This is a genomic window from Vibrio lamellibrachiae (assembly GCF_050337265.1).
In the GTDB taxonomy this organism is placed as follows: Bacteria; Pseudomonadota; Gammaproteobacteria; order Enterobacterales; family Vibrionaceae; genus Vibrio; species Vibrio kyushuensis.
The window spans coordinates 115,343-173,013 of the sequence record NZ_JAKJSU010000004.1 but is presented as its reverse complement, the minus strand read 5'-3'; the positions used below and the strand labels follow the sequence as shown (position 1 = coordinate 173,013).

The 57,671-nt window shown below is 41.6% G+C and carries 50 protein-coding genes and 1 pseudogene (2 of these 51 running past the window's edge); 28 read left to right on the top strand and 23 right to left on the bottom strand.

Annotation, left to right across the window (positions count from 1 at the left end):
• From L4C54_RS00980 to ttcA, 6 genes and pseudogenes are all read left to right on the top strand, one after another.
• Positions 1 to 1,425: pseudogene (locus L4C54_RS00980) on the top strand (heavy metal translocating P-type ATPase); its annotated part reaches 939 nt to the left of the window's first position; the annotation flags it as partial.
• Between the two features lie 65 nt (positions 1,426 to 1,490).
• Positions 1,491 to 1,685, top strand: a complete 195-nt coding sequence (gene ccoS / locus L4C54_RS00975) for a cbb3-type cytochrome oxidase assembly protein CcoS (RefSeq protein WP_428802000.1) — start codon at positions 1,491 to 1,493, stop codon at positions 1,683 to 1,685.
• Entirely contained in the window at positions 1,685 to 2,359 is a 675-nt protein-coding gene (locus L4C54_RS00970; RefSeq protein ID WP_428806729.1) for a sulfite exporter TauE/SafE family protein, read from the top strand. Before ccoS ends, L4C54_RS00970 begins: the two co-directional genes overlap by 1 nt.
• 88 nt (positions 2,360 to 2,447) lie before the next feature.
• Complete coding sequence (gene fnr, locus L4C54_RS00965) at positions 2,448 to 3,197, top strand: fumarate/nitrate reduction transcriptional regulator Fnr (RefSeq protein ID WP_428802002.1); 750 nt, start codon at positions 2,448 to 2,450, stop codon at positions 3,195 to 3,197.
• A gap of 131 nt (positions 3,198 to 3,328) precedes the next feature.
• Positions 3,329 to 4,276 (top strand): universal stress protein UspE, encoded by a 948-nt coding sequence (gene uspE / locus L4C54_RS00960; RefSeq protein WP_428806728.1) that lies wholly within the window; start codon positions 3,329 to 3,331, stop codon positions 4,274 to 4,276.
• Positions 4,277 to 4,472: 196 nt separating this feature from the next.
• Complete coding sequence (gene ttcA, locus L4C54_RS00955; RefSeq protein WP_428802004.1) at positions 4,473 to 5,408, top strand: tRNA 2-thiocytidine(32) synthetase TtcA; 936 nt, start codon at positions 4,473 to 4,475, stop codon at positions 5,406 to 5,408.
• A gap of 108 nt (positions 5,409 to 5,516) precedes the next feature.
• Here ttcA and L4C54_RS00950 read toward each other — a convergent pair whose 3' ends face one another.
• The 3 genes from L4C54_RS00950 to L4C54_RS00940 are packed head-to-tail and all read right to left on the bottom strand — an operon-like array spanning position 5,517 to position 7,835.
• Positions 5,517 to 6,173: a DUF2987 domain-containing protein gene (locus L4C54_RS00950; RefSeq protein WP_428806727.1), complete on the bottom strand. Its 657-nt coding sequence runs from the start codon at positions 6,171 to 6,173 to the stop codon at positions 5,517 to 5,519.
• An 11-nt stretch (positions 6,174 to 6,184) separates the two neighbouring features.
• Complete coding sequence (locus tag L4C54_RS00945) at positions 6,185 to 7,009, bottom strand: glucosaminidase domain-containing protein (RefSeq protein WP_428806726.1); 825 nt, start codon at positions 7,007 to 7,009, stop codon at positions 6,185 to 6,187.
• Positions 7,002 to 7,835, bottom strand: coding sequence for a DUF2189 domain-containing protein (locus L4C54_RS00940; protein WP_428802007.1), 834 nt, complete (start codon positions 7,833 to 7,835; stop codon positions 7,002 to 7,004). The genes L4C54_RS00945 and L4C54_RS00940 overlap by 8 nt, the downstream gene beginning before the upstream one ends.
• Positions 7,836 to 8,155: 320 nt before the next feature.
• Here L4C54_RS00940 and potA point away from each other — a divergent pair, with 320 nt between their 5' ends.
• The 5 genes from potA to L4C54_RS00915 all read left to right on the top strand — a co-directional run bounded on the left by potA (position 8,156) and on the right by L4C54_RS00915 (position 12,982).
• Entirely contained in the window at positions 8,156 to 9,271 is a 1,116-nt protein-coding gene (potA, locus tag L4C54_RS00935) for a spermidine/putrescine ABC transporter ATP-binding protein PotA (RefSeq protein ID WP_428806725.1), read from the top strand.
• Positions 9,255 to 10,112, top strand: coding sequence for a spermidine/putrescine ABC transporter permease PotB (potB, locus tag L4C54_RS00930; protein WP_428806724.1), 858 nt, complete (start codon positions 9,255 to 9,257; stop codon positions 10,110 to 10,112). Before potA ends, potB begins: the two co-directional genes overlap by 17 nt.
• Positions 10,112 to 10,891, top strand: a complete 780-nt coding sequence (gene potC, locus L4C54_RS00925) for a spermidine/putrescine ABC transporter permease PotC (RefSeq protein ID WP_428806723.1) — start codon at positions 10,112 to 10,114, stop codon at positions 10,889 to 10,891. The genes potB and potC overlap by 1 nt, the downstream gene beginning before the upstream one ends.
• Positions 10,892 to 11,070: 179 nt before the next feature.
• Complete coding sequence (locus L4C54_RS00920) at positions 11,071 to 12,108, top strand: extracellular solute-binding protein (protein ID WP_428806722.1); 1,038 nt, start codon at positions 11,071 to 11,073, stop codon at positions 12,106 to 12,108.
• Positions 12,109 to 12,199: 91 nt separating this feature from the next.
• The gene (locus L4C54_RS00915) at positions 12,200 to 12,982 is read left to right on the top strand and encodes a GGDEF domain-containing protein (protein WP_428806721.1); all 783 of its coding nucleotides are present in this window, start codon (positions 12,200 to 12,202) and stop codon (positions 12,980 to 12,982) included.
• Between the two features lie 29 nt (positions 12,983 to 13,011).
• Here L4C54_RS00915 and cobB read toward each other — a convergent pair whose 3' ends face one another.
• On the bottom strand, positions 13,012 to 13,749 hold the full coding sequence (gene cobB / locus L4C54_RS00910) for a Sir2 family NAD+-dependent deacetylase (RefSeq protein WP_428806720.1): 738 nt from the start codon (positions 13,747 to 13,749) through the stop codon (positions 13,012 to 13,014).
• A gap of 176 nt (positions 13,750 to 13,925) precedes the next feature.
• Positions 13,926 to 15,146 carry an ammonium transporter gene (locus L4C54_RS00905; RefSeq protein ID WP_428806719.1) on the bottom strand — a complete coding sequence of 407 codons (1,221 nt, stop codon included), beginning with the start codon at positions 15,144 to 15,146 and terminating at the stop codon, positions 13,926 to 13,928.
• Between the two features lie 387 nt (positions 15,147 to 15,533).
• Between L4C54_RS00905 and L4C54_RS00900 the strand changes: the two genes are divergently transcribed.
• Positions 15,534 to 16,427, top strand: a complete 894-nt coding sequence (locus tag L4C54_RS00900; protein ID WP_428806718.1) for a carbonic anhydrase — start codon at positions 15,534 to 15,536, stop codon at positions 16,425 to 16,427.
• A 5-nt stretch (positions 16,428 to 16,432) separates the two neighbouring features.
• The gene (locus tag L4C54_RS00895; RefSeq protein WP_428806717.1) at positions 16,433 to 18,118 is read left to right on the top strand and encodes a methyl-accepting chemotaxis protein; all 1,686 of its coding nucleotides are present in this window, start codon (positions 16,433 to 16,435) and stop codon (positions 18,116 to 18,118) included.
• An 87-nt stretch (positions 18,119 to 18,205) separates the two neighbouring features.
• Here the strand turns inward: L4C54_RS00895 and L4C54_RS00890 are convergent, their stop codons facing one another.
• The 9 genes from L4C54_RS00890 to L4C54_RS00850 all read right to left on the bottom strand — a co-directional run bounded on the left by L4C54_RS00890 (position 18,206) and on the right by L4C54_RS00850 (position 27,102).
• Positions 18,206 to 18,622: a hypothetical protein gene (locus tag L4C54_RS00890; protein ID WP_428806716.1), complete on the bottom strand. Its 417-nt coding sequence runs from the start codon at positions 18,620 to 18,622 to the stop codon at positions 18,206 to 18,208.
• Positions 18,606 to 19,670 carry a formate dehydrogenase subunit gamma gene (locus tag L4C54_RS00885; protein ID WP_428806715.1) on the bottom strand — a complete coding sequence of 355 codons (1,065 nt, stop codon included), beginning with the start codon at positions 19,668 to 19,670 and terminating at the stop codon, positions 18,606 to 18,608. Before L4C54_RS00885 ends, L4C54_RS00890 begins: the two co-directional genes overlap by 17 nt.
• 14 nt (positions 19,671 to 19,684) lie before the next feature.
• Positions 19,685 to 20,293: a formate dehydrogenase FDH3 subunit beta gene (gene fdh3B, locus L4C54_RS00880; protein ID WP_428802019.1), complete on the bottom strand. Its 609-nt coding sequence runs from the start codon at positions 20,291 to 20,293 to the stop codon at positions 19,685 to 19,687.
• An 11-nt stretch (positions 20,294 to 20,304) separates the two neighbouring features.
• Entirely contained in the window at positions 20,305 to 23,160 is a 2,856-nt protein-coding gene (locus L4C54_RS00875) for a formate dehydrogenase subunit alpha (protein WP_428806714.1), read from the bottom strand.
• Positions 23,161 to 23,171: 11 nt separating this feature from the next.
• Positions 23,172 to 23,384: a twin-arginine translocation signal domain-containing protein gene (locus L4C54_RS00870; protein WP_428806713.1), complete on the bottom strand. Its 213-nt coding sequence runs from the start codon at positions 23,382 to 23,384 to the stop codon at positions 23,172 to 23,174.
• 111 nt (positions 23,385 to 23,495) lie between these two features.
• Positions 23,496 to 24,119 carry a TorD/DmsD family molecular chaperone gene (locus L4C54_RS00865; protein WP_428806712.1) on the bottom strand — a complete coding sequence of 208 codons (624 nt, stop codon included), beginning with the start codon at positions 24,117 to 24,119 and terminating at the stop codon, positions 23,496 to 23,498.
• Between the two features lie 9 nt (positions 24,120 to 24,128).
• On the bottom strand, positions 24,129 to 25,796 hold the full coding sequence (locus tag L4C54_RS00860) for a 4Fe-4S binding protein (protein WP_428806711.1): 1,668 nt from the start codon (positions 25,794 to 25,796) through the stop codon (positions 24,129 to 24,131).
• Between the two features lie 180 nt (positions 25,797 to 25,976).
• On the bottom strand, positions 25,977 to 26,627 hold the full coding sequence (locus L4C54_RS00855; RefSeq protein WP_428806710.1) for a DUF3306 domain-containing protein: 651 nt from the start codon (positions 26,625 to 26,627) through the stop codon (positions 25,977 to 25,979).
• A complete protein-coding gene (locus L4C54_RS00850; RefSeq protein ID WP_428806709.1) occupies positions 26,617 to 27,102 on the bottom strand; it encodes a DUF3305 domain-containing protein in 486 nt (161 codons plus the stop codon). The genes L4C54_RS00855 and L4C54_RS00850 overlap by 11 nt, the downstream gene beginning before the upstream one ends.
• Positions 27,103 to 27,202: 100 nt before the next feature.
• Here L4C54_RS00850 and L4C54_RS00845 point away from each other — a divergent pair, with 100 nt between their 5' ends.
• Both L4C54_RS00845 and L4C54_RS00840 read left to right on the top strand, forming a co-directional pair.
• The gene (locus tag L4C54_RS00845) at positions 27,203 to 28,036 is read left to right on the top strand and encodes a formate dehydrogenase accessory sulfurtransferase FdhD (protein WP_428802026.1); all 834 of its coding nucleotides are present in this window, start codon (positions 27,203 to 27,205) and stop codon (positions 28,034 to 28,036) included.
• 261 nt (positions 28,037 to 28,297) lie between these two features.
• A complete protein-coding gene (locus L4C54_RS00840; RefSeq protein WP_428806708.1) occupies positions 28,298 to 30,184 on the top strand; it encodes a methyl-accepting chemotaxis protein in 1,887 nt (628 codons plus the stop codon).
• Positions 30,185 to 30,271: 87 nt separating this feature from the next.
• On the opposite strand, the gene L4C54_RS00835 is transcribed toward L4C54_RS00840, so the two are convergent.
• Positions 30,272 to 31,858 (bottom strand): ABC-F family ATPase, encoded by a 1,587-nt coding sequence (locus tag L4C54_RS00835; RefSeq protein ID WP_428802028.1) that lies wholly within the window; start codon positions 31,856 to 31,858, stop codon positions 30,272 to 30,274.
• Positions 31,859 to 32,163: 305 nt separating this feature from the next.
• Between L4C54_RS00835 and L4C54_RS00830 the strand changes: the two genes are divergently transcribed.
• The 3 genes from L4C54_RS00830 (at position 32,164) to L4C54_RS00820 (ending at position 36,509) form a co-directional block, all read left to right on the top strand.
• Complete coding sequence (locus L4C54_RS00830) at positions 32,164 to 34,509, top strand: AAA family ATPase (RefSeq protein WP_428806707.1); 2,346 nt, start codon at positions 32,164 to 32,166, stop codon at positions 34,507 to 34,509.
• Position 34,510: 1 nt separating this feature from the next.
• Positions 34,511 to 35,389: a mechanosensitive ion channel family protein gene (locus L4C54_RS00825; protein WP_428806706.1), complete on the top strand. Its 879-nt coding sequence runs from the start codon at positions 34,511 to 34,513 to the stop codon at positions 35,387 to 35,389.
• A gap of 133 nt (positions 35,390 to 35,522) precedes the next feature.
• On the top strand, positions 35,523 to 36,509 hold the full coding sequence (locus L4C54_RS00820) for a sensor domain-containing diguanylate cyclase (RefSeq protein WP_428806705.1): 987 nt from the start codon (positions 35,523 to 35,525) through the stop codon (positions 36,507 to 36,509).
• Between the two features lie 34 nt (positions 36,510 to 36,543).
• Here L4C54_RS00820 and L4C54_RS00815 read toward each other — a convergent pair whose 3' ends face one another.
• Entirely contained in the window at positions 36,544 to 38,592 is a 2,049-nt protein-coding gene (locus tag L4C54_RS00815; protein WP_428807380.1) for a sensor histidine kinase, read from the bottom strand.
• A 40-nt stretch (positions 38,593 to 38,632) separates the two neighbouring features.
• A complete protein-coding gene (locus L4C54_RS00810) occupies positions 38,633 to 40,084 on the bottom strand; it encodes a sigma-54-dependent transcriptional regulator (RefSeq protein ID WP_428806704.1) in 1,452 nt (483 codons plus the stop codon).
• A 245-nt stretch (positions 40,085 to 40,329) separates the two neighbouring features.
• Between L4C54_RS00810 and L4C54_RS00805 the strand changes: the two genes are divergently transcribed.
• The 6 genes from L4C54_RS00805 (at position 40,330) to L4C54_RS00780 (ending at position 45,364) form a co-directional block, all read left to right on the top strand.
• Entirely contained in the window at positions 40,330 to 41,142 is an 813-nt protein-coding gene (locus tag L4C54_RS00805; protein WP_428806703.1) for an ABC transporter substrate-binding protein, read from the top strand.
• Between the two features lie 92 nt (positions 41,143 to 41,234).
• The gene (locus L4C54_RS00800; RefSeq protein WP_428806702.1) at positions 41,235 to 41,933 is read left to right on the top strand and encodes an ABC transporter permease; all 699 of its coding nucleotides are present in this window, start codon (positions 41,235 to 41,237) and stop codon (positions 41,931 to 41,933) included.
• 10 nt (positions 41,934 to 41,943) lie between these two features.
• Positions 41,944 to 42,660 carry an energy-coupling factor ABC transporter ATP-binding protein gene (locus L4C54_RS00795; protein WP_428806701.1) on the top strand — a complete coding sequence of 239 codons (717 nt, stop codon included), beginning with the start codon at positions 41,944 to 41,946 and terminating at the stop codon, positions 42,658 to 42,660.
• The gene (gene mobA, locus L4C54_RS00790; RefSeq protein WP_428806700.1) at positions 42,638 to 43,225 is read left to right on the top strand and encodes a molybdenum cofactor guanylyltransferase MobA; all 588 of its coding nucleotides are present in this window, start codon (positions 42,638 to 42,640) and stop codon (positions 43,223 to 43,225) included. Before L4C54_RS00795 ends, mobA begins: the two co-directional genes overlap by 23 nt.
• The gene (locus L4C54_RS00785) at positions 43,222 to 45,009 is read left to right on the top strand and encodes a bifunctional molybdopterin-guanine dinucleotide biosynthesis adaptor protein MobB/molybdopterin molybdotransferase MoeA (protein WP_428806699.1); all 1,788 of its coding nucleotides are present in this window, start codon (positions 43,222 to 43,224) and stop codon (positions 45,007 to 45,009) included. Before mobA ends, L4C54_RS00785 begins: the two co-directional genes overlap by 4 nt.
• A 94-nt stretch (positions 45,010 to 45,103) precedes the next feature.
• The gene (locus L4C54_RS00780; RefSeq protein ID WP_428806698.1) at positions 45,104 to 45,364 is read left to right on the top strand and encodes a DUF2960 domain-containing protein; all 261 of its coding nucleotides are present in this window, start codon (positions 45,104 to 45,106) and stop codon (positions 45,362 to 45,364) included.
• Between the two features lie 87 nt (positions 45,365 to 45,451).
• On the opposite strand, the gene nagK is transcribed toward L4C54_RS00780, so the two are convergent.
• A complete protein-coding gene (gene nagK, locus L4C54_RS00775; RefSeq protein WP_428806697.1) occupies positions 45,452 to 46,360 on the bottom strand; it encodes an N-acetylglucosamine kinase in 909 nt (302 codons plus the stop codon).
• 159 nt (positions 46,361 to 46,519) lie between these two features.
• A complete protein-coding gene (locus L4C54_RS00770) occupies positions 46,520 to 47,266 on the bottom strand; it encodes a tRNA-uridine aminocarboxypropyltransferase (RefSeq protein ID WP_428806696.1) in 747 nt (248 codons plus the stop codon).
• A gap of 99 nt (positions 47,267 to 47,365) precedes the next feature.
• Between L4C54_RS00770 and L4C54_RS00765 the strand changes: the two genes are divergently transcribed.
• On the top strand, positions 47,366 to 48,154 hold the full coding sequence (locus L4C54_RS00765) for a sterol desaturase family protein (RefSeq protein WP_428806695.1): 789 nt from the start codon (positions 47,366 to 47,368) through the stop codon (positions 48,152 to 48,154).
• A gap of 19 nt (positions 48,155 to 48,173) precedes the next feature.
• Here the strand turns inward: L4C54_RS00765 and L4C54_RS00760 are convergent, their stop codons facing one another.
• The gene (locus tag L4C54_RS00760; protein ID WP_428806694.1) at positions 48,174 to 50,216 is read right to left on the bottom strand and encodes a methyl-accepting chemotaxis protein; all 2,043 of its coding nucleotides are present in this window, start codon (positions 50,214 to 50,216) and stop codon (positions 48,174 to 48,176) included.
• Between the two features lie 100 nt (positions 50,217 to 50,316).
• On the opposite strand from L4C54_RS00760, the gene L4C54_RS00755 reads away from it, so the two are divergent.
• Positions 50,317 to 50,841, top strand: a complete 525-nt coding sequence (locus L4C54_RS00755) for an NlpC/P60 family protein (RefSeq protein ID WP_428807379.1) — start codon at positions 50,317 to 50,319, stop codon at positions 50,839 to 50,841.
• 10 nt (positions 50,842 to 50,851) lie between these two features.
• On the opposite strand, the gene L4C54_RS00750 is transcribed toward L4C54_RS00755, so the two are convergent.
• Positions 50,852 to 51,196, bottom strand: a complete 345-nt coding sequence (locus L4C54_RS00750) for a DUF3802 family protein (protein ID WP_428802044.1) — start codon at positions 51,194 to 51,196, stop codon at positions 50,852 to 50,854.
• Positions 51,197 to 51,632: 436 nt separating this feature from the next.
• Between L4C54_RS00750 and L4C54_RS00745 the strand changes: the two genes are divergently transcribed.
• Both L4C54_RS00745 and L4C54_RS00740 read left to right on the top strand, forming a co-directional pair.
• Positions 51,633 to 52,499: a fructosamine kinase family protein gene (locus L4C54_RS00745; RefSeq protein ID WP_428802045.1), complete on the top strand. Its 867-nt coding sequence runs from the start codon at positions 51,633 to 51,635 to the stop codon at positions 52,497 to 52,499.
• 280 nt (positions 52,500 to 52,779) lie between these two features.
• Positions 52,780 to 55,035, top strand: coding sequence for a peptidase U32 family protein (locus L4C54_RS00740; protein WP_428806693.1), 2,256 nt, complete (start codon positions 52,780 to 52,782; stop codon positions 55,033 to 55,035).
• A 76-nt stretch (positions 55,036 to 55,111) separates the two neighbouring features.
• On the opposite strand, the gene L4C54_RS00735 is transcribed toward L4C54_RS00740, so the two are convergent.
• Together L4C54_RS00735 and L4C54_RS00730 are read right to left on the bottom strand one after the other, a co-directional pair.
• Positions 55,112 to 56,020, bottom strand: coding sequence for a DMT family transporter (locus tag L4C54_RS00735; RefSeq protein ID WP_428806692.1), 909 nt, complete (start codon positions 56,018 to 56,020; stop codon positions 55,112 to 55,114).
• A 107-nt stretch (positions 56,021 to 56,127) separates the two neighbouring features.
• On the bottom strand, positions 56,128 to 57,671 hold the 3' portion of the coding sequence (locus tag L4C54_RS00730; RefSeq protein ID WP_428806691.1) for an ABC transporter ATP-binding protein/permease. Its footprint extends 268 nt past the window's final position; the window shows 1,544 of its 1,812 coding nt (coding positions 269-1,812); its start codon lies beyond the right edge, outside the window — the gene reads right to left on this strand; its stop codon occupies positions 56,128 to 56,130.

Below are 57,671 nucleotides of genomic sequence, written 5' to 3'. Positions count from 1 at the left end.
ACCCTAGAAGGCGAGCAGATCCCAGTTAACTCTCTTAAGGTCGGCGATCGAATTCGAGTATTGCCAGGAGAACATATTCCAGCGGATGGCGTGATTAGTGTAGGAAGGGTTCACATTGATGAATCTATGCTCACTGGCGAACCATTACCTGTGGTCAGAATTCAAGCTGACACTGTCTTTGCTGGAACGATAAACGGTGACGACTCATTTGAATTGCAAGTGACAGCTTCAAAAGCGGATTCGGTCATCTCAAATATTGTCCGTCTTCAAGATGAAGCTGAATTAGCAAAACCTGCAATCGCGAAACTCGCTGATATCGTTGCTCGTTATTTTGTAGCGGTATCCTTAGTAATTGCTGCTAGTACTTGGTATTACTGGCAAGGAACCCGGCCTGATGACGCATTCTGGATTATGCTTTCAGTTCTCGTTGCTACCTGCCCCTGTGCTCTCTCATTAGCCACACCAACCGCTCTTACTTGTGCAACGTCGAGAATGAGCAATTTTGGTATTCTACTGAGAAAGAACCACGTATTCGAAACCTTATGTAAGGTTAATCACCTTATCGTTGATAAAACTGGGACGTTGACGTCTGGTAATGTCGAGATCAGTGAGGTTGATATTGTTTCCCATACAAACCGAGATACGTGTATCGCATTGGCTATCGAGCTTGAGTCTCATGCTAATCATCCTATTGCTCGAGCTTTTAATCAGTTTGAGCCATCTGTATCGGTAAGTGTTGTCGACGTAGAGAACGTTATTGGTTCTGGGATTTTAGGTGTTTACTTAGATCAAACCGTTAAAATTGGCAGTGCTGATTTTGTATTAGGCGATTCAAATATAGCGAAAACGAACAGTATTTATTTGTCTCTCAATGATGTTCATATCGCCACATTTACTTATAACGACCCTATTCGAAAAGAGAGCGCAGCTTTTATACAGCGTTTTAAAGAAGCAGGTATTAAAGTAACACTTCTCACCGGCGATACTCAGCAAAATGCCGATACAGTTGCGAAGAAAATTGGTATCGAAACAGTTATTGCGTCTGCTAAGCCACAAGATAAGCTCAACTACCTTAATCAAGTTAACGACGATATAACAATGATGGTCGGTGATGGTATTAACGATGCTCCTACCCTAGCAGGTGCTCATATATCAGTAGCAATGGGTGGAGGCACTGATGTTGCTAAAGCTTCTTCTGATATGGTATTACTCGGTGATCGATTAGATAGACTTTTAGAGGCACGAGAGCTTGCACTGAGAACTCGCAAAATCATTCGTGAGAATCTAGCGTGGTCACTCGGCTACAACATGTTGATACTCCCATTAGCCATGGCTGGTTTGGTTGCGCCTTATGTTGCTGCTTTTGGTATGTCTGCAAGTTCTATCATCGTTGTGTCAAATTCGCTGCGATTACTTAAAGAGCAAGAACAGGCTCGAAAAGATCAAAGGTCACTTAAAGAACGACCGTTACCAAAAGAGCACCTGAGATAATGGAAAGTTTATATATTCTAATCCCGATTGCGATAGTCCTTGTTTGTATCGCTATAGCCGTCTTTTTATGGGCAGTTAAAAGTGATCAATTTGAAGACTTAGAGCGTCAAGGTCACAACATTCTCTTTGATGATGACACACCTGAAAGTAATAAGACGACTATCAAAGAAGAGAAAAAACAGGACGAAGAATAATGTCTATTGATTGGCTCGGTGCATTTTTTATTGGGCTTATTGGTGCGGGCCATTGCATGGGAATGTGTGGGGGTCTTGCTTCTGCGTTAAGCATAGGGCAACACCAAGGCTCCCGGATGATCCCTATTTATTACAACTTTGGCCGATTACTTAGTTATGCCACTATTGGCGCTATTATTGGTAGCGCCGTCTCAACCCTTATTGAGTTCACTCAACTTAACCAAGCACTTGCTTGGTTGCGCTTAGTTGCTGCCATTTTTATGATCATCTTAGCTCTGTATGTCGGTCGATGGTGGTTTGGATTGCTCGCTTTTGAAAAGATAGGCCAGCGATTTTGGAAATACCTGTCCCCTGTAGGACAATCTTTACTACCACTTAAAAAACCATTTTATGCTTTGCCGTTTGGTTTTGTTTGGGGTTGGCTACCATGTGGTTTGGTCTACTCTATTTTGACCTGGGCAGCAGTATCAGGAAGTGCTGTAAACGGAGCTATCATTATGCTTTGTTTTGGGCTTGGTACACTTCCTGCCATGCTGTTAATTGGGTATAGTGCCACGCACTTAAAAAAGATACAGCAATCCGCACTATTTCGATCTATTGGGGCCAGCTGTATTCTTGCTTATGGCGTTTATACCGCATACAGCGCGTTAATACTTTTATCATTTAGTTTATAAATGCGTGATTTAGTTTGATTTTTAAAACTACCCTTTAGTGTTAAGCGGTGGTAAAATATTGATGTATATCAAATTGTGAAAGGTTGTTATGATTTCTGAAAAGCCAGGTACAAGTCGCATTTCATCCGGCGGTTGCGCGATCCACTGTCAAGATTGCAGTATTAGCCAGCTGTGTATCCCATTTACATTAAGCGAATCTGAGCTAGATCAGCTCGACCATATCATTGAAAGAAAAAAACCTATTCAAAAAAGCCAAGAACTTTTTAAAGCGGGCGATGAACTCAAATCACTGTACGCTATTCGTTCAGGTACAATCAAAAGCTACACTATTACAGAGCAAGGTGACGAGCAGATTACTGCATTTCACTTAGCCGGTGACCTAGTTGGTTTTGATGCTATTACTGACGATTGTCATCCTAGTTTTGCACAAGCCCTTGAAACGTCAATGGTTTGTGAAATTCCTTATGAAATCTTAGATGATTTATCTGGCAAAATGCCTAAGTTACGTCAGCAAATTATGCGTTTGATGAGTAATGAAATTAAAGGCGATCAAGAGATGATTCTTTTGCTTTCTAAAAAGAATGCTGAAGAACGCTTAGCTGCTTTCCTATATAACCTATCGACTCGCTTCTCTCAACGAGGCTTTAGCCCAAGAGAGTTTCGCCTTACGATGACTCGTGGTGATATTGGTAACTACCTAGGTCTAACTGTTGAAACAATCAGCCGTTTATTGGGTCGTTTTCAAAAGTCTGAAATATTATGTGTTAAAGGCAAATACATCACGATCGTCGATCACGATGCACTCATGAAACTTGCTGGTGTATCAACAGAATCATAAGTAACTTCAATGATGTAGCTCGTTAATGAGCTACATCATACTTCCACCACCTTTCCTCTCTTTTTTCTCATACTTCTTCTCTTATCTGCGCTACATTAGGTATATAGCCCTAACCATTTTAAGGTGCGCGTATGAGTATTTATAACAAGATCTTGGTCGTTGCTGATATTAATAATGATCAACAGCCTGCTCTAGCTAGAGCTATGAAGTTGGCCTCCAAAAGCAAATCAACTAGCCACATTATGTTCTTTCTTTCAATCTATGACTTTTCATACGATATGACCTCAATGCTTTCAATGGATGAAAGAGACGCAATGAGGAAGGGAGTTATCCATCAGCGTGAGCAGTGGATGAAAAAAGTCGCCGAGCCGTATTTAAACAACGATGTGGAATTTGAAATTAAAGTCGTTTGGCACAACCGACCTTATGAAGCCATTATCGGTGAAGTGTTTGCTGGTTCTCATGATCTTTTAGTGAAAGGTACTCGGACACATGATGTGCTTGAGTCGGTTATCTTTACTCCGACAGATTGGCATCTATTAAGAAAGTCCCCTTCCCCTGTTTTATTAGTCAAAAGTGAATTTTGGCCAGAGGATGCAAACATCATTGCCTCTGTTCATGTAGGCTCTGAAAGTGACACTCACAGTGACTTAAACGATCGAATGGTTAAACAGTTAAATAGCTTATCTGAAAGACTGGATGCTAACTCGTATCTTGTTAATGCGTATCCAGTGACACCTGCTAACATAACTATTGAGTTACCAGAGTTTGACCCAACAACATACACTGACGCTGTCCGTGGACACCACCTAACTTCCATGAAGGCTTTGCGCCAGAAACATTCGTTTGACGAAGAGCAGACAATTGTTGAACAAGGCTTGCCTGAGGATGTGATTCCAGAGGCCGCAACTAAGCTCAACGCTGCCATGGTTATTCTTGGTACGACAGGGCGTACTGGATTATCAGCGGTCTTTATTGGTAATACTGCTGAACACGTGATTGATAAGATTAACTGTGATGTATTGGCGCTAAAACCACACGGGTATGTTAGCCCGCTTGACCCAAATACAGCGGTTTAGCCTAACGTCGTTATTACTCTCGTGTAGAAGAGACAAAACAAACAGGCCAATGTTTGATCTACCCTAGCCCCTTGATTTGAGTTCGACTAACGAATATCAAGGGGCTTTTTAATATTCAAATACACAGAATCACTAGCATCTGGGTGATATATACGTATGATACGCACTTCATTTTGGTTTTGAGATCTAGCAGCAGATGACTGAGCAGACCCAAGAGCGTACAAAAGCTCAACAACATATTTTCAACAAACTAGAAAAGCGTATCCGTAGAAATACAGGACAAGCGATTGCTGACTTTAATATGATTGAAGATGGCGACCGAATTATGGTTTGTTTATCAGGCGGCAAAGATAGCTTTACTATGCTTGATATTTTAATGGGTTTGCAAAAAGTTGCGCCAGTTAAATTTGAGTTGATTGCGGTTAACTTAGACCAAAAGCAACCAGGATTCCCTAGCCACATTCTACCTGAATATCTAGAGAGCCTTGGTGTTGAACATAAAATTGTAGAAGAAGACACCTACTCTATTGTTCAAGACAAAATTCCAGAAGGCAAAACAACTTGCTCACTTTGTTCAAGGTTACGCCGTGGTATTTTATACAAAACGGCAAAAGAACTAGGCGCGACCAAGATAGCTTTAGGCCATCACCGTGATGACATTATTGAGACCCTGTTTCTAAATATGTTCCATGGTGGAAAGCTAAAATCAATGCCGCCTAAGCTGGTTTCTGATAACGGTGAACATGTCGTTATTAGACCACTTGCTTACTGTCGTGAAAAAGACATCATTAAATACTCTGAGATGACTGATTACCCAATCATTCCGTGTAATCTATGCGGCTCTCAGCCAAACTTGCAGCGTCAGAATATTAAGCAGATGCTCAACACTTGGGACCAACAGTTCCCAGGAAGAATCGAAACCATGTTTACCGCTATGCAAAATGTTGTGCCTAGTCACCTAGCTGATCATAATTTGTTTGATTTTAAATCTATTGATCGTGATTCTGGCGTTATTAATGGTGGCGATATTGGCTTCGACAAGCCTGAGATGCCAGTTATTACGCCAGTTGGTGAAGATATCGTTACTGAATTCGATCCTAGTTTAGCTTTGGATGTGACCAATATTGACTAAAGCTGTTTGGTTGGAAGTGTTGTCGTCTAATACAGCAGCGAACTAAATAGAAAAGAGCCGCTAATAGCGGCTCTTTTGGATCTGGTGTATTACAAAATAGAAGTTGTATTAATTTGCTTTAGGGATATAAGGTAAAACCCTAACGGTTTCCTGAGGGAGTGTCATCTCACCACCCAGACCAATATCACTTAATAAAACGGTAGCTACGCCATTCTCAATTGGAATTAAGCCACCTTGAGATAATTCGATATTAGCGTTCAGGCGGTCACCAAACTCAAGAGTTACACCTTCAACATCTGGTGAGAACCAGCTCGAGAACATGCCGCCTAAGTCATCGAGAAGAGTTTTCATTTGTGGAACATATTTAGCGATCTGCTCATAGCTGACGACATTGCTCAGTGGCTCTTTAGTCGTCACAACCATAGAAAAATCACATTGCATGTCGTTCTGTGTATGAACATACACAAGAGGATTAGCACCACGTAGGTTCTCGTCAAGAGGCACTAAAAGTTCGCGATTAGATGCGACTTTTAACTCTTCGTAATGCTCTTCTTTTTCCATCCACGCTTTCTCAATGTTGCACAACTGACGCGTTTCTTGATTGATAAAGAAAAAACCTACCTTTACGTCATCGTGCCCTTCATTAAGGTTATTTTTCATTTGGCTGTAGAGTTTTGAATATGTGAATCTATACTCTTCAGCAGACAGAGGGAAAGCTGAAATCAGTACTGTAGTGGCTAATAATAGCGACGATAATTTCTTCATATAACTTCTTATTATTTAGACCAGAATGGTTGGTTAAATCGAATCATACTTTGTAACTCTAAAACATACGGTTCGCCACGCTCAGAGTAGCGAATTAAACCGTTAGTAAGCTCAAGAGCTGTTTCTATTGCTAACAGATCTTGATTATTGGAGTGAAGTTCAAAGCGAATATCTCTTAGCTCTTGGTAAGCTCTATTGCGGTTTACGTTCATAAAATAACGATGAATAGACTCTTGAACAGAACTAAACTTAGCGACTTCATGTGTCATTCCATCTGTTCGATGCTCTGGAACAACACCACATCCAGCACTATAACACCACTGACCAAAATAGTTATTTGCTTTAGTTGCAAATCGAGATGTGCCCCAACCTGATTCTTTTGCCGCTTGCGTCAGTACTAACGCTTCTGGTAATACATCGACACGATGAAACATCCTGTCTAGCCACTGTTCAGTGACCCCCTCAGATGAAAGGTCTGCATGATATAAATCACCGAGGCGCTTAGCGTAAGATGTGTCTTCTGACGTTAACTCTCCAGACTCAAAGCGCGTTTGAATCTTCTCAAGCCTTGAACGCTCTTTAATGATGCGAGCATTTTCTAATGCAACTCCTGGCTTCAAGTAATCAAAGAATGTGCTTTTCTTCTCTTGGATATCGGTGATTAACGAAAAGTCTGGTGCGTCACTTATGTTCTTTGCAGCAACAATGATTTCACGCTGTTCATCTTCTTCGACAACTTCAGTTTCAATTTCTGATATTGATTGATTGTTTTTCCAAACAATTGCTCCAGCCAACAAACCAAATGTGATCGCTAAAAATATAAGGTTATTACGCATTGAACACCTTAGAATCTTTATCGTGGTCATCATTGCTAGGAGTATCATCGTCACTAGGTGTGTCATCATCAGATTTGTCTGATGCAACAATCTTCAGTTTAATTCCGAACATATTGCGATAGATAATGCCTTTCACGTGGAAGAAAAATGGCAAGACAAAGATCAATCCAATTCCGTAGAACATTGCAGCGGCAATAAACATCATCGTTACCGCAAAATAGATCACTGCAATAGTGAATATCTTCTTATTGACGGCACGTAACGACATCCATAACGACTGCAGTGGTGATACGCGCTTTTCACAGACAAGCAGGATTGAGTTACTAAAAGCCAAAGATAAGTATAAAGATACAAATGGCAGTACTGCACCCGCAATCCCTTGAAGTACAAGGCCAATAAGCGTGGCGATAATAACAGGAACGGTGAACTGCAACCCTTTACCTATATGGCGTAGTTTTGTATTAAGCCCTGCTGTATGGCTCATCGCCATTAAACTAATCCCAGCAAAAATTGGGGCGCTGACGACTTCGTAGCTAAAGTTTGCAACGAATATAGCTTGCACCATCGATTGGTTAAAGCCTTCTGGATTGTCGAGGACCGTCAATATTACCGATGGATCGCCTAGCTGCAGTTTCAGTGCAATATAGAAGATTGCAAGCTGCACAAACAGTAGAATCATCACAGCGGGTGAGAAAGAGAGAAAGTGCTTAACTGTAATGCTGCCTGCTTCTTTTAAAACCTCTCCTACTTTTAATTCGTAATTGCCTGACAGGGCTTTTTCTACACTGCCACCGAGGTTGAAGTCTTTTTCAATATCGTTATTCATTCTTTGTCCGTAGCAATATCGATTGCTCTAAATTACTTATTAATGAAAAGTAGCCGCATTATACTTAAATAGCATATATTCGAAAATCTGATCTGTTGTTTATCTTAACTTTCTTACATATTCGTATGATTATTCTTCAATTTAGTCACTTGTCATGCTGTATTTTTCAAACTAGTGCGGTAACTAATAAGAAATTACGTAAATTCAATGTAAAAACACTTTAAATTCACTGTATTGATGATTATCATCCGCCCATTATTCGATCTTGTATTACACTCGAATGAAAGATAGCCAACTCATCAACAAGAAGAGCAGAAACTTTGAATACACCAACGATCAATACAAAACCAATTATTCAATTATCTGCGATTAGTAAAAGCTTTGATGGTAAACAGGTAATCAATGACCTCTCCATTGATGTAAACCATGGTGAATTTCTTACTATTTTAGGCCCTTCTGGCTGCGGAAAGACAACGGTACTGAGGTTAATTGCTGGGTTTGAACAAGCAGATCTTGGTGGTATCGTTTTAGACAACTTCGACATCACAAATGTTCCTGCAGAACATAGACATGTAAATACCGTTTTTCAAAGCTACGCACTGTTTCCTCACATGACCATTTATGAAAATGTTGCGTTCGGTTTACGCATGCAAAAAGTGGCGAACGAAGAGATTAAAACGAGAGTGTTAGATGCACTTAAGATGGTTCGCTTGCAAGAATACTCGAATCGAATGCCCCATCAGCTGTCAGGTGGACAGCAACAGCGGGTTGCTATCGCTCGTGCTGTAGTGAACAAACCAAAAGTACTTCTCCTTGATGAATCATTATCAGCTCTTGATTATAAATTGCGTAAACAGATGCAAATCGAGCTTAAACAGTTACAACGTAAACTTGGTATTACATTTATCTTCGTGACTCATGATCAAGAAGAAGCGTTATCGATGTCAGACCGAATCATTGTCATGCGTGACGGTGTGATCGAGCAAGATGGAACGCCAAGACAAATTTATGAAGAACCCCAAAACCTATTTGTTGCCGAGTTTATTGGTGAAATTAACAACTTCCCTGCGATAGTCGTCTCACGTATCGATGATGAAAAAATACTCGTCAATATTGAAGGCGCTGAATCCGTTGTTCATTACAGTAAACCCGTGAAACAAGGTGATTCTCTTAATGTTCTACTGAGACCTGAAGATTTAAAAGTGACAGAAATAAGAGAGTCTGAAGAGTCTGGTATTGTTGGCCATGTCATTGATAGAACCTACAAAGGAATGACGCTAGATTCCGTCATTGAGCTGCCTTCAGGCATGCGTGTGATGACGAGTGAGTTCTTTAACGAAGATGATCCTGATGTTGACCACTCCTTAGGTCAAAAAGTGGCGATTACATGGGTGGAAACTTGGGAAGTGGTGCTCACTAATGCTCAAACTGTTTAATTTTCGAAATACAGTTCTAACGATTATCATCGGTTGGTTGACCCTATTTGTTCTTGTACCAAACCTTATGATCATTGTGACGAGCTTTTTGACTCGTGATGAAGCGAACCTGATTGATTTCACGTTTACATTTAATAACTACGTTCGTTTAATGGACCCGCTATATGTAAAAGTGGTTTGGCACTCTTTCTACATGGCTACAGTAGCAACATTACTTTGTCTTGCCATCGGTTATCCGTTTGCCTATCTCATTACTAAAATGCCCGTTCATATTAGGCCGATAATGTTGTTTTTAGTTATCGTCCCTTTCTGGACCAATTCTTTGATACGCACATATGGATTAAAAATAGTCCTGGGTACTCAAGGCGTGTTGAATAAAGGGCTGCTAGCTTTAGAGATAATCGATAAACCGATGAGGATAATGTACACAGAGTCGGCGGTAATGATCGGCTTGGTGTATGTCTTACTACCCTTTATGATTTTGCCACTCTACTCAACGATTGAAAAATTAGATAAGTCATATTTAGAAGCGGCGAAAGATTTAGGTGCCAACAAATTTCAAACGTTTGTCAGGGTTATTCTTCCTTTAACCATGCCTGGAATCATAGGGGGCTGTTTATTGGTCCTTCTTCCCGCTTTGGGCATGTTTTATGTGGCTGATTTATTAGGCGGGGCTAAAAACCTACTAATAGGTAACGTGATAAAGAGCCAAGTGTTGAACGCTAGGGATTGGCCTTTTGGCGCCGCAACCAGTATTGCATTAACCACTGCGATGGCTGCGTTGTTGTTTCTCTATTATAAAGCAGGCAAGCTGTTTAATCGTAATGAGGAGCGTAACTAATGGAGCGATTCACTAAATTCAGTTTTATTACACTGGTTTATGCATTCTTGTACCTGCCTATTATCGTATTGATTGTTAACTCTTTTAACAGCAATAAGTTTGGAATGAAATGGGGTGGTTTTACGACCAAGTGGTATCAAGCGTTGGTTAATAATGACAGCTTAATGCAAGCGGCGTGGCACTCTATTCACATTGCGGTATTCTCTGCTACCGCTGCGGTTATTATTGGCAGTTTGACTGCAGTGGCTCTATTTCGCTATCAATTTAGAGGGAAACCAGCCGTTAATGGGCTTCTGTTTATTGTCATGATGTCTCCTGATATTGTTATGGCTATCTCCTTTTTAGCGCTATTTCTAGTCATTGGAGTACAGCTCGGCTTCTTTACTTTGCTTATCGCACACATCACTTTTTGCTTACCATTTGTCGTTGTTACGGTATACAGCAGGTTAAAGGGGTTTGATGTGAAAATGTTAGAGGCTGCCAAAGATTTAGGTGCTAGTGAATGGACGATCTTTACTAAAATCATCATACCTATTGCTAAACCTGCCGTTGCTGGAGGTTGGTTATTGAGCTTCACGCTCTCATTGGACGATGTCATCATTAGTTCGTTTGTCACTGGGCCTGCCTATGAAATCTTACCATTGAAAATATATTCAATGGTTAAGGTGGGGATTTCACCTGAAGTGAATGCCTTAGCAACCGTTATGTTAATCGTCTCATTAGTTTTAGTGATGCTATCTCAGTTTATTAGTAAAGATAGATTAACAGCAAGAACGTAACGGTTGCGCTCGAACACATATTGCGAATATTGATTGTTGGGTTATGATGCCTTGATGATCATTGTCGAATTAATATTTGTCGTTATATATTTGAAAAATACGAATTTTTTTCTATGCTTATGTCATATTTTATCAGTTAGATATGCAAGCTTAAGCTTGTTACAAAAATTGGAAGTACCATGAAAAGTAAATTAGGTGTCGCAACGTTATTTGCAGCAACTTTATTCTCTCAATCGGCTCTTGCTGAGAACAAAGAGCTGTATTTTTATAATTGGTCTGAATATATCCCAAATGATGTCTTGGCGAGTTTTACAAAAGAGACAGGGATTAAAGTCATTTATTCAACTTACGAATCTAATGAAAGCATGTATGCCAAGTTAAAGACACAGGGCTCTGGCTACGATCTTGTCGTACCTTCAACTTACTTTGTGTCAAAAATGCACAAAGAAGATATGCTGCAAGAGATTGATAAGAGCAAGCTAACACAGTTTTCTGGCCTAGATCCTAATTATTTAAACAAACCTTTTGATCCAGATAACACCTATTCTATCCCATATATTTGGGGTGCAACTGGCATTGGTGTTAACTCTGATATGCTTGATGGCTCTTCGCTTAGTAATTGGGGAGACTTCTGGGATAGTAAATGGGAAGGTCAACTCATGTTGATGGATGACTCTCGCGAAGTCTTCCATATTGCGTTAAGTAAATTAGGTTATTCACCAAATACCACTGACCCAAAAGAGATCGAAGAAGCTTATCAGGAACTGCGCAAGTTAATGCCAAACGTCTTGGTGTTTAACTCTGATTTTCCTGCTAATCCTTACCTTGCGGGTGAAGTTTCATTAGGCATGCTATGGAATGGCTCTGCGTACATGGCGCGTGAAGAAGGCGCTTCTATCGATATTATTTGGCCAGAGCAAGGCGCTATCTTCTGGATGGACAGCTTAGCCATTCCATCTGGGGCAAAGAATGTCGATGCGGCACACCAGATGATTGATTTCCTTCTTCGCCCTGAAAATGCGGCCAAGATTGCTTTAGAGATTGGCTACCCAACCCCAGTTAAAGCTGCCTACCCTTTGCTTCCTAGTGAGTTTGCGAATGACACCAATATATTCCCTCCCCAAGAGATAATGGATTCAGGCGTATGGCAAGATGAGGTTGGCGAGGCAAGCGTGTTATACGAAGATTATTTCCAGCGCCTTAAAGTAGGCAACTAATATTTCGATTGAATTTAAATTGAGCGGCATTAGCTGCTCTATTTTTTTGGCTACACTTAGGTAATAATTAGTCTGCGAAAGGAAATCATCGTTGAAACCCATTAATAAGGTCATTTTATTCGTTATTACTGTTTATAGTATTTCATTGTTTCTGTACTGGGTTTCTCACGGTACGTATATCGACTCCCATTTTGACCTTGTTTTCGAAACGAATACGCTAGCGATTATTATCTATGTCTACTTTATTGCTAGGCCGACAATACTTACCAATACCAAGTTAAAGTATGGTGTAAGGCTTCTGCTGTTTGCAAAAATCTATGACATTGTTACAGAAATTTCCTATCTAGATGCCCTTTCTGACCGATATGAACTGGCTGACGCATTTATTGAAGATGGTTCTCAGCAGGCCGCTTACATTTTGATTGCGATTGGACTAACAGAGTTAATGCGCAAAGCAGAAGAGTCAGCTATGACAGACGAGTTAACAGGCCTCTATAATCGGAAAAAATTGCCAACTATCCCCTTAGAGAAGTTTGATTTGATCTATTTCGACCTCGATGGATTGAAGCAAGAGAACGATACGAAGGGTCACGCTGAGGGAGATTTAATTTTGATTCAGTTTGCAGAAGCGTTGGTTACTGCCTCTCACCATAAAGAAACTATTTTTAGAGTGGGCGGGGATGAATTCGTAGTGGCGACGACATTGAATCGCTCTTCTGATTTCTTGGGTGCACTAAAGGAAGATCTGGAAAATAAGAACATCAAGTACAGCTACGGGGTCGAATCGACTAATAAAGCCGATCTTAACGAAGCTTTACTAAGAACAGACAAAGCTATGTATAAAATGAAAAACTCTCAGAGCAACAGGAATTGACTGAGAGTTTCAAGTTAACGGAGTTAGGCTTACGCTAATTGGCGGTTTTCTGTATCAACCCCTAGTAACTCTTCAATAAGCTTTGGTACTTCAATACTTGCTTTACCGTACCTTTTCTCTTCAAACTCACTCTCTACCGCACTCGGCTCTAAGTTTATCTCTATCGTATGAGCGCCATGCATTTTTGCATCATGAACGAAGCCAGCGGCTGGGTATACAACACCGGACGTTCCGATTGATATGAACAGGTCTGCTTCTTCTAGAGAGGAGTAGATATCCCCCATTCTAAGCGGCATTTCGCCAAACCAAACAATGTGAGGTCGCATTTGAGCTGGAATTTGACAGCAATGGCAAAGTTCACCTGTATTGATATCGCCAGCATGCTCGATGACTTGGTTTGATTCACTGCAACGAGATTTCAATAATTCCCCGTGCATGTGAATTATATTTTGGCTACCACCACGCTCATGAAGGTTATCAATGTTTTGTGTAATGACGGTAACCTGACCGTCTAACTCTGCTTCAAGCTTTCCTAACGCAATGTGTGCAGCATTAGGTTGAATGGTTTCGGACTGTAACTTATGACGGCGTTGATTATAGAAGTCCTGAACCAAATCAGGATCACGGTTGAACCCTTCTGGCGTCGCTACATCTTCTATACGATGGTTTTCCCAAAGTCCATCCTGAGCTCTAAAGGTTTGTATTCCTGACTCTGCTGAGATTCCAGCGCCTGTTAAAATTACGATATTTTTATAAGGAAACTGCATGCTATATCCTTTTAGCCCTGACTTAATTTAAGCCTAACACTGATCTTTTTGCATCAGAAGAGTATGGCATTAGACCATAGTATTATTTCCCTTAATTTACTATGGGTTATGTGAACCATGACAAAAAAAGAGAAGCGATTGCTTCTCTTTTCTTAACTAAGTATTCGTTCTACAAATTAATCTTCATTGACGGCAGAAATTTTATGAATAGCAAGATCAGCACCTTTGAATTCATCTTCTTCAGACAACCTCAATCCAGTAATCTTATTGAGTGCTCCATACACGATAGCCGCGCCAGCAACAGCAACTAAAATGCCAAGAACAGTTCCTAGCAGCTGAACAGTAAAGCTAACACCACCAAGGCCACCTAGTACTGTCTGGCCAAAGATCCCTGCTGCAACCCCACCCCACGCGCCACACACGCCATGAAGTGGCCACACACCTAGTACATCATCAACTTTGGTATTATTCTGCAGATAAGTAAATAAATACACAAAGAGGCCACCAGCAATACCGCCTGTTACAAGCGCTCCAATTGGGTGCATGAGGTCAGAGCCTGCACATACGGCAACTAAGCCGGCTAATGGACCATTATGAATAAAGCCCGGGTCATTCTTACCAGCGATTAATGCGACAATAATACCACCAACCATCGCCATCAGTGAATTTAGCGCGACTAAACCACTAATTCCATCTAATGATTGAGCCGACATAACATTGAAACCAAACCACCCGACACATAAGATCCATGCACCTAATGCAAGAAAAGGAATATTAGATGGCGCAAAGTTAGTATGCTTCCCTGCACGAATACGACCTTTACGCATTCCCAAGAAAATAACGGCAACTAACGCTATCCATCCGCCAACGCCGTGCACAACAACAGAGCCTGCAAAATCATGAAAAGGAGCACCAAAAGTCGTATCAAACCAATTTTGAACACCATAGTTACCGTTCCAAATCATGCCTTCGAAAAATGGGTATACAAAACCAACAGTCAAAAAGGTTGCAATCAATATTGGGTAAAAACGTGCTCGTTCTGCAATGCCACCAGAGACAATAGCCGGTATAGCTGCCGCAAAAGTGAGTAGGAAGAAAAACTTAACTAATTCATAACCATTTCCTTGGGAAAGGGTTTCTGCGCTTGAAAAGAAATGTCCCCCGTAAGCAACCCAGTAGCCGATGAAGAAATAGGCGATGGCAGAAATACCAAAGTCCGCCAATATCTTTACTAAAGCGTTAACCTGGTTTTTACGACGAACGGTCCCCACTTCTAAAAATGCAAAACCAGCATGCATTAGGAACACCATGATGGCACCAAGGAGTAGAAACAGTGTATCCGAGCTTTGTGTTAAAACTTGAACGACACCTTGGATCTGGGCTGACGATTCTGACATGAGTTGAGTTCTCCTTACTCATTCGTTACGCACCATTCTGGTGCTAAAAATTGGCCATTTAGAACTAAATGAATGATTCAGTCACTATTTAGGAGTGGTAGAGCAACAAGCATGCCATAGGAAAAGTGGTCGCTAGATTGATTTGATTTAAATCAATCTAGGCGAAAAATCAATGACTTAATCACACGCTCATTCATCAAGGGAATTGTTTACGGTGTTTTTGATGCACCAGCTTGATGCATTCGCACCAAAATGAACAGTTATATGCAGAGTCATCCATTTAGTTTTATTCGTCTCTATTCATAGTTCAACCTTCTTCATAAATTCGCCTACTTACCACTTAGACACTATGCTCAATTTATATCTAGTTGGTAACAAAGGTTCAGTATGAAAATGAACACAATTTGGGATGTAGGGTATTGGGTGGCTAAACAGAATATCAATATAGGGCAAATAAAAATCTTAACGCCCAAATGCCCTCTAATTCTTCTTATAGGAAGCTTCTTATTATTCTCAAGTTTGGCGTATTCAGAATCAGGTCATGAAACAGCTTGGGGTTATAAAGGAAAGAACGGTCCTAATACATGGGGAACTTTAAGCCCAAGCTTTTTTATGTGTAATGAAGGTATGCAGCAATCGCCTATTGATATTATTACTGGCTCATCTGGTACGTATTACCCTCTTCAACTCTCTTATAGTGATCATTCTTTGAATGTTGTAAATAATGGCCACACACTACAAATGAATATGTTTGACCAAAAGCATAAGAATGTCCAAGCCGCTGATCACGTCATTGATATTGCGGGTAAGAAGCACTACCCGAGCTATATGATGCTTGGCCCTCAGAAGTATGACTTAGCACAATTTCATTTTCATTCTCCAAGTGAACATTCAATTGATGGTGAGCACTACCCGCTAGAAATTCATTTCGTTCACAAGAATTCTGTCGGAGCGCTTGCAGTCATCGGTGTTCTGTTTAAAACGGGAAGTACAAACAAAACTTTTCAGGCTCTTCTTGATAACGCGCCAAATCGAGTGGGTTACGTTGAAAAATCTTCGATGCTATCTGCCAACGATTTAATGGTGAGTGACCTCTCCTATTATCACTATCAAGGTTCCCTGACGACACCTCCTTGTAGCGAAGATGTAAAGTGGTTTGTCATGAGCGATGTATTAGAAATATCTAACAGTCAAAAAGAACAATTTTTGAAGATCATAGGTGAGAATGCTCGGCCAACACAAGCGCTCAACTGGCGTAACGTACTCATGCAAGCAAGGTGATTTTGATGAATAAGTTATCAATTAAACAGAAGGTTATGTTTTTGGTTGGCATCTTTGTCATTATGCTGCTGATTAATTCCTATATCGCTATTTCAGGGCTCAATAAGGTCGCAGAAGGTACGCATAGTATTACTAGTATTGATATGCACATGACGGAGATAGCAACAAAATTGACAGAGCATCAATTGCAACAAGAGATCGCTTTCGAACAAGCTTATCGTGCAATGCTATTACTCGATATTGAGGACCAAGCGTTTCAAGAAGAACAGGTCGCGATTGAACATTTTACTTCCTACGGTGCACAAGCCGAGAAAAACCTTGTCGACCTTGAAAACTTTGTGTCTGAACATCGTCAGTCAGATCACATCAGCCCCTTCCTTATTGAGGCAATGAACAAATTCGATGCGTTATTGGTTAAAATTCGCCAGCACCATTTTGAATGGCAAGAGCAAGCAGTTCTACTTCTCGAAGAACTTGCGATCAGAAATGTTCATGAAGCCGAACTGATGACGCCGGGTGTAGAAGCTCTAGCTAAGGAACTGTCTCATGAAGTCATTGAGTTGCTAGAAAATATTGAAGAGGTTAGTGCGCATCATGTAATTAAAATCGAAGAGTATGAGCACCAGCTTGTTCGTAACCTCATCATCACGGTGTGTATTACGCTATTGGTATCGCTGCCATTCTCTTATTTGACTATTCGTTCGTTGGCTACCTCTGTCGCTTCCGCGCAAAATTCAATACGAATTTTCAGTAAGGGAGATTTAACTCATCAATTTCAAACGGTGGCGAAAGATGAAGTGGCAGACATCGTCGAAGACCTTCAATACATGCAAAATGGTTTACGAAGAGTTGTCGGTGACATAGCCAATGCTCACGGTACATTAGATACAACGTCTCACAGTCTTAATGATCTTATACAGATAACCAATGAGACAGTTCAAGAACAAACAAACGACACAAAGGAAGTGGCGTCTAACCTGAATGAAATCGGCATTGCAGCTCGAGAAGTGACAACTCTTACTAGTGATACACTTGATCAAACCTCAAAGACCAAACAGATCGTTGTAAACACCAACCAGTCAATGGAACAAGCGATAGGTAAGTTCTCATTAGTTAACGAAACCATCAACAGCACTCAAAAACTGGTGAATCAGCTAGAGGCCGACTCAAATAGTATCGTATCGGTTCTTGACGTCATTAAAGGGATTGCAGAGCAGACGAACCTTCTTGCTCTTAACGCGGCCATTGAGGCTGCTCGGGCTGGCGATCAAGGACGAGGTTTTGCGGTAGTTGCTGATGAAGTGCGAACCCTAGCGCAGCGAACTCAAGATTCAACGGGTGAGATTGAAGAGATGCTCAATAACTTCAAACGAATTAGTGGTGAAGTGTCAACGTCCATATCTCAGTGTGTTACGCACGCTAATGAAGGAGTGAGCGCCGGCGGAGAAACTATGGATCAAATACAATCGTTAGTTAGCTCCGTTGATTTGATTAATGACAGAAATCATCAAATAGCAAGTTCTGCCGAAGAACAAACATCCGTTTTAGAAGGTATTGGAGAACGGATAAATCGCATCGACCAAATGGCGTCTAATAACATGGACTCAGTGAACAATATATCGTCACTAATAGATTCGCTTTCTGACGCAAGTAATACATTAAGCTCAGCACTTGGTGAATTCAAAACATAGTCCGCAGCAGAATCCAAAGGACAACCTAATAAATAAAAAGGGAGATCATATGAACGATCTCCCTTCTCTTTTGGCATCTAGCATCTACTACAGATTAGGGCCTTTCGTTGGCTGATGAGGAAGATTCGCTTTAAGCTGTTTCATCCCTTTAAACATGCGATAGAACCAAACGATAATGGCTAAAGCGGCAAACACCATACCAACAATAGGAATAATGTAAGCAATACTGTCGAGCATCGAGCTTTTATACCAGTAGTCATTAATACCAATTAAAACACCGTTTGACGTAGCAATGGTCACGATCAACACGACGAAGAAAGTAAGGTTTAGAAAGAAACTCCGGATCAATCCATAGTAGTGAGAGTTAACGACTTCAGAGTCTTCCCCCTTATCTAAACGGTACCCGGCATAGACAATCGCAACGACACCTGAGAGCAAGCAAGTTAGCGGCGTAAACAAGCTAGCGACATAAGCAAACCATATACCGTTATGATGTTTGTTCATTATTTCTCCCCTGCTTACTATGTTCTTCTACTGAACTCTCTTTTACGTTTTCAGACATGACTTCTTCATACCAGATATCGTGATGTTCTTTGGCCCATGTTTCATCAACCTCACCTGTTACCATCGCTTCCAACGCTCCTTCCATACCAAAAAGACCGATATAGATGTGAAAAACGAAGCCACAGATCAAAATCAGTGCTGACAACATGTGAACAAGGTTAGAAAGCTCCATATCTCGACGAGTCTGGCCAAATATAGGGAAATCCAGAACTAAGCCACTGAATGCGGCGATTGAGCCTGCCACAATCAATAACCAAAAGAGCGCCTTTTCACCCGCATTAGAGAACTCTGCTGAAGGATGAGAACCTTTATGTTTGCCAACCATTCCGCCTAATTTCATGAACCATGTAATATCGACTCGACTGAAGATAGACTTTCGCCACCACTTAAACAAAATCAGTATAAGCAGCACGCCAAACAAAGGACCTAAATAGTTGTGGTATTGCTTGGCGAGCATGATGACGAAGCCCCATAGCTCTGTTGGCACGTAAGGTTTTAGAAAGTGCTTACCATAAACGAGCATGAGCCCACTAAATGCTAGGGTCAAAAACGTAAATGCCATACTCCAATGAAGCGCTCTATCCAAGCGACTCCAACGCTTAATCTTTCTGCCTGTGCGAGGCTTACTCAACATAACAGGGCCAACAACAAGATAAGCAAGGATAACCACTGAGATGCTACCAAAAATAGCAATGGCCCCAGCGGGAGACATCCACTTCTCTTTCAATATGTACCATGTTTGACCTGGTGTACTGATCAATACACCGTGCTCAGGTGATTGAGAAGTCGTATAACCTTCTTCCCCTTGCCTTACTTGACGCCAGAAATCTGCACCTGCTAACTGAGTGATTTCTCGCTCAGAAACACTTGGCCTCGCATTATTACTGTTACTCGTCTCCTCGGCGTGAACTGATGAAGACAAGCTGAGCAGCAATGCTGTCATTACCGACAGCACTACAAGAGAGGTACGCTTAAAACGTTTGAACATATCCCTCTCCATTTTTAGCTTTTAGTCGCATCAAACGCTAGGTCTTCGCCGTTTGTCCAACCTGCGTCTTTCGCACCACGCTCTACGACACGTTGACGGAAGATCTCAGAGACTTTGTTAGCATCACCTGCAATCAGCGCTTTGGTGGAACAAAGAGACGCACACATAGGTAGCTTTCCTTCAGCGATACGGTTTGCACCGTATTTCTGACGCTCTTCTTCTGAACCACTTTCGGTTTCTGGCCCGCCTGCGCAGAAAGTACATTTGTCCATCTTGCCACGTTCACCAAACGCACTCTGTTTAGGAAATTGTGGAGCGCCAAATGGGCAAGCAAACAGACAGTATCCACAACCAATACAGAGATCTTTATTGTGTAAAACAACCCCATCTTCAGTTCTTTCAAAACAGTCTGCCGGGCATACCGCCATACAAGGTGCATCAGTACAATGCATACACGCGACAGAGATAGAGTTTTCACCCGGTTCACCGTCATTCAAGGTAACAACGCGGCGACGTTGGATTCCCCACTCTAAAGCATCATCATTTTCATTTTTACACGCAGTGACACAACCATTACATTCGATGCAGCGCTTGGTGTCACAAAGGAATTTCATATTAGCCATCTTTATTACTCCTAAGCTTTACGAATGTTACAAAGAGTCACTTTAGTTTCCTGCATTTGCGTCACAGGGTCATAACCGTATGTGGTCGCAATGTTAGCTGATTCTCCAATTACGTATGGGTCAGTGCCTTCTGGGTACTTGTCCCGTAAATCTTCACCTTGGAATTTTCCACCAAAGTGGAACGGAATAAACGCAAGCCCCGGTTTAACTCGGCGTGTGACCATGGCTTTAACATGTATACGCCCTTTTTCTGCGCCTTCTACCCAAACCATATCACCGTCTTTAAAGCCAAGATCGTTAGCATCTTTCGGGTTAACTTCTACAAACATCTCTTGTTGAAGCTCAGCAAGCCAAGGGTTAGAACGTGTCTCTTCACCGCCACCTTCGTACTCAACCAAACGACCAGAAGTTAGAATGATTGGGTACTCTTTTGACTTATCTTGATCTTGAATTGATTTGTACATTGTTGGTAGACGATAGATTGATTCACTGTCATCCCAAGTCGGATAATCAGTGACAAGGTCACGTCTTGGTGTGTAGAGAGGCTCTCTGTGTAGAGGTACTCGATCTGGGAACGTCCATACAATGGCACGCGCTTTCGCATTACCAAACGGCATACAACCGTGCTTTATTGCTACGCGTTGAATTCCACCAGATACATCCGTTTTCCAGTTTTTACCTTCAGCAGCGGCTTTTTCTGTTTCGGTAAGATCATCCCACCAGCCAAGTTGTTTCAATAGCTTATCGCTAAACTCAGGGTAACCATCTTGCAGCTCGCAATCTTTCGAGTAGCTGTCTTCAGCAAGCAAGCTTTTTCCTTCAAACTCAACGCCAAAACGCGCTCTAAAGTTACCTCCACCTTGTGCAACCGGTTTTGATGTATCGTAAAGAATATGAGTGCCTGGGTGTTTCATTTCAGGCGTACCCCAACACGGCCAAGGTAGACCGTAGGTTTCCCCGTGAACAGGGCCACCTTCTGCTTCCAATGACGTTTTATGGAACGTGTGCCAGTTCATCGTATGCGCTTTGATACGTTCAGGGCTTTGTCCTGTGTAACCGATAGTCCACATCCCTTTATTAAATTCACGGGTTATATCTTCAATAACAGGTTGGTTGTTTTCAACTTTGATGTGCTTGAACAATTGATCTGAAAAACCAAGCTTCTTGCTGAGCAAGAACATGATTTCGTGATCCGGTTTAGATTCAAATAGCGGTGGGATCACTTGCTCTCGCCACTGGAGTGAACGATTAGATGCGGTAACCGATCCTGTTGTTTCGAATTGAGTTGTAGCAGGTAGTAGATAAACGCCATCAGTACGGTCATTCATTACGGCCGCAACGGTTGGATATGGATCAACAATGACCATCATGTCGAGCTTCTGCATTGCGGTTTTCATTTCAACACCACGAGTTTGCGAGTTTACTGCGTGCCCCCAGTAGAACATGGCACGAATGTTATCGTTTTGCTCAATGTTACTTTTATCTTCAAGTACACCATCAATCCAACGGGATACGGGAATACCCATATTGTTCATCGGTAACTTGCCGCGATACTTATTCTGATCGAAACGATCTTTGACCCATTGATGATCAAGATCCCAAATACCAGCCCAGTGTTTCCAAGAGCCATCAGCCAAACCGTAGTAGCCAGGTAGTGTATGAGAAAGCACACCCAGATCCGTTGCACCTTGTACGTTATCGTGACCACGGAAAATGTTAGCACCACCTCCTGACTTGCCCATATTGCCAAGTGCAAGCTCTAGAATGCAGTATGCACGAGTGTTGTTGTTGCCCGTCGTATGTTGAGTACCACCCATACACCAAACCACACAGCCCGGACGGTTTTCAGATAAGAGTTTGGCGGTTTGGTAAACTTCTTCTTCAGAAATACCGGTTACACGTTCAACTTCTTCAGGTGTCCACTTAGCAACTTCTTCTTGAACCTCTTCCATTCCAAAGACACGTTGGCGAATGAACTCTTTATCTTCCCATTTGTTTTCGAATACGTGCCACAACACGCCCCAAATGAAAGCAACATCAGAGCCCGGACGAAGTGAAACATAATGGTCTGCTTTTGCAGCAGTACGAGTGCGACGAGGATCCGCGACCACAATCTTACAGTTGTTCTTCTCTTTTGCGATTAAGATGTGTTGCATTGCGACTGGGTGAGCTTCCGCGGGGTTTGAACCGATGAAAAGCATCGACTTACAGTTATGCATGTCATTAAAGGAGTTGGTCATCGCACCGTAGCCCCACGTGTTTGCTACACCGGCTACTGTGGTTGAGTGACAAATACGTGCTTGGTGGTCAACGTTATTAGTTCCCCATAACGATGCCATTTTACGGAACATATACGCTTGTTCGTTATTATGCTTGGCACTACCTAACCAATAAATTGAATCCGGACCAGACTCTTTGCGGATCTCTAGCGTCTTGTTTCCGATTTCTTCAATCGCTTGATCCCAAGAAAGCTTCTTCCATTTACCATTTTCAAGCTTCATTGGGTATTTTAGACGACGTTCGCCATGACCATGCTCACGTAAGGCGGCACCTTTGGCACAGTGACCACCAAGGTTAAACGGATGGTCAAAAGCGGGTTCTTGCCCTGTCCAAACGCCATTTTGAACCTCGGCATAGATACCACAGCCTACTGAACAGTGAGAACATATAGTACGTTTGATTTCGGTTTTAGCTTCAGGATCAACAGATTTCGCTTCGGCTTTTTTCATCATTCCCGGAACAAAAAGTGATGCACCAGCAACTGCTCCACCAGCCGCGAGTGTAGAGTTCTTCATGAAAGCCCGACGACTGACGCCAAATTGATTCTCTTTTTTCGTTACGCTATCGGAGCGCTTTGTTAGTTTCATTAGTTTGGCTCCTATAGTGAATCGTAGTAATCGCGAATGTGTTGAGTCTCGTGATAACCATCAGTTGTACTTTGAGGCTCTGTAATAACTTCTTCTTTAGCAGAGGCTGCTGTACTTGTTCCTGCTACCACTGCGCCTACTACGGCTGCTGTTGTCATGCCTTTTATCAGATCTCGACGACTGGTATCGACCGTGTCTTTCTCTGTTTTGCTTTTGTTATTCATCCATTGCTTCCTTACGTGCTTAACCTAGATAGATGCGGGTGAACGCTTTAGCGTCTCTTTGTTAATCACCGCATACTTTACGTTTAGTTACCTGTTGAGTTATCCGCTGAATTAAAGTGAGTTACTGATGTTATTTACGTTGATGCTTAACTTACTTTTCGCACCTGCAATTTTTTGGCTAAATCTAACTTGTTCAATGTGCAGAAATGCCTCTAGTAATTGCGCGGCTTTTAAATAGAACTGCGCATGCTTGGCTTGGTTGATTTGCTCACTAAATGACAAATACCAAGGTGCTAAATGCGTATTAAAAAAGGCCTGTTGTTGGCTTTCATCTTCTTGAGTTAATACCGCCATTACTTCACACAATGCTGAAATGTGATCTTCGGGCTCTTTAACTGTCTCATCACGCTCTAAGCCCAGTACTTGAAGATCATGTCGAAGTATTGCTAACGGCTTTTCCATTAATGAGCCAGTCATGTGCCATGAACCAAATAAAACAACTTCACCCCGGCCTATTCCGATAAAAAGATCCTGATACTCTTCGCTTACCGCTTCGATATTTACTGCATTGGCTGCCTGTTTAATCGCAAGCCAAGCTTGTTGCATGATGCTGTCTTCTGCTTCTATTTCTATCGTCGACAGAAATTCAATCAGCTCTGCAGTTGGCGGCTGACGAAATAGTGTTGAAAGTAGCAGATAGATATCAGCACGCAGGGTTTGATATTGGTTATCCAAAGCGTTCTCCTAATATTTCAATTGTTTAGTTGGGTCGTCTGCCATGACTTCAAACACATCACGGACACGGCAGTCTTCACACATAGCAATACGATTGATTGATGCCTCATCAGAGAATTGAGAGTGACCGCGTAACTTATCTTGCAGCATTGTTATCATAGACTGTGGAGCAAATGGTTTTTGACAGCGTAAACACTCGGCTGGTTTTTCATGATGAAGAACACGAGGCTGAATACGTGACGCTCGATCCCAATTGATTTGTGGTGCAAGAGATAATGCCGATTCAGGACACGCTTTTTCACACATGCCACATTGAATGCAGTCTTGCTCGACAAAATTAAGTGACGGGCTATCACCATCATGATGTAGTGCTCGAGTAGGACAGACTGCTACGCACGCCATGCACAGTGTGCAATCCTTTGTTTCACAATTGATGCTTCCGTAAGGAGCACTACTCGGTAAAACGGTAACCGATTCTGCTGGATTACGATCGACCGCTAGCGCATCCAGTGATTGAAATAGACGGGCTCGTTTTGATCCTGAAAGCTCACCTATTGCAGGGATAAGTTTCTCAGTTAGTAGAGTTGGCTTTTCATCTCGCAGAGATTCCAAGTAAAGGATGTCAATACAGCTGCTTTCAATGCCCAGAGGCTCTAATAATGATTGAGCCATCGCCACTTCTTTGGTTAGAACTCGAAGTATGGTTTGAGGCATATGTCGACTCGCAGCAAATAGAACCTGAGTTGCGCCATTAACCAGTGCTGTGAACCAAGTATCAATACCGACAGAGGGTAGCTCTTCGACCACAATAGGTAGAACATTGTCAGGTAACGCTTTAAGTGCCATTAACGTATAGGCTTCGTGGCGTTCACTACAAAATAGAACGATTGGCGTAGTCCCGCCCGCTTTCTGATAGTTAGCTAGGGTTCGTTCAACGAACTTTTGGGTATCTTCTGGATTTGGTAATGCGTAACGGATGGCTTCTGTCGGACAGGATGTTGCACATGTTCCGACACCCTGACATAAATAAGGGTTAATCTCGATGTTGTAACCTGTTTTGTCGCTACCTTTACTTTGTAATGCGCCAGCTGGACATGCATCTACACATCGGTCACACCCTTTCACACCGCGTGAACTATGGGCACACAAATCGGTATCAAGTCGGAAGTATTTGGGTTTATCAAAGGTTCCCATAAGCGTAGGGATTTCGGTTAATGCCTCTTGCATCGTTGGATAGCCACGTCCGACGGGGTAATAACCGGGTACGGGAACTTCTTCTTTCATAACCCCCGTTAGCGAAAGATCCAGAATAATGTCAAAACAGTCTTGGTTGACCGCAATTTCAGCAAGATTGCTACTAAAAAGGTTGGAGTCCAAAGTAATGCTGACTTGGAAAGCCCCTAGAAAGCCAGAGATCTCAACAGACCGTGAAAAGTAAATGTCATCGGACTTCCCCTTCTCACCATCAGTAGACAATAGCGTCACCGACGCCATACTACTCAGCTGCTTAGCGGTGGACTGTATAATTTCTGTTGGGCCAAGGATGAGCGTATGCCCACCACTTTCATAACTAACGGTAGGCGGAATTAGATTGGTTAATTCAACGGTATTTTCAATAGCATAGCTACGAGCTTTACCATTGGTCGATATGGATTGTTGTAATAATTGTTTTAACATTGCTCAGTTCCATGTGAGAACAGGTAGTCACATGCACTGCATTGCAATTTACATTCCAACTATTTTATCAATAAATATCAGTGATTTAACAATTTATTGAGGGCTTTGTATCATATCCCAATGAAGGTGGGACATAATGTCCCAGTCTTTATTCTACGATACGGTACAAATTGTACCTATTTATGTAGGGTTATTATCTGTGGTGTGGGCACCTTTTGAAACGGAGTGACTTTCTAGGTTAGATTCGTCGTCCGTTTCGTTTTGTGTCGACGATAGATCGAGTTCACTTGTTTGCTCTAATTCCTCGGGCTCAATCGACTCGTTACCATCTAGCTGTTCAGGATGGGTAGAACAAAGCTCTTCTTCTATTGTGGGTTCACCCACCTCTGATGACTCACTGCTACACGGTGCTTCAGAATCATTTACCCACTCTCTCAGCGATTGTGCGACTTCACTTGTTAGGCTTTTTACCGAACTGTAGTCATGGTCATAATCATTTAGTGCGTCAACCTGATTAAATTCCTCAGACATAAAGAGCTTTCTTAATGCGGCTTTTTTTATTAGAGGGTCAACATCACTGAGAAGCATAGCGGAAATCGAAGGCTCACTCTCTGACAAGGCACCGTCTTCTAACGGTTCTATGTTATCTGTAGGCTCTTCTAAAACATCTAACTCTGTTGATTGAACACAGACATTATCGGCTTCATCAACGGTGTGTTCAGTTGCTAGTGAAGTGGGTTGTGTACTAACTCCATCACTATTTAGTGGTGACTCTCGCTCTTCTTCGCTGAGTTTTCTCTTTGACCACCTTGAAATGAAATTAGTTGCCACTGGCTCGCCCCGCTCCTTTACGTTTCTTACGTCGCTGTTCGATGAGTTCGCCATGTCTACCGATGTAAGCCTCCATCCACGCTTGTACTGCTAAAGGCATGTCACAAGACAGAACAAGGTAATCCCCGTCCATGTATTGGCCAGCAACACCTTGTGAGGCAGTAATGGTAACGATGGATTGCAAAGATGTTTCGTCTACGTCATCCAATACCAGAAACAGTTTGGGCTGCTTGGAACTCAAGTTAAATCGATAGTCTGTACGCTCATCTTTAAACAACTCTAAAATAGCACTTAGCGTTATATCTTCGCCTGTTCCTTCACTTTCGGTTTGCTTCGTTAACTCAATACCTTTTAATTGCCACTGTGTAGTAGACCAAGCCCCTGTGGTGATCTCATGCAAGGCTAAATGACAATTCAATGGCCATACGTTTTCACTCTTTGCTAATTCTATTACGTCGTTAAGGTTGTTAGACATAGCTCACCTATTTACAGTTAACCTGTTTATTATTGTATTCTTGGCATGATAAAAGCAATAATTACGCCAGTTATCAAATTTCAACAAACAGGAACTTAGTGTGGTTAAGCCTAAAATTATAAAAACAACAGAAAACCCATTGCAGACAATGGAAGTTGAAGTATTCGATGAATACGGTGAGAAGCTTGTAAAGCAGATTGCATGCGAGCGTCCTCTTACCGTTATGCTTAACTGGAAAGAAATCGTTACCTTAATGACGCTTGGCTCTCGTCCTGAGTCATTGGTGTTGGGCTATTTAAAAAACCAAAGCTTTCTGTCTGATCCTGAAGCCATTGAATCCATCATTATCGACTGGGAAACTTACAGCGCGGCCGTCATCACTAAAGAAAATACCGATCATCTTGATAAAGCACTAAAGAAAAAAACGGTTACTTCAGGGTGTGGTCAAGGCACCATGTATGGCAACGTGATGAAGCAACTAGAGGATTATAAGGTTCCTCAAGTTTCCATTAAGCAGTCTGAGATCTATTCTGCACTAGAAGCGTTAACTCATTATAACGATACTTACAAAAAAGCAGGGGCCGTCCATGGCTGCGCTGTGTGTAATGCCAATGAGGTACTCTCCTTTGTAGAAGATGTAGGTAGACATAACGCGGTTGATACGTTGGCCGGAGAGCTGTGGCTTAACCAGCAAACAGGTGAAGATAAAATTTTCTATACAACGGGTCGTCTAACTTCTGAAATGGTCATTAAGGTTGCTCAGATGGGTATACCAACGTTACTTTCAAGATCGGGCGTCACCCAAATGGGGTTAGATCTTGCTCAGAAATTCGGCATTACCACTATTGCCCGTGCGAAAGGTTTACGCTTTCAAGTCTTTACCGGAGCCGACAAGATAGAGTTTGACGTAAAAGGTCATTTGAAAGACGAGTAACGTCATTTTATTAAAGTATACAAAGGGAGGCTATTGAGCCTCCCTTTTTAATTTCAGCCTTATCAGTACTAGATGCCTATACATTCACTTCGTCACAATAATGGGAATTATTAGCGATTAGTTCAGTATCCGAAGTATTAATTACTCATCACCTTGCATAGGTGAAATTTGGTGCTATTAGTTTAAAAGCCACTGTAACAAAACCGTCATAAAAACATAATATTTGAGTGGCATCAAACGTCAGTTCACCAGGAGTTATCTATGGCTAGGCAACCTATTGTTACCCGTTTAATGCTGTCTCTCTCGATTCGAGCTCAGTTAATCTTAATTACATTTTTCTTACTTATTGGTATTTCAACGTATGCTCTCTATGAGCAATATAGCTTCAATCAGCTCGATCAATTACGACTAGCAGACCACGAAAATCAAAGCAGCGAGGTTGACCTACTGACACTGAGAAGGCATGAAAAGGACTTTTTGGCTCGTCAAACCCCAAAGTACCTTGAACGTTTTGACAAAACGGTCACCACGCTTCAAGACCGAATTCGCAATATTCAGTCGTTACTTGACGATCAAAGTGCTCAAATCATCAAACCAGTAACGCTTTCGCTTGAAACACTGACACTTTATCAGCAACAGTTTCACCAACTTGCAGCGCAATTGCTTACCTTAGGGTCAAAAGACGAAACGGGACTCACCTCTGAGGTAATTAAATCGCGTCACCAGCTTACAGCAGATATTAATCTTCTTGGTGATGCCGAATTACAAGCCGCCTACTCACTACTGCTTAATCAAAATCTTCATTTCTCTGAAAACCCGAATACCGAGTCTTTAAATGCCCTACTTTCAGAACTCAAACGCTTTTCCAATTTGTCCCAGCGATATAGCTTCATTCATGAAGGCGTTAATCGCTACAAAGAAGCGGTTGTCGCGTTAACTGATGGTTACGTCACTATTGGGTTAAGTGCTGACACAGGGTTGCAAGGCGCATTACGAAGTAACGTTCATCGTACTGAAGAAGCTATCCATACGTTACAGGACCAAATAACAGAAATTAACCAAGTTGCCACAGCCGAAGTTACTTTTAAATTACAAGCGATTGGTTTGAGCATCGCACTCATTGTCTCTTCTATGCTGCTTCTTATAGGTAAAAGCATCACTAGGAGAATTGGAAAGATCACTGAGCTGATGAAAGATATATCCGAAGGTAATGGCGATCTAACAGTAAGAATGAATGCCCAGGGCAATGACGAACTGGCTCAGCTAGCCAATTCATTCGATGTCTTTGTTGCCAAGTTGCACAAAAATATCGCTGACATTGCCTCCGTCATGCACACCCTTTCTGATTGCGCTTCAACGTCAGAAAAAGCCGCCAATAAGAGTATGACTAATGCGGAACAACAAAAAATAGAATCAGAATTGGTTGCGACCGCAGTGAATGAGTTGGTGATGACAAGCAACGAGATCACGGCAAATATTGAGAGTGCTGCAGATAACGCGCTTCGAGTAAAAACGGAAGCGGAAAAAAGTATGCAGGTCACACACATTGCAGGAGAAAGTATACAAGCACTCGCGAGCAATATATCGAACTCGCAGCTACTAGTGAATGAGTTGTCAGTTCATAGCCACGAAATAAAGACGGTTATCTCAACCATAACCAGTATTGCAGAGCAGACCAACTTACTCGCTCTAAATGCTGCGATAGAAGCGGCACGTGCCGGAGAGAATGGCCGAGGTTTTGCGGTCGTTGCTGATGAAGTAAGACAGCTCTCTTTGAAAACAAATGAATCAACTAAACAAATTGAAGAGACAATTAATGGTTTGACGTCAGGCGTTGATAGAACGGTAAGTACGATGCAAAGTAGCCTAGAGCAAGTAAATACATCGAATGAACAAACGGTGCTAGCGGTAGAATCGATTCAAAAGATCGTTGATCAAATTTCAGAAGTGTTCGACATGAACGCCCAAATCGCGACGGCGTCTGAAGAGCAGTCAATGGTGTCTGCTGAGATCGATAGGAACATCACTCAAATTGCAGATCTTGCAGGAAGCACAGCATTGCAGGTTTCTAAAACGGGAGAATCAAGTCTAGAAGTGATTAATGTGAGTCATAAGTTACAGGGTATCGTTGGTCAATTCAAATACTAACTAATTGATTAATATTTATAATAAAGCGATCAAAAAAGGCTCCATAGGGAGCCTTTCATTTAGAGGTTAGTTAACAACCAAACTCTATTATGCTTCTCTTGATTTTAAAAGCTCTGCGTACGTGCCACGGAAATCGTTGATTTTGCCATCTTTGATTTCTAGGATACGTGTTGCAAGTGAATCAACAAATACACGGTCATGAGAGACGAAGAACAGTGTTCCTTTGTAATTCTCAAGCGCTAGGTTCAATGCTTCAATTGATTCCATATCCATGTGGTTCGTTGGTTCATCCATTAATAGGATGTTTGGCTTATGCATCATGATTTTACCAAGAAGCATACGACCTTGCTCACCACCAGAGATAACCTTCACTGATTTCTTGATGTCGTCTTGACCAAAGATCATACGGCCTAGGAAACCACGAACAACCTGCTCGTCTTCACCTTCTTGACGCCATTGACTCATCCAATCAAACAGGTTCATCTCTTCTTCAAAATCATGAGCATGATCTTGAGCGTAATAACCGATGTTTGAGTTTTCAGACCACTTGTATTCACCAGTGCGCGGAGCCAATTCACCTGCTAGGGTGTTAAGCAGTGTTGTTTTACCTACGCCATTCTCACCAATGATAGCAACGCGCTCACCGACTTCGAAAATACCATCGAACTTGCTGTAAAGATCTTCTTCAAAGCCTTGAGATAGATTTTCAACAACAAGTGCGTTACGGAAAAGCTCTTTTGATTGCTCAAAGCGAATGAATGGGCTTTGACGGCTAGACGCTTTAACTTCAGCAAGTTGAATCTTATCAATTTGCTTAGCACGAGAAGTGGCTTGTTTTGCTTTAGATGCGTTCGCAGAGAAACGAGAAACGAAAGTTTGAAGCTCAGCGATTTGTGCTTTCTTCTTTGCGTTATCTGTTAATAGACGCTCACGAGCTTGAGTCGCAGCAGTCATGTATTCATCGTAGCTACCAGGGAAAAGGCTAAGCTCGCCGTAATCTAAATCCGCCATATGAGTACATACAGAGTTTAAGAAGTGACGGTCATGCGAGATGATGATCATGGTGCAGTTACGTTGGTTTAACGTCTCTTCAAGCCAAGCGATGGTATCCATATCCAAGTTGTTGGTTGGTTCATCAAGAAGCATGATATGCGGGTCAGCAAATAGAACTTGTGCTAATAGAACACGAAGTTTCCAACCAGGGGCTACTTCACTCATTAATCCAAAGTGTAAGTTCTCTTCGATACCAACAGCTAAAAGCAGCTCACCTGCTTTAGCTTCTGCCATGTAGCCGTCCATTTCAGCGAACTGAACTTCTAGATCAGCCACCTTCATGCCATCTTCTTCGCTCATTTCAGGAAGAGAATAGATGCGGTCACGCTCTAGTTTTACTTCCCAAAGCTCTTTGTAACCCATGATAACGGTATCAATTACAGAAAATTCTTCATAAGCAAACTGGTCTTGGTTTAGCTTAGCAACACGTTCGTTAGGATCGTAGCTAACGTTACCCGAGGTTTGCTCTAGCTCACCGCTAAGAATTTTCATAAAGGTTGATTTACCACAACCATTTGCGCCGATTAGGCCATAGCGGTTGCCTTCGCCAAATTTGACAGAAATGTTTTCAAATAGTGGCTTAGCGCCAAATTGTTGTGTGATATTCGCTGTGGAGATCAAAGCCGTTACCTTTAATTTAATGGAATTTGTATAAACGGCGCAACGTTACTTGTTCACAACCAGAACTGCAAGCGTTGTTTGCTTTAGATCACATAAATTGCAACCGTTGTTCTTCAAAAGAGTGTGTTTGTAAATGTTAGTTTTGAAAGCGTACTGTTAATATAGGTGACGTGTCTCATAAGTGAACCGGACATTCGTCTCCTTTGCGATTAAAGTATCGCGCTTTCTTTAACACTGTGTTTGTTCTTATTTAATAAATATGTGCCTACACTATTAGCTAACCATCTAAGTTTTAAGTGAATTATATGCGTTTCTTGCTACGATTTATCACATTCGTTTTGTTTCTTGTGTCATTGTCTTCTCATGCTAACTGGAATTATGACTTATCCACTTCACAAGCTATTGATGAAACCGCATTATCAATTGCGAATGAAATTAACCAGTTTCCTGAACTACTTTTCATTTCATCAACAGAGCAGCGTAAAGTTAATCAGCTTCTAACTGCAACGGTAGAGCAGCAAGCTAAACATATTCATCAATTCAACAAAATACTGACTTTATATAAAGAAGATAGAACGGACGATCTTTGGCGCCAAACTGAATCTTCATATTTGACACTTAAGAGCTTAAGTCAGAGTAAACAGGCACTTTTATCACTGACAACTGAGCATAATAGAGAGAGACTAATCGGGTTTGGGCCCGATGGCGTCACTCAATTTAAGCAAGAGTGGCAATTAGTCCAAATCAATCTAGATTATTTGGCTTATTTTCAAGTTCGTAGTTTTGGCGTGTTTTTTAGTGATCTATTTATCTCTCCTATTCCTGTTATTTGGGTCGCTTTAAAGGTTTTCGCTATTTACTGCATATTGACCTGGTGGCTAACTAAGAGCTCTAGGATTATCACGCTATTTCGTGAGACTCAGCTAAACAAAACGACCTCTCCTCCCGTTTGGATTCGAACAATATGGTATTTAAGCCGAGCACAACGAGCAATTGCATGGCTCGTTGCCATTACGCTGTCATTACGGGTTCTATCAAGTATACCTAGCTTGGAACATTTAATTTTCTTAGAAATTTTCACCTGGTGGATACTCGGTGGTTCAATTGCGATTAGTTTTATTTTGGAGTTTGTATACCGAAACAGTCGAAGCTCTAGCCCTGAGATGGTTGCGCTACGTTTATCGAGCACTCAACGTTACGTTTGGAGTGCTATCTTTGCCGGTGTAATATTGCAAATTTCACTACGTACACTTGGTGAAGCCACGATCTATCACTGGATTTATAGTGCCCTTTTCTTCTGGTTTATATTGGTTACGCTCTCGGTTCTTCGTCTTTGGAGACCCCATGTATTTTCGATCGTGATTAAACAAACAGATAAACCAGTGTGGCTTAATTGGGCGATTAAACATAAAGACACACTTGCATTAGGAATGTTAGCAACAGCTATTGCGATTGTTTGGATTACAATACACACACTCCAACACCGCATAGTTTCAGCCTTGTCTCAATATACGTTCTTTAGCCAAGCACTTGCCTATTTATTTAAAATAGAGGTTGCGAAGCAAGCTCATAATAGTGATTCACAAACTAGTTTAGTTAGAATTAAAGGCGAGCAAACTTTTAAGTATGTATTACCCGGAAATAACGACAGTACTCTCATCCCTTATGCTCAAAGTGAGTTAAAAATACTGTCTAAGTACCTATTGAGTGATAGTCCTGCAATTTGTGTTGTGTCTGGAGAGAGAGGCGTCGGCGTAACCACGCTACTCAACTCTGTGTTACATCGAGCTAAGAATGCTGAGCCACTCTATCTAAACTGCCCTTACTCAGGATACAAGGAACTACTTGAGCTATTAGCACTTAGCCTTGGTTTAGATGAAACGGCGACCGAAATTCAAATTCTTGCCTTTCTACGTAAGAGTGATACCACTTATTTAATTGCGGTAGATAACGCTCAAAGGCTCGTTAAGCCAATGGTCGGCGGTCTAACAGGTTTGATTCGCCTAACTAATCTATTGAGACGATCTAAAAAGAACCATCGTGTTGTTATGGCTATTGAAAAGTCGAGTTGGCGATTCGTCGATAGAGCCAGAGGGGAACGATTGCTGTTTGACTGGGTTTCGTTTATGCCGCGCTGGAACGAATTACAAATCCAACAACTTCTTGATAGCCGAATCAATCAAGATATAGAACATCCGCTGAGTTTCGACGGCCTTGTTGTTCCAAAGCAATGGGACCAAGAAGATATTACTGAAGAAGAGCGTGCTAAGAAGGGATTTTATCGAATTCTTTGGCATTATTCTGATGGAAACCCAACCGTTGCATTGCGTTTCTTTCGCTTATCACTTAATCGAGATAAAGAAACGGATCAGGTTAAGGTTCGCCTATTCAATGCACCTCAATCACTGGAGCTTGAATCTATGCCCAAGCCAATGCTAGCCGTGATACGTTCAATCGTGCAACTAGAAGTCGCTTCACCAGAAGAACTCTCTGAGTGTACACAGCTAAGTATTGCTGAAGTCATTGGAACACTTCGCTACTTCCAAAGTAGAGGGTTTATTGAGTGGAGCGAAGACAAAGCCCGAGTTTCTGACCACTGGTTCCGCCACATTACCAATGTACTAGACCGTCAACATTTACTGGTGAAGTAACATGATTCGAATACTATTTTTTGTAATAACTGCAATTTTATCCTTCTCTAGCTTCGCAACAGAAGAGATTGCAAATGTTGAAAACATCTCACAGTTTACAAGCTTGATTCGTTGGAGCGGCGTTTTTCTGTCTGCGATTGTGGTCTTGGCAACGTGGATACTGCTTAAATTTATTAACTCAATGGTTGTCAGCATTGGTGGGCAGTTTGTTCAATATCGAATGCTGCTACAAAAACTACAATCGTTTTTGCAGTTCTTCATTTATATGTCAGCTGGTATTTTGGTCTTTATGATGAGCTTTCGAATCAACGACCAGATACTCACACTGATAGGAGGAACACTTGCGGTCTCGGTTGGCTTCGCACTCAAGGACCTTGCCGCTTCATTCATCGCTGGTATGACAGTGATGGTTGACCGTCCATTCCAAGTAGGTGACCGTGTCACATTTGAAGGGAACTATGGGGACATAATTACGATAGGATTGCGTTCTGTTCGTATGCGTACACTGAACGACGATATTATTACCATTCCAAATAACAAATTCTTAAATGAAGTAACGGTCAGCGGGAATTATGGCGCACTCGATATGCAGGTGGTGATCCCCTTCTACATCGGCATGGACGAAGATATTTCATTAGCCAGAGATCTAATACAAGAAGCTGCGTCATCAAGCCGTTATATTCATCTACCAAAACCGGTAGTCGTGCTAGTTAAGCAAACAATTACAGATAACTATTTAGCGATTCAATTAACCTGCAAAGCCTATGTTGTTGATACTGGGTATGAAAAGCTTTTTGAAACCGACATTACACTAAGAGTAATGAAAGAATTTAAAAAGCACGGTATTAACCCGCCTAAAATAGCTTTTACTCAGAGCTAGTTTAATAAAGGCTTCAATTATGAAGCCTTCTTTTTTCTTAGCGCACCAAGTTGACGACTCCCCTTTACTACTGAGCAAACACTACAAGCTCTCCTATAATTAGAATTATTCGTAGTAATATTTTGGTATTCAAATGTTGAACGAACGACACGCTTTGTCAGGGGATACACAAACCATTGTCGACTTGGAGAAATGGCAGCAAAGTGTTGACTTGATGTCTGAGCTTTATGGGTCAGTGAATGGCTCCATTGTCCAATTTCGTAATAATGAATTTAAAGTCGTTGTTACTAGTTGCAATGAAGATAACCATCTCGTTCGAAATGACAGTTGGGATTGGGGCATGAAAAGTTTTTGCCGAGAAATTGTCGAGACAAATAAAGCGCTCTATGTTCATAGCGCGCTGCAGGACAACTACTGGCACGACGCCCCTCCCGTTGTTGAAGGCCCTGTGCGTTCTTATTGTGGCTTGCCCATATATTGGCCTGACGGTTCTTTGTTTGGCACTATCTGTGTTATTGACAATAAATCGAGTGAATATTCATCAACATTATTAAAACTATTAGAGCAGTTTTGCCAGCTCATCACAGCTGACCTTAAAATGCTCAGTGATTTTGAAGAATTAAAAAGCTTAGCACTAACCGATGAATTAACGGGTCTAAATAATCGACGGGGATTAATGATTCTTGGAGAGCAGCGCATCAAAGACGCGACGAGGTCTAAACAAGTTCTCGGGTTAACGTATTTGGATATCGATAACCTTAAGACAATCAATGACCAATTAGGTCACCAAATTGGAGATCATTGTATTTCAGCGCTTGCAAAAGTACTGGAACTGAATTGTCGTGAAAATGATATTAAAGCGCGAGTTGGTGGTGACGAATTTATTATCATCACCCTAATTAATGAAGAAAATGAACGCCCCTATGATCAATCTCTCAACGAGCTTTCTGAACGTATTATCAAGAGCTACCGTTCTATGATTCAAAAATACGATCCTACAAGCTTAACATCTGTTAGTTGTGGAGGGATTACCTTTGAACACCATGAGCTACACAGCCTCGATGAGATGATCAAAAAAGCCGATCATCTGATGTATCAACATAAGCAGAGTAAAGCCTGAATCTATTTAATTCGGAGCCAACAATACAATGCATTTACACGACGCAAACTGATTGAACGTGTTCGACTTGCTTTGGTAGGTACACACTAAATTGACTACCTTTTCCTAGCTCAGATTCCACTTTGATTTCACCACCAGACTGGCTCAATATACTTTGTGATACTGATAGTCCAAGCCCTGTACCGTCTCTTTTGGTGGTATAAAAAGGGTCAAAAACTCGTTTTATCTGCTCAGGGCTAATACCGCATCCTTGATCTTTTACGTGAATAACAGCCCCTTTCAGTTCGCCGTCTTCATACCAGTCATAGGTGGATATTCTTAACTCTCCCTTGCCTTCCATCGAATAAATAGCATTCATTTGAAGGTTTACTAATACTTGTAAAAACTGATGTCGATTTACTTCAACGGCAACATGCGCATTTAGGTCGGCGATAAATGTAATCTGTTTTTTCTTAGAGCCTGTTTTTACTAACGTAACACTCTCTTCCACAATCGGGTTCACATGTTCCCATGTAATTTCGTCTTGAATCCCACCCTGTCGGCTGTATTGAAGCAAACTACGCGTAATGTTTCTAATCCTATCAACCTGTTCTAAAATCGAACTTATCTCTTCTTCAATTTGAGCTGCATTATCACCCAGTTCAAATTTAATCAGTTCTGCATTACCAAGAATAACCGCAGTTGGGTTATTAATTTCATGAGCTATACCCGCAGTTAGTTCCCCTAGTGCGGCGAGCTTTTCATTTGTTACAAGCTTATCCTTGGTTTGATTGAGTAGCGTGATATGGTGCTCTAGTTGAGCTGTTTTCTCTTCAAGGCTTGCCGTCCGTTTTTGAACTTTTAATTCTAGTTCAATGGCTGACTCTTCAATTTGTTCTTTACGTTTTTCTAGTGAGTCGAGCATGTTATCAAACTGTCTCGCAAGCTGAGCTAATTCATGCTTTTCATCCAAACCAATCTCACCAATTCGTTTATCTTTACCAAGCTGTATGAGTTTGACTACTTTGTGTATACGTTCAATTGGCTGAAAGAGATCCCGAGAACCTCTATATACAACATATCCAGACCCAACGAGGATCAGCAAAGTCATTATGCTAACTTCCACAATATTGGTCATATACTCTTTGAAAAACGGCCAAATAAGGTAACCGGTATAGAGCATACCAATGATGTCATCATTGCTGTCTTTAATCGGCTGATAGGCTGTGATGTACCAGGCATCATAAACAAATGCACGATCCACCCATTTATTACCATCGATTAGAACCGCTTTCTCTACCTCGCCTGAAACATTTGTGCCTATGGCGCGGCGGCCACTACGTTGTTCGTCATTACTATCAAGCGGTACATTTGTACTTACCCGAAGTTCATCAAGAAATATTGTTACCGTCCCTTTGGGTCTTCGGTTATCAACGTTGTCGACTGGATAAATGAGATCTCGAATTTGGTCTACGAGCATCGTGCTGTTATTTAGAAGAAGCCCGCCATCGAGGTAGCCGACAATGGTGCCATTTTCATCCCTTATAGGTAAAACTGTACGGCTAACCAAACCTGCACTTTGCATTTGTTCTGAGTTAACCAATGGAATTTCAGCGTCTACTCGGAGCTGTTCATCTAAATAATTCAATTCATCGGCGGTTAGTCGGTCAAAGAATGTTTGGGCTTCCACTGCATGGTTTTCATTTTCGCTGTAGGCAACCATTGAGCGTATTGAAACACTTTGTTCGGACCGGACTGAATGGAAGGTCAGGAAATCAAGTCCATACCGCTGCTTTTGTTGTGATACCCAAGAGCTAAGCTCTTTGTTTGTTAGGGCTGTGTTTGTAAGGGCTTTGTCATCAGCCGATAAGGTTTTTAGGCGAACTCTAAAATCATATGATTCAGCTAAAGAATCAATGTCGTTGGCTTGTTTCTTTTGCAGCAGCGTAATGCTGTTATTGGCAATGCCTAAACGTTCAGACACATCAATTAATGTCGCATTCCACGTGTAATGTATAGACCAATAAACGGTTATCCCAATTAGCGCTACAAGCATTAACAAAATAGGGGCAGACGTTAATATTAACAACCTGTATCGCACCATTGATTTAAACCGAAAGCGCCACTTGGAGAGAAAGGATAAATCACTCGGCATAAGAGATCCCTTCAATTGACCACTCTTTAAACTTTCTCTCTAATGTTTTACGTGCAACGCCCAAATCCCTAGCTGCAGCCGATTTATTGCCATCGTATATCTCAACTATTTTTAGTATATGGGCTCGTTCTACTTCTTTGAGTGTCCATGAACCAGGGTATCCCTCTCCTTGAACGACGTTGCGTTCTTCCAGTTCAGGTAGTTCATTACCACTGGAGACTTGAATAGAAATATGAGGGGCAATCGTCTCGCCATTAAGCTCTCGCCAATAGTGGGCTGGCGGCTTGTCTAATAATAGGCATCGCTCTATTAGGTTTTTGAGTTCACGGATATTACCCGGCCAATCGTAGTCATTAAGTGCGGAAATATCTTCATGTGCCCATTGTGGAATAGGCATTCCAAGTTCATTGGTTAACATGGTCGTAAAATATGGGATTAGATCTTTAAGGTCCGCTTTTCGATCTTTCAATGATGGGACTTCAATCTTTAATACATTGAGGCGATAATAGAGATCTGAACGAAAAAGCCCTTTTTTAACTTCTTCTTCTAAATCACGGTTAGTCGCCGCTACAATTCTCACATCAATGCTGACTTCTCTTTCGCTTCCGACTGGGCGAATGGTTCTTTGCTCAAGCACTCGGAGTAACGAAGCTTGCATCGCCAAAGGCATTTCTCCTATTTCATCAAGAAACAGGGTCCCGCCATTTGCGACTCTAAATAGACCTTCTTTACTCTTCTTTGCTCCCGTAAATGCACCAGATGTATGACCAAAAAGCTCACTAGCCAATAAATCAGGCGCAATAGCCCCACAGTTAATCGGAATAAACGGCCCCTTACGCTGGCTCGCTTCGTGAACTCCGCGGGCAACAAGTTCTTTCCCTGTACCTGATTCGCCTTCAATCAATACTGAAGCGCGTGACGGCGCGAATTGAACAATCATCCGTTTTAACTGTTTGGTTTTATCAGAACTACCAATAATATCCGTTGTGCAATGACGTAAAGCGTCACGACGCAATGCGTAATGCATACGCTCCGCCAATCTCTTCTCCATACAGCGTTGTACGGCTTGCAGCATCTGCTCTAGATTAAAAGGCTTTAATATAAAGTCACTCGCACCGAGTTTGAGTGCACTGATTGCTGTTTCTAAGTCAGCGTAACCCGTCATGAAAATTACATCACAGCGTTTATCAGGGTCAGTAAAGACTTCTTCCCATTCAATCCCTGAGCGTCCCGGTAAATTGATATCTAATATTACCAAGTCGAAATGATTCTCTGTTCTTTTAACTTCCGCTTCTTCGATGCTAGATGCGCAATCGACAATAGAAAACCATTTACTCAATGCTTTCTTTAAAATAGTCTGCATACCTATTTCATCATCAACGATTAGAACGGAAAAGGCATCGTATTTTTGAGTTGTCGCTGGATTAAGTAGTGCAGACATGAAGATCTCGTAGTATGAGCAAAGGTTAAGACAGAGTGTACCAACTTTTGCTCATACTACGATTGCGAATGTGCGACATTTTGTCCTTCCGCATATTATTTGTGCCGCTAAGTTGCTGAAAAAACATTATCAGCAAGCTAAAACCATGATTTATGATAGATTGAAAACTTGGCATTCGATTTGCTTAATGATGCTATGAATTCACTGTATCTATATGTTTTATCAATTAACGGAATAGTATTTTTATGAACATGGTTACTTCAGCTTTCGTTACATTATCAGTTGGTTTGTTTAGCTTCTCATCATTTGCTAATGACGCTCAGCCACATATTCGCTTGGCGACGACAACCAGTACTTATCACTCTGGGTTGCTTAATTATCTACTACCCAAATTTGAAAAAGATACCGGTTATAAAGTCGATGTTGTTGCGGCGGGAACAGGTAAATCACTAAAAATGGGTGAAAATGGTGACGTTGATTTGGTAATGACACACGCACCAAAAGCAGAAGCTTATTTTGTCTCTCAAGGGTTCGGTATTCTTCCTAGAAAACTTATGTACAACGATTTTGTGATTGTTGGACCAGAATCGGATCCAGCTAAAGTTACAAACGAAAAAGATGTACTCAAAGTATTTAGTAAGATTGCTTCAGCGAATGCGACGTTTATTTCTCGTGGTGACGACTCTGGTACGCATAAAAAAGAGAAAGGGCTTTGGGAGCAAAGCAAAATTGAACCAGATTTTGGTGGTTACCGCTCAGTTGGGCAAGGTATGGGGCCAACACTAAACATGGCGTCAGAGATGCAGGGATACACGATGACAGATCGAGGAACATGGCTTGCCTACAATAATACCCTCGATTTGTCTCTTTTGTTCCAAGGTGACAAAAATCTCTTTAATCCATACCAAGTTATTCTCGTTAATCCTGAGCGCTACCCGAGTATTAATCATAAGGGCGCTAAAGTATTTAGTGATTGGTTAATTGACTCTAAAGGGCAAGAACTCATCAATACTTTTAAACTAAACGGTAAGCAGCTTTTTGTTGCTAGCGCTCAGTAGTTCATTAAAATTCAATGAGTTAAGAGCAAGCAAAAAACGACCACATAAGACAAACAACCGATGTTAGATATCTATATGAGAACAGAAAATTAATGAGTCTTTGGCAAACGACGTTGGATGCTCTAGCTCTACTAGTGAGCTTAGACCGAGAATTATGGGAAATCGTTGCGGTTTCCTTCAGTGTGTCGCTATCTGCAATTTCGGTCGTGTTGATCCCCGCTTTATTATTTTCCTTTGTATTAGCGTACACAGAGTTCCGAGGAAAGTGGTTTTTACTCTCAATCATCAATACTCTACAAGCTATCCCCACGGTTGTGATTGGCTTACTTCTTTATATGACGCTTTCTCGATCCGGCCCATTAGGCGATTTTCAGCTGCTATTTAGCCAACGAGCAATGATCATTGGCCAAATGTTGATCTGTTTCCCTGTCTTAGTTTCGATGATGCATGGCGCATTACAGTCGAGTGACCGTCGATCAATTGAAACATCCATAACTCTCGGTGTCTCAATCTACCGTGTGGCTCTTACAAACATATGGGAACTGCGCTTCCCATTAATGGCTGCTGTGGTCGCTGCGTTTTCAAGAATCGTCACTGAAGTTGGCTGCTCTATGATGGTTGGCGGTAACATTATGGGCTTAACGCGAAATATACCGACAGCAATAGCAATGGAAAGTCATAAGGGTGCGTTTGCCCAAGGTGTCGCACTGGGTATCGTGCTATTAACACTTGCTCTAGCGCTGAACTTTTTACTTTCTAGCATGCGTGGCAAAGGCCACCTACGTACTTAAACGAGGCTGTATGACAATAAAAATAACAACACAGCAATTATCGATGCGCTTTAAAGAGCGAGTGCTATTCCATATTCCAGAACTGGCTATTGGTCCTAGTGATGTCATCTATCTGAAAGGTGATAATGGTGTAGGCAAAACCACATTACTCAAGATTTTATCGGGCCTTGTTAAACCTAGCTCAGGGAAAATACTAACGCCCAATAAAAACTGGCTTCATCGCTTAACGTCATGTGGTGGCCACAAGGATGTGGTCTACCTACATCAGTCCCCTTACCTCTTTGATGGCACAGTCTATCAAAATGTCGTTTATGGAATTCGCTTCCAAAAGCAGTCAAATATCGATAAACGTGTGCAAGTCATCACAGCATTGAGAATGGTCGGGCTAGAAACTTTAGCTGATGAGCATATATCGGTATTATCAGGCGGAGAAAAGCAACGAGTCGCAATGGCAAGAGCATGGATACTGAAACCATCTATTTTGTTAATGGACGAACCAAGCGCATCCCTTGATGAAGAATCGATTCAACGCTTGGTTATCTTGGCAAAAGATTTAATTAGTAGAGGCTCTAGTTTGGTTATCACTAGCCATCAGACTAACGCCCTCACACAACTATGTCGTAAACAGTGGTGGATAAAAGAATCAACACTTATCGAATCACCGCTATTGCACGTAATCCCAGATTTAGAACAAGAGAATTCGTATGTTAGCACCCGAGCAAATTAGTTGGGTTATTTTAGCTGGTGGGCAAGCCACTCGAATGGGCGGCCAAGATAAAGGACTAATCAACCTTGATGGAAAACCTTTAATTCAGCATGTGTTCGAACGATTACAGACGCAAACTGATACGATTACGATTAATGCTAATAGAAATTTAGACACCTATAGAAAAATCGCACCCGTTATAAATGATCAATTTGAAGGGTACCCCGGGCCATTAGGCGGCATCCATGCAGGTCTCACTCACTCTGATACTGATTGGGTTGGCTTTGTTCCGTGTGATAGTCCATTAATCAATACCGATTTAGTCAAACGCTTTAGTCAACAGGTCACAGATGATGTGGATATTTTAGTCGCTCACGATGGTGAATTTAAACAGCCAGTGTTTACCCTTTTTAATAAGCGTGTTCTTCATAAACTCAATGCATTTTTGCAGCGTGGCGACCGAAAGATCATTTTGCTCTACAACGAATGTCGCACAGAATATGTCGATTTTAGTGATTCCCCCAACTGTTTCCTAAACCTTAATACCCCAGAAGAACTTACGCAATTTGGAGCACTCCAGTCATGATCAAACATTCTACTCAACTGCCTCTTTTGGGATTTGCTGCTTATTCAGGAACGGGAAAAACAACGCTACTTGAAGCGCTGTTACCGATGTTAGTTAAAATGGGGTTGAAGATTGGTGTACTCAAACATGCCCATCACGATTTCGATGTGGACGAACCTGGTAAAGATAGCTATCGCCTAAGAAAAGCGGGCGCGTCTCAAATGCTGATTGCATCTCGTAACCGACATGCACTGATGACCGAGACTGAGGATGCAGAAGCCGAGTTTGATTATCTATTGACTCGCTTTGATTCCAGCAAACTGGATCTGATATTAGTTGAAGGTTGTAAAAATATAGCTTTCCCTAAAATAGAGCTACACAGAGAAGTTGTCGGTAAGCCTTGGATTTATCCTCACGACAATAACATCATTGCAATTGCGGCCGACACTCGAGTAGAAAGCAGCTTACCTCAGTTAAGTATTGATGATCTAGAAGGCATATGTCAGTTCGTTTTGGATTACGCAAAGTCATTCAACAATGTGAGTGAACAAGAGACAGCAAAGGCTGCATCAACATGTTGTGACATTTTGTCCCCTGCCTTTTTATCGGTTCAAGAAGGTCAAGACAAAATCTTATCGATGGTATCAAGCGTTACGTTGAAGGAGTCGACGCCAATTGAAAACAGTTACGGTCGAGTCTTAGCTAGTGATGTTATCTCTCCGATTAATGTTCCTCAATACACCAATTCAGCGATGGATGGTTATGCGATCCGAAGTGATGACCTCGATTGTGATGAATACAAAGTGGTTGGGGAAGTTCTGGCCGGTTACTCTTATGACTGCGAATTAAAGAAAGGTGAAGCGGTTAAAATAATGACGGGTGCACCTACTCCATTGGCTGGTGATACCGTTGTAATGCGTGAGCAAGCAATTGACAGTGGTGACACGGTAACCTTCTCTGGTGGAAACATTAAAGCTAAGCAGAACGTTCGCCAAGCGGGTGAAGATCTTTCCGAAGGGCAAACTGTGTTTACCAAAGGTACGCGCATACAGGCACCAGAAATGGGTATGTTAGCATCGTTAGGTTTTGCTCACTGTAATGTCAAAAAACCACTTCGTGTTGCGATATTCTCAACCGGAGATGAAGTTCAAGCGCCGGGAAGTGAACAGAAAGCCAATACGATTTACGATTCGAATCGTTTTGTTTTAATGGGATTACTTGAGAAGCTCGGCTGTGATGTTATCGATTTTGGAATTTTGGAAGATAATGAACAGCTAATGATTGATGCTTTAGAAAAGTCATCAGAGCAGGCGGATCTCATTCTAACATCTGGTGGTGTTTCTGTCGGTGATGCCGATTATATAAAGCTAGCCTTAGAGAAGCTCGGGAACATAGACTTCTGGCGTATCAATATGCGTCCAGGTCGTCCTCTTGCTTTTGGTCACATTGACGATAAGCCATTTTTCGGTCTACCGGGTAACCCTGTAGCTGTGATGGTCTCATTCATCAATTTTGTTGAGCCTGCAATTAGAAAGATGCAAGGCCAGCAGAACTGGCAGCCGCTAAAAGTTCCAGCTGTAGCCTCTGAGCCACTACGCTCTCGCATTGGACGTACTGAATTTAGCCGCGGTGTTTATAGTGTTGATGATTCAGGGACTATTTCAGTATCGACAACAGGCAAACAAGGCTCAGGGATTTTACGTTCAATGAGCGAGGCAAACTGTTTGATTGAAGTTTCTCCGGCAGTAGATACCGTAAAAGTTGGAGAAAGCGTGACAATTATACCGCTTCAAGGCAGAATCTAACCGAACTAACTATTTCTATAGTCAAACGAATTCATAAAAGCTGGTTTTCCGGCTTTTTATTTGAGCACAATCCAATTTATTTGAGAACAATACTATGGTACGCACGATCCTTTATACATACAAAGATGAGAATAAAGAGTTAACATTTTCGTATGAAAAGCACCGTAATATTCATGAAGCTGTGGCTGAAGCTGAAGGGATTGATATCTCTGGCTTCCTAAAAATGGAACAACAGATTGAAGCGATTTCCGATACGAAAGCTGTACGCAATTATCGTGACAATCACTTTCAGCGCCTAGGTTTTGGTAAAATAACCTTGAAGCAAAAAGATAACGTTGGTGTTGGTAAAAAATAACCCGTTACCATAATCGTCAGAACGATTTATAAACTAAAAATGGCTTGCAACTGCAAGCCATTTTTTATTGATTTCATATGAAAGCATTTATTTAATATTTAAGAATGCCGCACCACGAACACCGCCTGAATCGCCATGTTTCGCTTTGATGATTTTAGGGCATTTAGCTACTGACAGCAGGTATTTAGGTATACGCTTTGGCATCTCTTCATAGATGAGTTCAAAGTTAGATAAACCGCCACCTAAAGCAACAACATGTGGGTCGTTTGCGCTAAAGATATTAGCGAAACAGATAGCTAGCAGCTCCATAAAGCGATCAACATGCTCTACAGCATTTGCATCCCCTTCTGCATTTGCTTTGATTATTTCTATCGCTTTTTTCTTTTCACCATAGTAATGGTCATAAAGTAGCTCAAAGCCACGACCAGATAGGTAGCTGTCTAGGCAACCTTTCTTACCACATCCGCAACCAAGCAACGGTGCATTTTCGCCAAGGTGGAACCAAGCATCAATCGGTAAACGTGTGTGGCCAATTTCGCCCGCAACGTTATTTCGTCCACCAAATACTTTACCGTCATAGATAAGACCGCCACCAAAACCCGTGCCAAGGATAAGCCCTAAAACACTTGGCTCGTCTTTAAGTTCATCATCCCACGCTTCAGAAAGAGCGAAACAGTTAGCGTCATTCTCAATTTTTACGCTACGACCCAAGCTTTTCTCTAAATCAGCACGTAGCGGTTTGCCCTTAGCAGCAGGAACATTAACAGTCAGTACTGTCGCATCATCAGCATCTTCCATACCAGGAAGCCCAAGACCGACCTTTCCTTCACAATTAAACTGCAGGTCGTACTTTTTAACAATCTCCGTGATGGTTTCAACGAGTAGTGGATAATCGTCAGTAGGTGTTGGTACTCGTTCTGTTGCAACTCTGTTTAGTTCTTCATCAAAAGCACCAAACTCAATTTTAGTACCACCCACATCAAAGCCGTAAAACATGCAATTCTCTCCATAAAAAGCACCCAAAAGAGGAGCTAAAAGTTATTCTCTTCACATTATCCACATAGATCAGCCTACAAACCGTGACATGCGATCTATTTATTCGGCCCATCAATGCAACTGTTCATAGTTAAGCCACCTAGTTTTCATTTATTAGAGTTACTTCTCGAATTTCACTTCGGTGAGGAAACGTTTCAATGCAGGTTTCGTAAGATCTGGCTTTAGTCTAGTCTTGGTGAGCAAGTAACTTTCTCGGAATGTTTCAAACCACATTTCTAAGACATTCGCTGCGCTTTCTTCATTAACCTTCGATAAAACTATAGACGCGACTTCCGCTGTGGACAGATGATCTTCGTTGTCAGATTTTCTCATTAAGTATTGAGAAACAGACTCTGGTTTGATTGAGAATACAGGTAGCTTGGTAAGATAGTCTGACTTTCTAAATATCTTCCTAGCTTCACGCCAACTGCCATCAATAAAAATCAGTAGTGGCGTTCCACCCGATTGTAGAGAGTTTGTTTTTAATTCAATTTCATCTGAAACAAGTCGAGCTTTATCATCTACATAATCTTCAGGAAAAATAATGACTGGATAGAAATTTGGATCGTTTAATTGAGCCAACATCTCAGCGTCAGGTTCGGTTCTATTCCATTGAAAGACACTGGTATTCTTCACTACATCGGCGATCAGTCTTCCAGTATTACTCGGTTTGAATACCTCGTTCTCAGACACAATCAGCATTGCCGCGACGTTGGTATCAACATCTGGCTGAAACGCACACAAACAATGCTTAGTTGCGACTTGGCAATAACCACAACGTTCTATTTTTGAACCTCGAGCATTAAAAGCTCGTGTGGACTGACTTTGACGATATTGATACAGGTGATGGAAAGCGTGAATTCTCATGGCATTTGATTAGTACTAGAAAGTTGACGGCATTGTACTTACAGTACGGTAAGAAGCAAAGCATGCTGTCACTTAGTAATACCCGAGGTACGAGAAAGAATGGCAAATCCTGAATTAGTAAGATTGATGTTTTTTATTTTAACGTTTGTATTGTGTGCAGCATGGGAATGGGTATTACCTAAAAAATCGCTCACACAAAGTAAATGGGTACGTTGGATTAACAACATAGCGCTAGTATCACTGAGCAGTGCTCTAGTATCGATTCTACTGCCCGTTGTCGCCTATCAAGCTGCAGTCTATTCTGCACAGCAAAACATCGGTTTACTAAACCAAATATCTCTGCCAATCATTCCTACGCTGATATTTTCTATACTGGTACTCGATCTTGCTATTTATTGCCAGCACGTTATTTTTCACCGTGTTCCTATCCTGTGGAGATTGCATCAGGTTCACCATGCTGATCAAGATATTGATATGACGACAGGATCGCGTTTTCACCCGATTGAAATTATCTTGTCTATGCTCATCAAAATCGTCATCGTTATGTCACTGGGTATTCCAGCAACAGCGGTTGTGATCTTCGAAGTCATACTCAATGTGAGCGCTATGTTTAATCACAGCAATGCTCGCCTCTATATGCCAGTCGACAAAGCAATGAGGAAATTAATTGTCACCCCCGACATGCACCGAGTACATCACTCGATTATCGTGAAAGAAACACACTCCAACTTTGGGTTTTTCTTGTCGATTTGGGATAGGTTGTTTAAGACTTACATTGCTCAGCCGTCGCTTGGACATGATGAAATGACGATTGGATTGCCTAAGTTCCGAACAACTAGAGAGCAATGGTTAGATAAAATACTGACTCAACCCTTTCGTAAAGGTTGAGTCAATTCTTCTGTAGAGCTTAGAGCGTGTATTTATGAAGCATTGCTTGCTGGTGTCCTGCAATTTCAGCAACCTGCTCTGAGCTTTCTACCATTGATTGAAGTTGATGCTTGGTCTCTTCGCCCTGAACAGAAATATGAGTGATCGATTCGCTGACGTCTGTCGTTGCTCTTTCTTGCTCTTCCGTCGCGATAGTGATTTGTTCTACCCGTGTTTGAATGTGGTTTACTGCAAGTTCAATGTCATTGAAGGTGGTTTTTACTTCAACACTAGAAGCTAATGCTGATGCCATTTCTCGACGTGATTCTTCAACGGCCTGACGAGATTTATCAGCCGCTGCAATCAATTGATTCATCTTCACTCGGATATTCTCAGTTTGTTGAGATGTACCACTCGCCAATTGGCGTACTTCGTCAGCAACCACAGCAAAACCTCTGCCCTGTTCACCTGCTCTCGCGGCTTCTATAGCTGCATTAAGAGCAAGCAAATTGGTATTCTCTGCGATACCAGAAATAAGCTCGACCATTTCGCGAATTTGTTTTACACGATGGTCTAGTTCCACCATTGAAGATTCATTGAGATCTAACGTAACTTCCAGTTTCTCTAGTCGCTGCCTATTTTGTTCAACTACTTCTAAACCACGAGTTGATTGATCGGTCGCATGCCGAGAATCTTTATAAGATTCAGTGGTAATCGTTGAAATTTCACGGATGGATGCTTCTAGTTCAGTGACCGTTGTCACCATACTCGCGAGAGATTCATTTTGTTTGATAAGCGTCTTGCTCGAACTTTCTGCTGCGTCATAGCTGATTTCAGCTGTTTGATACAAGGTTTCACAATTTCGCGTCACTGTTGAAATAGATTCTCGTGTCGATTCGATCACCTGATTAAGTTTACGAGCCACTTCTTGAAATTCAAATGGGCCTACCATCGGAACGCTCGATGATAGATTGTGGTCAGTAAGCAACGTTAAGTGATGTTTGATGTTCTTTAAGCTTCGGTTAAGCCAGCCACGAATCCCGATACCAAAACTAATAATGAGAACAGCTATAATCGCGCCAATGACGAATAGGCGATAAAAAGTTGAAGCAATAGTGTCATTGACCGCTTGTTCACGCTGTTCAATAAGGGTAAGTGCGGTTTGGGAGATAGACTCTAATTCTGCAATGGTTTCGTCCGCTAAAGTTACCACTCTCGCGACTTGAGTCCTTTGTGCTTCCATTAGCTCTAGCTTGGCAATGATATTCTTTAGAATCCCATTATCTTGAAATCCTTCATTTACCATGACGTAAGGTGTCGTTAAGCTTGCGAACTCTTCGATATCTGGGTGCCAATCTTTAAAGTCGTCATACGCTAATTTGATTCCAGCTATTCGATTTCGCATTTCTTGATACTCTGTTTCTGCTTTTTCAAGATCACTTTGCATCATGAGCATTAAGAAGGTGCTTTCTAAGGAGCTTGCACTCGCGATAAAGCGGTTCGCGGCATCTGATGATGTTGGATTGTCATTTGATAGAAACGAAGAGATGCGATTCATTTCTGGCCCAATAGAGCTCAAACCGTAGCGGAAAGATCCTACCTGATCATTAATAATACTTTGTTGTTGTAATAACGCCAGTTGCGTTGACAGTACATCACCGGATAAAAGGTTGAGCTGTTCAACTTTGCTATTAAGTTCAAACGTATCTTGTGTTTGCTGTCTTTGGCCATCGATATTAGTGAAGCTTGCAGAAAGCTGACTTACGTTATTAAGTAATCGGTTACTTTGCTTTGTCAGTGTCGAGACCGTGGCTTGATTGCTTTGTAATTGTTCAATGGTTGTTAGTTGAGTGGCATAACTTAACTGCTTTACCTGCTCCAAAATTGTCTGGGTCAAGTTGGCATTATTAATAGCCAGTGGCAGCGCTTCTTCTGATAAAACACTAAACTCTTTACCAACTCGTTCAACGCTTTTAAAACTAATGAAAGAGAAGATCGCGATTAACACTAATATGATGAGAAAAACGACGTTAATCGTTTGGACTAACGATACGGACGATGATTTGGTTGTCTTTGCTTTCATGGACTTTACTGGCTGACTCTAGCAACATTTGTTAGCTGTCGATGCTAGGCGTTTAGTATTACAAATTAATTTCAACACTATTTCGAAAATATTACATATGATTAAATTTCAGTCAGTTGTGCTAGTTACTATCACTTTTTCTCTTATTACAGGTTGTGCAACCAGTTCAACTCCAGCTAAAACTGCGAGCATCCACTCCAGTGCCGCGAGTCAATCGTCCAATCTATCAAGCTATGAAAAGAAAACGAAAAACGCTTTTCTTAGTGTCTACAATCGATGGGAAGGTGTACCTTACCGATTGGGCGGGAATTCATTTCAGGGAATAGATTGCTCGGCATTTGTACAGGTAGCATATAGAGACGCGTTAAATGTAACTTTGCCAAGAACGACATTGCATCAAAGCAAACTTGGATCTTCGGTTAACTATAACGATGCCTCAATTGGAGATTTAATCTTTTTCAAAACGTCGAGAACTACCCGTCATGTGGGTGTGTATTTAGGCGAGCGCCAATTTTTACATGCGTCAACGTCTAAAGGGGTGATCATTTCTAGAGTGGATAACCCCTATTGGGCATCTAAATTTTGGCATTTTAGGCGAGTAGAACACCCGCCTCAGTTTAATTAGTGACTAACGCTTAATCGTAAGTTGCGACTGCAACATCGAAAAGGTTTTTGACTAGCGCTATATATTCGTCCAAAAAGGTGATTTGTTCATTGGTTGCGGGTCTTCCCCACACGCCTGCTAAGACTTCACCCAAATCTTCTACAACCGAATCAGCTTCTTTTAGTAGCTGGAAGCGAACACTAGAGTGCAGCTCAGGGTTTTGCTCAAAAATTGCCATGATATTACTCGCGACCATATCTGTCGCGACATCTTCAACACTTTCTGCCCCGGTATCCCCATCTCTTGATGTGAAGACATCCAAGTTAAAGGCTAAATGTTCGATTAAGGCTAAATATCCATCGGTTTCTACAACCACACTAAAATCTCCGAGTTACTGCATACATTGAGAATAGACTCACACCTAATATTAAGACAACTCTACAAGTTTTAACAACCTGAATATAGTGATGAGTACGCTTTAAAGCGAACTAATGGAGTAGCTGTCAAATATTGGCGTATGGATCAGTCAAAAAACAGTAAATAGGATAGAGATCGAAATATCTAAATTGTATTCAAATTGCGTGACCGCAGTGCCAAAAAACATGAGTCAGTGTTCTTTTTGTCATCAACTTAGAAATTAAGCAAACTAGGCCATGTTTATCATTATGAACCTATTTGATTAAAGTCACATTTCAGGCCTTTTTCTCAAAAATGAATACAATTAATACGGTTCTTTGAAAGCAGAATCAGAAAAGCGAAGTTTATTGTCCTAAACTGATTATAAATAAGTACTTATCTGAAGGATTTTTACTATGTGGCAAGCACTGACTCAACAGCTCTCTGATACACTCATGTTTAATTTCACGATAGCCGAGCGTACAAAAGTTAAAGGAGGCGATATAAGTGAATGTTACATGATAAGTGATGGTGAACAACGATATTTTGTTAAAACAAACACCAGAAACTTCATCAGTAAGTATTTAATTGAAGCAGATAATATAAAATCTCTTCGCAGCACTTCCACTGTCTACGTTCCAGAGCTCATTCTTACGGGAACCAGTAAAGACCATTCATTTCTCGTTTTAAATTATCTTTCAACTAAACCGCTTGATGATAATAAACAGAGCTACAAATTTGGTGCTCAGCTTGCCGAACTTCATTCTTGGGGTGAGCAAAAAGAGTTTGGTTATGACCAAGACAATTTCGTCGGGAGTACGCTTCAACCCAATAAATGGGATCGTAAATGGCATCGATTCTTTGCAGAGCAGCGTATTGGCTGGCAACTGCAACTTTTACGTGAGAAAGGTATAGAACTGGTCAACATTGCAGAGTTTACCGACACAGTAAAAGAGTTACTTTCAAATCATCATCCTCGCCCTTCCCTGCTTCATGGCGATCTTTGGCATGGTAACGTCGCTAACTCCGCATTTGGTCCAATCTGCTATGATCCCGCCTGTTATTGGGGGGATCGTGAGTGTGATATTGCTATGGCTGAACTCTTTGGTGGCTTTCAACCAGAGTTTTTCCAAGGTTACGAAAGCGTTTTACCATTAGATTTTGGTTACTCAGAGCGTAAAGATATTTATAACCTCTACCACCTACTCAATCACTACAACCAGTTTGGTGGCCACTACTTAGCAGAGTCTGAAGAGTTGATTAAGAATATATTAAGCTATTAATGCCCTGCCTCATGCCTTAACGTATTGAAATACAAGGTAGAGATTGAATAGCATCAGTCTCTGCCTAATTCTTTGTTCGCTATCCCTTTGTTACAGCCCAATCCAGTAAACCTCCAATTTCAAAAGAAAATCCACCGCTACTGCCTTAAAAAACAGAGAAATAACTTCAGATTCTAAATTTGATTTAAATCAATAAAAGAGAGAGTTGTGGCAATAAATAGGTGATCTAGTTAGAATACGCGCTCAAAAAATTATAAGTCTATAAACGAGCGATTTCTAAATGAGCAGAAAAATTGAGTTGTTGGCCCCTGGTGGTGATGTTGAAGCGATCAAAGCGGCTATCGTCGCTGGTGCGAACGCAGTTTATTGTGGATTAGACACTTTCAACGCACGTAACCGAGCATCCAACCTATCAATGGATGAACTAAACGGTGTCATTCGCCTTGCTCATCAATATGGCTGCGAAGTTTTTCTTACTCTAAATATTGTGCTTTTAGAGCATGAAATTAAGAGCATCAGCAAATTACTCAACCAACTAGTCAATACCAAAGTAGACGGAATCATCGTTCAAGACTTAGGTTTGTTTGATTTGGTAAAGAAGCACTTCCCTACGTTAGATGTTCACGCATCAACTCAGTTAACAACGCATAACGAAGGTCAGATTAAGTTCCTTTCCAAAATCGGTGCTACACGTGTGAACTTGTCTCGTGAGTTAAATCTTCCTGAGATTAAAATGCTTACTGAAGTTGCCCATGACCATGATGTTCTTACAGAAGTCTTTGTCCATGGGGCGCTATGTATTGCCTTCTCAGGTCAATGTTATTCCAGCTCAGTAAGTGTTGGTAATTCAGGTAACCGTGGCCGTTGTAGCCAAGCTTGCCGCGATGAGTATGAAATTACCGAAGCCGGTAATAAATACCCACTTAATTTAAAAGACAACTCTGCATATTATGACTTGCCAGAGTTAGTTGATGCTAAAGTCGATTCACTGAAAGTAGAAGGCCGCATTAAAGGCGCTCACTATGTTTATACTGTTGTCGATACATGGCGTAAACAGATCGACAGCTTTGTTGAAAAAGGCTTGTTGATTGAAGATGATTCAAATCTTCATAAAGTATTTAATCGAAACTTTACGAACTCTTTCCTTAAAGGGAACTTAACGAAAGACATGTTTATCGATAATCCACGTGATAACAGCGTGAACTATGCGGTAGATAAAGCGACCTCTGAAAATGAATCTATCTCGGTTGTACAAATTCAAGAAGTAACTAGTGACCTTTACACCTCTAAAAATGAAATTGGTGTAGAGATGCGTGAAAAGATTGAGTTTCTGGACATCAGTAAAACAGAGCTTACATTTTCATTCGTTGCAAAAATTGATAAGCCATTCATGGTAGAAATCAAATCAAACACTGAAACATTTACGGTTCAGTCTAAGTCTCTGCTTTCTATCGCTGGCGAAAAGGCAATCACACAAGAGCTATTACAGAAACGATTTAAGTCAGTGAAAAGCCCAGTCCATACTTTAGAAGCTTACAACTACGACGAGTTGGATGAAGGGTTAAGCATTCCTTTAAGAGAAGTGACTGAGCTGAAAGATGAAATCGATTTTATCCTAAACGGCTCAAAAAATGTGATTAAACATGTCGATGTTCCAGCGCTGCCTAAGCATCCTAAAGTGAATGATAAGCCTACGTTGTCAATGCTTATTGCAGACGTTGAAGATCTACATTTATGCAATGAAACAGATGCTGATATTTACTTCAAGTTACCAGAGAGCTTCAAGAAGCGTTGTAATAAATACATCGATATTCTTGCTGCTAACCCTCGATTAATTCCATGGTTCCCAGCTGTTCTGATTGGCAAAGATTATGATGAAGCGGTCCGTGTACTTGAAGAAATTAAACCGCTACGAATCGTAACCAACAATACTGGTATCGCGTACAAGGCCTATGAGATGGGTATTGAATGGGTGGCAGGACCGTTCATGAATACAACTAACTCTCATGCACTCGTCACTCTAAAAGAAGAGTTGAACTGTGCTGGGGCTTTCATCTCTAACGAGATCAATAAAGGCCAGATTCGCCACATTAGCCGCCCTGAGAACTTTAAACTTTTCTACAGCATCTATCACCCGATCTTAATGATGACGAGTCGCCAATGTTTCTTCCAAAGAACGGTGGGTTGTAACAAACCTTCTATTGAAGCCGGCTGCATGCTGAAGTGTGAAAAAGCCACTACCATTACGAACGTCAAAGGAATCTCATTTGCTGTTGATAAGCAAAAAGGTGGATACCCGAGCATTTATAATCACGAGCAGTTCTTAAACCAAGATGCTGTTACTGATTTCTCTGATTTATTCGACGAGTTCTTTATCGACCTAACAAATATCGGTGCTGGTTCAAAAGAAGTGCAAAATAAGGTCGAGTTAATCAAACACTTTGAAGGGTTGATTAATGACGTTGAAGGGTCCCAAGAGCAGTTGAACAATATGGTTCAAGTTCGAACAAACGCTCAGTACGTTCAAGGTTTGTAGCGCACTCTACCCTTAGATTACACGCATAAGAAAGCCGACACTATGTCGGCTTTTTGTTACCTATAACTTTCCATCATCAACTAGCTTCTTTAGGTTTAAGTGGTTTTGATCTTCGACCACCGAATACATTTATCAAAGCACCTATAATGATTAAACTGCCACCAGCTAACGTCCATGTTGACGGAATCTCACTAAAGATCAGCCAGCCGAAGATAATAGAAAAGACAACCTGTATGTAGGAAAATGCCGTTGCTTTACTTGCAACTTCAGCTTTCATCGCCTTGGTTAAACCTATCTGACCTATTTGAGTGAAAATCCCCACAAACAAAAGTAGGATCAAGGCATCAAAGCTTGGCACAACAAAATCGCTGCCAAGTAAGGTAAGTGACAAAGGTAAAGCAATTAACGGGAAATACACGATGATCACTGAGGTATCTTCTGTGCTACTCAATTTTTTCACGATAACGTAAGCAATCGCGCTACCAAACGCGCCGAATAAAGCTGCTGCAACACTTATAACGGGTAACTCTATTGAACCAGCTAATGTAGCACCTGGCGACACGATCAAATACAAACCAGTTAAACAGAAAAGAATACAGATAATGGTCGAAATCTGGATTCTCTCTCGCAAAAACACTAAGGCTAGTACTGCAGTAAATACTGGGTGCAAATATTGAAGTATGGTCGCTTCAGCAAGTGGCAACGTTGCTATGGCAAAATAGACACAAATAAGAGCTAGTGAACCCACTGCCCCTCTGGCAAAAAGAAGCTTTTTATTGTTGCCCCAAAGTGAAATTCCTTTCCTGCGTACGTCGATGTAACTGATGATAAGCGAAACGAGTGCCCTAGCAGCAACGATTTCAAAAACGGGGATTCCATGGTGACTGACTAATTTGACACAAGCAGACATAAGTGAAAACGCCAATGCGGACATAAGCATATAGCGTAGCCCGACGGGAATGGCGTTCAAAAACGGTAACGGCATAAATAAATAACGACTTAGTAGTAAAGGAAACGTGATCCTATGGAACCAAGCCGAATAAATAAAGCGTTAATACATAAATAAAATCGTTATGCTTATTTAGTAATCGCCTAACGTTCCATGTGCTTAAACTGAAGCTCTACCAATCGCTGATATAAATCGCAGCTTGTCAGTAATGACTTATGATCACCCACATCAATTAAACGTCCTTGGTCCATAACCGCAATCTTATCAGCATGCTTAATTGTCGATAGGCGATGAGCAATGATTAACGTCGTTCGCCCACGCATTAACTCCTCCAATGCTAACTGAACGTGATGCTCGCTTTCGCTATCAAGTGCGCTTGTCGCTTCATCCAGCAGTAAAAGGTTAGGATCTTTCAATATTGCGCGAGCAATTGCGATACGTTGTCGCTGACCACCAGAAAGCCTAACGCCGCGTTCGCCGAGAAAGCTTTTATACCCTTCTGGAAGCTTCATAATAAACTCATGTGCATGTGCTTTCTTAGCAGCTTCTATCACTTGTTCGTCCGTTGCTTTGGGATTGCCATAGCGAATATTATGGTACACATCATTGCTAAATAAAGCCGGTTGCTGAGGAACTAATGCCATTTGCTGACGCAACTCGTTTGGTTCGAAGTCACGAATGTCGACACCGCCTAAAGTAACGTTGCCTAATTGAGGATCATAAAAGCGTTGAAGTAATTCAAACAACGTAGTTTTACCTGCGCCAGAAGGACCAACAAGTGCCAACACTTTTCCTTCTTCTGCTTTCAAATTCAGCTTATCGGTCGCTGCTTGATCGGGTCTAGAAGGATAATGAAACGTAACGTTATCAAAAAGCACTTCCGCATTGAGCGCTTTAGGGGACGCTATGTTTTGTTTGGGTGCAACGATATGGCTTTCCACTTGAAGTATTTCGATGAGCCTTTCCGTTGCGCCCGCTGCACGTTGCAGTTCACCAAGCACTTCAGAAATTGTCGCTAACGAGGACGCAACCATAATGGCATAAAAAACAAAAGCGCCTAAGTCGCCTGCTGACATAGTGCCTTTAATAACATCGCTGCCACCTACCCACAGCATGCCAGCGATGGCACTAAAGACAATGACTATCACACCAGAAATCAGAATGGCGCGCTGCTTAACACGCTGACGGCCAATTTCATAAGCCTTCTCTACTTCAGTCGCGAAAGACTCTCTTTCTTGTGCCTCATGGCTGTAACTTTGAACCGTCTTGATGTGCTCAATGGCCTCTCCAGCATAACTGCCTACGTCAGCCATCGAATCTTGACTCTTACGAGATAGCGCCCTTACTCGTCTGCCGTAGACCAAAATAGGAATAAGAATAAAGGGAACAGAGGCCAACACTATTAAGGTTAGTTTTACGTTAGTCGCAAACAACATGATAATCGCGCCCGTACACATCAGTGCACTACGCATTGCCATTGAAAAAGAGGAACCAATAATGCTCTGTAATAGCGTTGTATCAGTAGTGATACGTGACATGATGTCACCACTGCCATTGGTTTCAAAATAGCTGGGGTGTAAGGTGATCACGTGGTTAAACACCGCGAGGCGAATATCCGCGCTGACTCGTTCACCAACCGATGAGACGAGATAGAAACGGAAGAATGTCCCTATAGAAATAAGAACGG

Coding starts and splice junctions, on each gene's coding strand:
- ccoS (WP_428802000.1), top strand. CDS start 1,491: ATGGAAAGTTTATATATTCTAATCCCGATTGCGATAGTCCTTGTTTGT.
- L4C54_RS00970 (WP_428806729.1), top strand. CDS start 1,685: ATGTCTATTGATTGGCTCGGTGCATTTTTTATTGGGCTTATTGGTGCG.
- fnr (WP_428802002.1), top strand. CDS start 2,448: ATGATTTCTGAAAAGCCAGGTACAAGTCGCATTTCATCCGGCGGTTGC.
- uspE (WP_428806728.1), top strand. CDS start 3,329: ATGAGTATTTATAACAAGATCTTGGTCGTTGCTGATATTAATAATGAT.
- ttcA (WP_428802004.1), top strand. CDS start 4,473: ATGACTGAGCAGACCCAAGAGCGTACAAAAGCTCAACAACATATTTTC.
- L4C54_RS00950 (WP_428806727.1), bottom strand. CDS start 6,173: ATGAAGAAATTATCGTCGCTATTATTAGCCACTACAGTACTGATTTCA.
- L4C54_RS00945 (WP_428806726.1), bottom strand. CDS start 7,009: ATGCGTAATAACCTTATATTTTTAGCGATCACATTTGGTTTGTTGGCT.
- L4C54_RS00940 (WP_428802007.1), bottom strand. CDS start 7,835: ATGAATAACGATATTGAAAAAGACTTCAACCTCGGTGGCAGTGTAGAA.
- potB (WP_428806724.1), top strand. CDS start 9,255: ATGCTCAAACTGTTTAATTTTCGAAATACAGTTCTAACGATTATCATC.
- potC (WP_428806723.1), top strand. CDS start 10,112: ATGGAGCGATTCACTAAATTCAGTTTTATTACACTGGTTTATGCATTC.
- L4C54_RS00920 (WP_428806722.1), top strand. CDS start 11,071: ATGAAAAGTAAATTAGGTGTCGCAACGTTATTTGCAGCAACTTTATTC.
- cobB (WP_428806720.1), bottom strand. CDS start 13,749: ATGCAGTTTCCTTATAAAAATATCGTAATTTTAACAGGCGCTGGAATC.
- L4C54_RS00905 (WP_428806719.1), bottom strand. CDS start 15,146: ATGTCAGAATCGTCAGCCCAGATCCAAGGTGTCGTTCAAGTTTTAACA.
- L4C54_RS00900 (WP_428806718.1), top strand. CDS start 15,534: ATGAAAATGAACACAATTTGGGATGTAGGGTATTGGGTGGCTAAACAG.
- L4C54_RS00895 (WP_428806717.1), top strand. CDS start 16,433: ATGAATAAGTTATCAATTAAACAGAAGGTTATGTTTTTGGTTGGCATC.
- L4C54_RS00890 (WP_428806716.1), bottom strand. CDS start 18,622: ATGAACAAACATCATAACGGTATATGGTTTGCTTATGTCGCTAGCTTG.
- L4C54_RS00885 (WP_428806715.1), bottom strand. CDS start 19,670: ATGTTCAAACGTTTTAAGCGTACCTCTCTTGTAGTGCTGTCGGTAATG.
- fdh3B (WP_428802019.1), bottom strand. CDS start 20,293: ATGGCTAATATGAAATTCCTTTGTGACACCAAGCGCTGCATCGAATGT.
- L4C54_RS00875 (WP_428806714.1), bottom strand. CDS start 23,160: ATGAAACTAACAAAGCGCTCCGATAGCGTAACGAAAAAAGAGAATCAA.
- L4C54_RS00870 (WP_428806713.1), bottom strand. CDS start 23,384: ATGAATAACAAAAGCAAAACAGAGAAAGACACGGTCGATACCAGTCGT.
- L4C54_RS00860 (WP_428806711.1), bottom strand. CDS start 25,796: ATGTTAAAACAATTATTACAACAATCCATATCGACCAATGGTAAAGCT.
- L4C54_RS00850 (WP_428806709.1), bottom strand. CDS start 27,102: ATGTCTAACAACCTTAACGACGTAATAGAATTAGCAAAGAGTGAAAAC.
- L4C54_RS00840 (WP_428806708.1), top strand. CDS start 28,298: ATGGCTAGGCAACCTATTGTTACCCGTTTAATGCTGTCTCTCTCGATT.
- L4C54_RS00830 (WP_428806707.1), top strand. CDS start 32,164: ATGCGTTTCTTGCTACGATTTATCACATTCGTTTTGTTTCTTGTGTCA.
- L4C54_RS00825 (WP_428806706.1), top strand. CDS start 34,511: ATGATTCGAATACTATTTTTTGTAATAACTGCAATTTTATCCTTCTCT.
- L4C54_RS00820 (WP_428806705.1), top strand. CDS start 35,523: ATGTTGAACGAACGACACGCTTTGTCAGGGGATACACAAACCATTGTC.
- L4C54_RS00815 (WP_428807380.1), bottom strand. CDS start 38,592: ATGGTGCGATACAGGTTGTTAATATTAACGTCTGCCCCTATTTTGTTA.
- L4C54_RS00810 (WP_428806704.1), bottom strand. CDS start 40,084: ATGTCTGCACTACTTAATCCAGCGACAACTCAAAAATACGATGCCTTT.
- L4C54_RS00805 (WP_428806703.1), top strand. CDS start 40,330: ATGAACATGGTTACTTCAGCTTTCGTTACATTATCAGTTGGTTTGTTT.
- L4C54_RS00800 (WP_428806702.1), top strand. CDS start 41,235: ATGAGTCTTTGGCAAACGACGTTGGATGCTCTAGCTCTACTAGTGAGC.
- L4C54_RS00795 (WP_428806701.1), top strand. CDS start 41,944: ATGACAATAAAAATAACAACACAGCAATTATCGATGCGCTTTAAAGAG.
- mobA (WP_428806700.1), top strand. CDS start 42,638: ATGTTAGCACCCGAGCAAATTAGTTGGGTTATTTTAGCTGGTGGGCAA.
- L4C54_RS00785 (WP_428806699.1), top strand. CDS start 43,222: ATGATCAAACATTCTACTCAACTGCCTCTTTTGGGATTTGCTGCTTAT.
- L4C54_RS00780 (WP_428806698.1), top strand. CDS start 45,104: ATGGTACGCACGATCCTTTATACATACAAAGATGAGAATAAAGAGTTA.
- nagK (WP_428806697.1), bottom strand. CDS start 46,360: ATGTTTTACGGCTTTGATGTGGGTGGTACTAAAATTGAGTTTGGTGCT.
- L4C54_RS00770 (WP_428806696.1), bottom strand. CDS start 47,266: ATGAGAATTCACGCTTTCCATCACCTGTATCAATATCGTCAAAGTCAG.
- L4C54_RS00765 (WP_428806695.1), top strand. CDS start 47,366: ATGGCAAATCCTGAATTAGTAAGATTGATGTTTTTTATTTTAACGTTT.
- L4C54_RS00760 (WP_428806694.1), bottom strand. CDS start 50,216: ATGAAAGCAAAGACAACCAAATCATCGTCCGTATCGTTAGTCCAAACG.
- L4C54_RS00745 (WP_428802045.1), top strand. CDS start 51,633: ATGTGGCAAGCACTGACTCAACAGCTCTCTGATACACTCATGTTTAAT.
- L4C54_RS00740 (WP_428806693.1), top strand. CDS start 52,780: ATGAGCAGAAAAATTGAGTTGTTGGCCCCTGGTGGTGATGTTGAAGCG.
- L4C54_RS00735 (WP_428806692.1), bottom strand. CDS start 56,020: ATGCCGTTACCGTTTTTGAACGCCATTCCCGTCGGGCTACGCTATATG.